This is a genomic window from Spirillospora sp. NPDC127506, from assembly GCF_040302145.1.
Lineage (GTDB): Bacteria > Actinomycetota > Actinomycetes > Streptosporangiales > Streptosporangiaceae > Spirillospora.
The window spans coordinates 55,695-111,452 of sequence record NZ_JBEORG010000019.1; the positions used below are offsets into that span (position 1 = coordinate 55,695).

General features: G+C 74.2%; 52 protein-coding genes (2 of these 52 running past the window's edge). 27 read left to right on the forward strand and 25 right to left on the reverse strand.

The features are described from left to right. Positions 1-914: the end of a cation-translocating P-type ATPase gene (locus ABTW95_RS19380; protein ID WP_500226984.1), read on the forward strand. The gene continues 1,771 nt to the left of window position 1, outside the view; 914 of the gene's 2,685 nt are visible here — the last part of the coding sequence; the start codon falls outside the window, past its left edge; it ends in the stop codon at positions 912-914. Between the two features lie 186 nt (positions 915-1,100). On the opposite strand, the gene ABTW95_RS19385 is transcribed toward ABTW95_RS19380, so the two are convergent. Continuing rightward, positions 1,101-2,726, reverse strand: a complete 1,626-nt coding sequence (locus ABTW95_RS19385) for an acyl-CoA dehydrogenase family protein (protein WP_500226985.1) — start codon at positions 2,724-2,726, stop codon at positions 1,101-1,103. 181 nt (positions 2,727-2,907) lie between these two features. Here ABTW95_RS19385 and ABTW95_RS19390 point away from each other — a divergent pair, with 181 nt between their 5' ends. Further along, positions 2,908-3,627, forward strand: coding sequence for a DUF1707 SHOCT-like domain-containing protein (locus ABTW95_RS19390; protein WP_396446114.1), 720 nt, complete (start codon positions 2,908-2,910; stop codon positions 3,625-3,627). 8 nt (positions 3,628-3,635) lie between these two features. Here ABTW95_RS19390 and ABTW95_RS19395 read toward each other — a convergent pair whose 3' ends face one another. The 6 genes from ABTW95_RS19395 to ABTW95_RS19420 all read right to left on the reverse strand — a co-directional run bounded on the left by ABTW95_RS19395 (position 3,636) and on the right by ABTW95_RS19420 (position 7,652). Next, complete coding sequence (locus ABTW95_RS19395; protein ID WP_500226986.1) at positions 3,636-3,854, reverse strand: hypothetical protein; 219 nt, start codon at positions 3,852-3,854, stop codon at positions 3,636-3,638. A gap of 29 nt (positions 3,855-3,883) precedes the next feature. Then, positions 3,884-4,633, reverse strand: coding sequence for a sirohydrochlorin chelatase (locus ABTW95_RS19400; RefSeq protein ID WP_500226987.1), 750 nt, complete (start codon positions 4,631-4,633; stop codon positions 3,884-3,886). After that, positions 4,630-5,340 (reverse strand): phosphoadenylyl-sulfate reductase, encoded by a 711-nt coding sequence (locus ABTW95_RS19405; RefSeq protein WP_396446110.1) that lies wholly within the window; start codon positions 5,338-5,340, stop codon positions 4,630-4,632. The genes ABTW95_RS19400 and ABTW95_RS19405 overlap by 4 nt, the downstream gene beginning before the upstream one ends. After that, a complete protein-coding gene (locus ABTW95_RS19410) occupies positions 5,337-5,504 on the reverse strand; it encodes a hypothetical protein (protein WP_021599342.1) in 168 nt (55 codons plus the stop codon). Before ABTW95_RS19410 ends, ABTW95_RS19405 begins: the two co-directional genes overlap by 4 nt. Positions 5,505-5,519: 15 nt before the next feature. Further along, on the reverse strand, positions 5,520-7,187 hold the full coding sequence (locus ABTW95_RS19415; protein ID WP_396453904.1) for a nitrite/sulfite reductase: 1,668 nt from the start codon (positions 7,185-7,187) through the stop codon (positions 5,520-5,522). A 273-nt stretch (positions 7,188-7,460) separates the two neighbouring features. Beyond that, positions 7,461-7,652 (reverse strand): hypothetical protein, encoded by a 192-nt coding sequence (locus ABTW95_RS19420; RefSeq protein WP_396446108.1) that lies wholly within the window; start codon positions 7,650-7,652, stop codon positions 7,461-7,463. A gap of 220 nt (positions 7,653-7,872) precedes the next feature. Between ABTW95_RS19420 and ABTW95_RS19425 the strand changes: the two genes are divergently transcribed. The 3 genes from ABTW95_RS19425 to ABTW95_RS19435 are packed head-to-tail and all read left to right on the forward strand — an operon-like array spanning position 7,873 to position 10,727. Further along, complete coding sequence (locus tag ABTW95_RS19425) at positions 7,873-8,937, forward strand: YihY/virulence factor BrkB family protein (protein ID WP_500226988.1); 1,065 nt, start codon at positions 7,873-7,875, stop codon at positions 8,935-8,937. A gap of 27 nt (positions 8,938-8,964) precedes the next feature. Beyond that, entirely contained in the window at positions 8,965-9,951 is a 987-nt protein-coding gene (locus ABTW95_RS19430) for a phosphotriesterase family protein (protein ID WP_396446106.1), read from the forward strand. 35 nt (positions 9,952-9,986) lie between these two features. Continuing rightward, positions 9,987-10,727: a phosphoribosyltransferase gene (locus ABTW95_RS19435; protein WP_396446105.1), complete on the forward strand. Its 741-nt coding sequence runs from the start codon at positions 9,987-9,989 to the stop codon at positions 10,725-10,727. Positions 10,728-10,987: 260 nt separating this feature from the next. Here ABTW95_RS19435 and ABTW95_RS19440 read toward each other — a convergent pair whose 3' ends face one another. The 4 genes from ABTW95_RS19440 to ABTW95_RS19455 all read right to left on the reverse strand — a co-directional run bounded on the left by ABTW95_RS19440 (position 10,988) and on the right by ABTW95_RS19455 (position 14,700). Beyond that, on the reverse strand, positions 10,988-11,284 hold the full coding sequence (locus tag ABTW95_RS19440) for a WhiB family transcriptional regulator (RefSeq protein ID WP_021600082.1): 297 nt from the start codon (positions 11,282-11,284) through the stop codon (positions 10,988-10,990). 185 nt (positions 11,285-11,469) lie between these two features. After that, the gene (locus tag ABTW95_RS19445) at positions 11,470-12,399 is read right to left on the reverse strand and encodes a sucrase ferredoxin (protein ID WP_500226989.1); all 930 of its coding nucleotides are present in this window, start codon (positions 12,397-12,399) and stop codon (positions 11,470-11,472) included. A gap of 89 nt (positions 12,400-12,488) precedes the next feature. Beyond that, complete coding sequence (locus tag ABTW95_RS19450) at positions 12,489-14,036, reverse strand: glycerol-3-phosphate dehydrogenase/oxidase (RefSeq protein WP_396446103.1); 1,548 nt, start codon at positions 14,034-14,036, stop codon at positions 12,489-12,491. Positions 14,037-14,091: 55 nt separating this feature from the next. Beyond that, positions 14,092-14,700, reverse strand: coding sequence for a TetR/AcrR family transcriptional regulator (locus ABTW95_RS19455; RefSeq protein ID WP_396446102.1), 609 nt, complete (start codon positions 14,698-14,700; stop codon positions 14,092-14,094). 67 nt (positions 14,701-14,767) lie between these two features. Between ABTW95_RS19455 and ABTW95_RS19460 the strand changes: the two genes are divergently transcribed. From ABTW95_RS19460 to ABTW95_RS19480, 5 genes are all read left to right on the forward strand, one after another. Then, complete coding sequence (locus ABTW95_RS19460; protein ID WP_500227024.1) at positions 14,768-16,357, forward strand: FAD-binding oxidoreductase; 1,590 nt, start codon at positions 14,768-14,770, stop codon at positions 16,355-16,357. Between the two features lie 5 nt (positions 16,358-16,362). Further along, a complete protein-coding gene (locus ABTW95_RS19465) occupies positions 16,363-17,253 on the forward strand; it encodes a diacylglycerol/lipid kinase family protein (RefSeq protein ID WP_396446101.1) in 891 nt (296 codons plus the stop codon). Positions 17,254-17,653: 400 nt separating this feature from the next. Beyond that, a complete protein-coding gene (locus ABTW95_RS19470; RefSeq protein WP_396446100.1) occupies positions 17,654-19,114 on the forward strand; it encodes a metallophosphoesterase family protein in 1,461 nt (486 codons plus the stop codon). A 156-nt stretch (positions 19,115-19,270) separates the two neighbouring features. Beyond that, complete coding sequence (locus ABTW95_RS19475) at positions 19,271-19,771, forward strand: DUF4234 domain-containing protein (RefSeq protein WP_396446099.1); 501 nt, start codon at positions 19,271-19,273, stop codon at positions 19,769-19,771. Between the two features lie 154 nt (positions 19,772-19,925). Beyond that, a complete protein-coding gene (locus tag ABTW95_RS19480; protein WP_500226990.1) occupies positions 19,926-21,677 on the forward strand; it encodes a bifunctional 3'-5' exonuclease/DNA polymerase in 1,752 nt (583 codons plus the stop codon). Here the strand turns inward: ABTW95_RS19480 and ABTW95_RS19485 are convergent. Both ABTW95_RS19485 and ABTW95_RS19490 read right to left on the reverse strand, forming a co-directional pair. Next, on the reverse strand, positions 21,659-22,345 hold the full coding sequence (locus tag ABTW95_RS19485; protein ID WP_500226991.1) for an SGNH/GDSL hydrolase family protein: 687 nt from the start codon (positions 22,343-22,345) through the stop codon (positions 21,659-21,661). The two genes, ABTW95_RS19480 and ABTW95_RS19485, sit on opposite strands and share 19 nt — an antisense overlap. 11 nt (positions 22,346-22,356) lie before the next feature. Continuing rightward, positions 22,357-23,742, reverse strand: coding sequence for an MFS transporter (locus ABTW95_RS19490; RefSeq protein WP_500226992.1), 1,386 nt, complete (start codon positions 23,740-23,742; stop codon positions 22,357-22,359). 117 nt (positions 23,743-23,859) lie between these two features. On the opposite strand from ABTW95_RS19490, the gene ABTW95_RS19495 reads away from it, so the two are divergent. Beyond that, on the forward strand, positions 23,860-24,492 hold the full coding sequence (locus ABTW95_RS19495) for a TetR/AcrR family transcriptional regulator (RefSeq protein WP_396446094.1): 633 nt from the start codon (positions 23,860-23,862) through the stop codon (positions 24,490-24,492). A gap of 143 nt (positions 24,493-24,635) precedes the next feature. Here the strand turns inward: ABTW95_RS19495 and ABTW95_RS19500 are convergent, their stop codons facing one another. From ABTW95_RS19500 to ABTW95_RS19520, 5 genes are all read right to left on the reverse strand, one after another. Further along, a complete protein-coding gene (locus ABTW95_RS19500; protein ID WP_500226993.1) occupies positions 24,636-25,898 on the reverse strand; it encodes a flavin-dependent oxidoreductase in 1,263 nt (420 codons plus the stop codon). Positions 25,899-26,006: 108 nt separating this feature from the next. Continuing rightward, positions 26,007-26,819, reverse strand: a complete 813-nt coding sequence (locus ABTW95_RS19505; protein WP_396446092.1) for an ABC transporter ATP-binding protein — start codon at positions 26,817-26,819, stop codon at positions 26,007-26,009. 56 nt (positions 26,820-26,875) lie between these two features. Then, entirely contained in the window at positions 26,876-27,679 is an 804-nt protein-coding gene (locus ABTW95_RS19510) for an ABC transporter permease (RefSeq protein ID WP_396446091.1), read from the reverse strand. Next, positions 27,676-28,452 carry an ABC transporter permease gene (locus ABTW95_RS19515; RefSeq protein WP_396446090.1) on the reverse strand — a complete coding sequence of 259 codons (777 nt, stop codon included), beginning with the start codon at positions 28,450-28,452 and terminating at the stop codon, positions 27,676-27,678. The genes ABTW95_RS19510 and ABTW95_RS19515 overlap by 4 nt, the downstream gene beginning before the upstream one ends. Further along, the gene (locus ABTW95_RS19520; protein WP_500226994.1) at positions 28,449-29,549 is read right to left on the reverse strand and encodes an ABC transporter substrate-binding protein; all 1,101 of its coding nucleotides are present in this window, start codon (positions 29,547-29,549) and stop codon (positions 28,449-28,451) included. The genes ABTW95_RS19515 and ABTW95_RS19520 overlap by 4 nt, the downstream gene beginning before the upstream one ends. 332 nt (positions 29,550-29,881) lie before the next feature. Here ABTW95_RS19520 and ABTW95_RS19525 point away from each other — a divergent pair, with 332 nt between their 5' ends. From ABTW95_RS19525 to ABTW95_RS19545, 5 genes are all read left to right on the forward strand, one after another. Then, on the forward strand, positions 29,882-33,055 hold the full coding sequence (locus tag ABTW95_RS19525) for a sensor histidine kinase (protein WP_500226995.1): 3,174 nt from the start codon (positions 29,882-29,884) through the stop codon (positions 33,053-33,055). Then, positions 33,052-33,501, forward strand: a complete 450-nt coding sequence (locus tag ABTW95_RS19530) for a roadblock/LC7 domain-containing protein (protein WP_358451981.1) — start codon at positions 33,052-33,054, stop codon at positions 33,499-33,501. Before ABTW95_RS19525 ends, ABTW95_RS19530 begins: the two co-directional genes overlap by 4 nt. A gap of 30 nt (positions 33,502-33,531) precedes the next feature. Then, positions 33,532-33,987: a DUF742 domain-containing protein gene (locus tag ABTW95_RS19535; protein ID WP_396446087.1), complete on the forward strand. Its 456-nt coding sequence runs from the start codon at positions 33,532-33,534 to the stop codon at positions 33,985-33,987. A 40-nt stretch (positions 33,988-34,027) separates the two neighbouring features. Beyond that, positions 34,028-34,627: a GTP-binding protein gene (locus ABTW95_RS19540; RefSeq protein WP_396446160.1), complete on the forward strand. Its 600-nt coding sequence runs from the start codon at positions 34,028-34,030 to the stop codon at positions 34,625-34,627. 87 nt (positions 34,628-34,714) lie between these two features. Beyond that, positions 34,715-35,488, forward strand: a complete 774-nt coding sequence (locus ABTW95_RS19545; RefSeq protein ID WP_500227025.1) for an SGNH/GDSL hydrolase family protein — start codon at positions 34,715-34,717, stop codon at positions 35,486-35,488. 81 nt (positions 35,489-35,569) lie between these two features. Here the strand turns inward: ABTW95_RS19545 and ABTW95_RS19550 are convergent, their stop codons facing one another. Beyond that, the gene (locus ABTW95_RS19550) at positions 35,570-35,908 is read right to left on the reverse strand and encodes an STAS domain-containing protein (protein WP_500226996.1); all 339 of its coding nucleotides are present in this window, start codon (positions 35,906-35,908) and stop codon (positions 35,570-35,572) included. 185 nt (positions 35,909-36,093) lie between these two features. Between ABTW95_RS19550 and ABTW95_RS19555 the strand changes: the two genes are divergently transcribed. Continuing rightward, complete coding sequence (locus ABTW95_RS19555; RefSeq protein WP_500226997.1) at positions 36,094-39,672, forward strand: AAA family ATPase; 3,579 nt, start codon at positions 36,094-36,096, stop codon at positions 39,670-39,672. A gap of 9 nt (positions 39,673-39,681) precedes the next feature. Here the strand turns inward: ABTW95_RS19555 and ABTW95_RS19560 are convergent, their stop codons facing one another. Continuing rightward, on the reverse strand, positions 39,682-41,736 hold the full coding sequence (locus tag ABTW95_RS19560) for an ABC transporter ATP-binding protein (RefSeq protein WP_500226998.1): 2,055 nt from the start codon (positions 41,734-41,736) through the stop codon (positions 39,682-39,684). A gap of 156 nt (positions 41,737-41,892) precedes the next feature. Here ABTW95_RS19560 and ABTW95_RS19565 point away from each other — a divergent pair, with 156 nt between their 5' ends. The 6 genes from ABTW95_RS19565 to ABTW95_RS19590 all read left to right on the forward strand — a co-directional run bounded on the left by ABTW95_RS19565 (position 41,893) and on the right by ABTW95_RS19590 (position 45,507). Next, complete coding sequence (locus ABTW95_RS19565; RefSeq protein ID WP_500226999.1) at positions 41,893-42,996, forward strand: LCP family protein; 1,104 nt, start codon at positions 41,893-41,895, stop codon at positions 42,994-42,996. A gap of 75 nt (positions 42,997-43,071) precedes the next feature. Next, positions 43,072-43,365, forward strand: coding sequence for a hypothetical protein (locus ABTW95_RS19570; protein WP_396446081.1), 294 nt, complete (start codon positions 43,072-43,074; stop codon positions 43,363-43,365). Positions 43,366-43,450: 85 nt separating this feature from the next. Continuing rightward, positions 43,451-43,609, forward strand: coding sequence for a hypothetical protein (locus ABTW95_RS19575; RefSeq protein WP_396446080.1), 159 nt, complete (start codon positions 43,451-43,453; stop codon positions 43,607-43,609). Between the two features lie 171 nt (positions 43,610-43,780). Then, positions 43,781-43,936, forward strand: coding sequence for a hypothetical protein (locus ABTW95_RS19580; RefSeq protein WP_168444831.1), 156 nt, complete (start codon positions 43,781-43,783; stop codon positions 43,934-43,936). Positions 43,937-43,980: 44 nt separating this feature from the next. Continuing rightward, entirely contained in the window at positions 43,981-44,469 is a 489-nt protein-coding gene (locus tag ABTW95_RS19585; RefSeq protein WP_500227000.1) for a glutathione peroxidase, read from the forward strand. A 126-nt stretch (positions 44,470-44,595) separates the two neighbouring features. Beyond that, on the forward strand, positions 44,596-45,507 hold the full coding sequence (locus ABTW95_RS19590; protein WP_500227001.1) for an oxidoreductase: 912 nt from the start codon (positions 44,596-44,598) through the stop codon (positions 45,505-45,507). 21 nt (positions 45,508-45,528) lie between these two features. Here ABTW95_RS19590 and ABTW95_RS19595 read toward each other — a convergent pair whose 3' ends face one another. From ABTW95_RS19595 to ABTW95_RS19610, 4 genes are all read right to left on the reverse strand, one after another. Next, positions 45,529-46,071, reverse strand: a complete 543-nt coding sequence (locus ABTW95_RS19595) for a methylated-DNA--[protein]-cysteine S-methyltransferase (RefSeq protein WP_396446077.1) — start codon at positions 46,069-46,071, stop codon at positions 45,529-45,531. 74 nt (positions 46,072-46,145) lie between these two features. Continuing rightward, a complete protein-coding gene (locus ABTW95_RS19600) occupies positions 46,146-48,785 on the reverse strand; it encodes a hypothetical protein (RefSeq protein WP_500227002.1) in 2,640 nt (879 codons plus the stop codon). Beyond that, the gene (locus ABTW95_RS19605; RefSeq protein ID WP_500227003.1) at positions 48,782-50,233 is read right to left on the reverse strand and encodes an SWIM zinc finger family protein; all 1,452 of its coding nucleotides are present in this window, start codon (positions 50,231-50,233) and stop codon (positions 48,782-48,784) included. The genes ABTW95_RS19600 and ABTW95_RS19605 overlap by 4 nt, the downstream gene beginning before the upstream one ends. Positions 50,234-50,272: 39 nt before the next feature. Continuing rightward, positions 50,273-51,514 carry a hydroxymethylglutaryl-CoA lyase-like TIM-barrel protein gene (locus ABTW95_RS19610; protein WP_396446074.1) on the reverse strand — a complete coding sequence of 414 codons (1,242 nt, stop codon included), beginning with the start codon at positions 51,512-51,514 and terminating at the stop codon, positions 50,273-50,275. A 69-nt stretch (positions 51,515-51,583) separates the two neighbouring features. On the opposite strand from ABTW95_RS19610, the gene ABTW95_RS19615 reads away from it, so the two are divergent. From ABTW95_RS19615 to ABTW95_RS19630, 4 genes are all read left to right on the forward strand, one after another. After that, the gene (locus tag ABTW95_RS19615; protein ID WP_500227026.1) at positions 51,584-52,798 is read left to right on the forward strand and encodes a citrate/2-methylcitrate synthase; all 1,215 of its coding nucleotides are present in this window, start codon (positions 51,584-51,586) and stop codon (positions 52,796-52,798) included. Positions 52,799-52,859: 61 nt separating this feature from the next. Further along, entirely contained in the window at positions 52,860-53,216 is a 357-nt protein-coding gene (locus ABTW95_RS19620; protein WP_396446073.1) for a hypothetical protein, read from the forward strand. A 55-nt stretch (positions 53,217-53,271) separates the two neighbouring features. Next, positions 53,272-53,619 carry a DUF3817 domain-containing protein gene (locus ABTW95_RS19625; protein WP_500227004.1) on the forward strand — a complete coding sequence of 116 codons (348 nt, stop codon included), beginning with the start codon at positions 53,272-53,274 and terminating at the stop codon, positions 53,617-53,619. A gap of 75 nt (positions 53,620-53,694) precedes the next feature. Beyond that, positions 53,695-54,621 carry a bifunctional helix-turn-helix transcriptional regulator/GNAT family N-acetyltransferase gene (locus tag ABTW95_RS19630; RefSeq protein ID WP_396446071.1) on the forward strand — a complete coding sequence of 309 codons (927 nt, stop codon included), beginning with the start codon at positions 53,695-53,697 and terminating at the stop codon, positions 54,619-54,621. A gap of 582 nt (positions 54,622-55,203) precedes the next feature. On the opposite strand, the gene ABTW95_RS19635 is transcribed toward ABTW95_RS19630, so the two are convergent. Continuing rightward, a protein-coding gene (locus tag ABTW95_RS19635; protein WP_396446070.1) for a helix-turn-helix transcriptional regulator crosses the window boundary here: on the reverse strand, positions 55,204-55,758 show its 3' portion. It continues 285 nt past the right edge of the window; the window shows 555 of its 840 coding nt (coding positions 286-840); its start codon lies off the right edge, out of view; it ends in the stop codon at positions 55,204-55,206.

Below are 55,758 nucleotides of genomic sequence, written 5' to 3' on the forward strand. Positions count from 1 at the left end.
AGACCAAGCTCAAGGTCGCCGACGCCTTGCGCGCTCATGGCCAGATCGTGGCCATGACCGGGGACGGCGCCAACGACGCCCCTGCACTGCACCAGGCCCACATCGGCGTCGCGATGGGACGCTCGGGCACCGACGTGGCCCGCGAGGCGTCCACGATGGTGCTGACCGACGACAACTTCGCCACGATCGTCACCGCGGTCGAATCCGGCCGACGCGTCTACGACAACGTCCGCAAGTTCATCCTCTACATCTTCGCCCACACCGTCCCGGAGATCGTCCCGTTCCTCGTGTTCGCGCTCAGCGGCGGCCTGGTACCGCTGCCCCTCACCGTGCTGCAGATCCTCGCGATCGACCTCGGCATCGAGACCCTCCCCGCGCTGGCCCTCGGCCGCGAACCCGCGGAACCCGGCATCATGAACCGCCCGCCCCGCCCCTCCTCCCGGGGAGTCATCACCCGCGACATGCTGATTCGCGCCTGGGGTTACCTCGGGCTGGTCTCCGCCGCGCTGGTCATGGGGGTGTTCTTCTACGTGCTGTGGCGAGCGGGCTGGCATCCGGGCGATCCCACCGGTGACGGCGCCGCCCTGCACCACGCCTACCTGACCGCCACCACCGCCACCTTCGCGGGCCTCGTCACCTGCCAGATCGGCACCGCCATGGCCGCCCGCACCGAGCACGCCTCCCTCCGCCAGGTGGGGCTCACCACGAACCCGCTCCTGCTCGCCGGCATCGCCTTCGAAGTGCTCTTCGCCGCCGCCCTGATCTACGTGCCGCCCCTCCAGCGCCTCTTCGGCACCGCCGCCCTGCCCTGGGACGTCCTGGCCGTCATCGCCGCCTTCCCGGTCATCGTCTGGGGCACCGACGAACTCCGCCGCCGGCGCGCTCGCCTTTCCAGGGACGTCACGGGGCCGTGATGATCGGCCGCCGGCGAGGGTTCCGATGGGACGGCTCACCGATCCCGAGGCCGCCAAGGAGCGGTCACGATGTCCCCGAAGCGTTCCGGGTCGGCTTCTCCCGGCGTCAGGTGGCGTTCCGTAGCAGCTCGTGGGGATCCCGGTCGGCGAGAGCGGGGACGCCGGGAAGGCCGTTGGGGACCGGGGTCAGCCGAGTTTCGGGGTTGCTCGGTCGATGATCGGGGCGAGGTCCAGCCCCGGAGGGAGGGTGCCGTAGGCGGTGCCCCAGTCGCCGGCCAGGCGGGTGGTGCAGAAGGCGGCGGCGACCGCCGGGTGGCCGTGCCGGAGCAGGAGGGACGCCTGCAGGGCGAGCGCCATGCGTTCGACGATGCGGCGGGCGCGGAGTTCGATGGTGTCCAGGTCGGCCAGGGAGGTCTTGATCTCCCGGACGGCGGCGTCGAGGCGGGGGTCGGCTCCGGCGGCCCGGCCGACCTCGGCGAAGTACGCCTCGATGGTCTGCGGCTCCTTCGCCATCGCGCGCAGCACGTCGAGCGCCGCGACGTTGCCCGAGCCTTCCCAGATGGAGTTCAGCGGGGACTCGCGGAACAGGCGGGGCATGCCGGACTCTTCGACGTAGCCGTTGCCGCCGAGGCATTCGAGGGACTCGGCGGCGTGCGCGGGCCAGCGCTTGCAGATCCAGTACTTGCTGACCGCGAGGGCGAGGCGCTTGAACGCCGTCTCCGACTCGTCGCCGCGCACCGAGCGGTCGGTGGCGCCGGCCAGGCGGAGCATCGTGATCGTGGCCGCCTCCGACTCGATCGCGAGGTCGGCGAGGACGTTGCGCATCAGCGGCTGGTCGATCAGGTACTTCCCGAACGCCTTGCGGTGGGCGGCGTGGTGCGCGGCGGACGTGACGCCGTGCCGCATCCCGGACGCCGCGCCGATCACGCAGTCGAGCCGGGTCATGTTGACCATTTCGATGATGGTGCGGACCCCGCGGCCCTCGTCCCCGACCCGCCAGGCGACCGCGTTCTCGTACTCCACCTCGGAGGACGCGTTCGACTTGTTGCCGAGCTTGTCCTTCAGGCGCATCAGGCGGACCGGGTTGAGGGTGCCGTCGGGCAGGACGCGGGGGACGAGGAAGCAGGTCAGGCCGCCGGGGGCCTGGGCGAGGGTGAGGAACACGTCGCACATCGGGGCGCTGGTGAACCACTTGTGGCCGACGAGCCGGTACGTCCCGTCGGGCTGCGCCGCGGCCTGGGTGGTGTTGGCGCGGACGTCCGAGCCGCCCTGCTTCTCCGTCATCGACATGCCCGCGAGCAGCGCGTTCTTGGTGAGCGGGGCGCGCAGGCCGAAGTCGTACTCGGGCTTGGTGAGGAGCGGCTCGTACTGGGCGGCGAGCCCGGGGGACTGGCGCAGCGCGGGGACGGCCGCGTACGTCATGGAGACGGGGCAGCCGTGGCCCGCGTCGACGCGCCAGGCGTAGAACTTCGCGGCGCGTGCGACGTGGGCGCCCTCGCGGGAGTCGGCCCACGGCGAGGCGTGCAGGCCGTGCGTCACCGCGACCGTCATCAGCTCGTGCCAGGCGGGATGGAACTCGACCTCGTCGATGCGGTGCCCGTAGCGGTCGTGGGTGCGCAGGACGGGCGGGTTCTCGTTGGCGAGGCGGCCCCACTCCTGGGCCTCCTCGGTGCCCGCCAGGCGGCCCAGCTCGCGCACCTCGGCCTCGGCCCAGCCGGCGCCCTCGCGCGCCAGCCCGTCCAGCAGGACGGCCTCGTCCGCCACGTCGTGCCCGGTGAGCGGGGGAACCTGATTGACCACCTCGTGCGTCACGGCGCCGCCCTCCACGTTCGCTCCCGATGTCCGCGCCCTCGCGGTGAAGGATACAGAACCTCGTTCGGGCAACGGACGATCTTGCCCGGACCGGGGCGGGACGTCCATCCTCCTGAAGTGGTGGGACGATCTCGTCCCCCCGGCGGATTGTCGTGCAGCGGCGGGGGCATACCTTCGGAATATGAGTCAGTCCAGTCCGCAGCCCGAGCGGTCCCGCCCCGGCCGCCCGGCGGCGCGGCGGCAGGACGCCCAGCCCGCCCGGCCGGTGCCCGAGCCCCTCGACGTCACGAGCGCGCCCGACACGGTCCGCGCGTCGGACGCCGAGCGGGAGGCCGTCGTGGAGCGGCTGCGGATCGCCTCCGTCGAGGGACGGCTCACCTTCGAGGAGCTGACCGAGCGCACGGAGGCCGCCTACGCGGCCGTGAGCCGCGGCGACCTCGAGCACATCACCGCCGACCTGCCCGGGATGGGCGCCCCCGGCGCCTGCCCCGCGCCCATCCAGGTGAAGCGCCGGTTCAGCGCGGTCATGGGCGACTGCAAGGAGCGCATCGCCGGGCGCATCGACGGGCCGCTGGAGGCCGTGTCGGTGATGGGCGACGTCGAGCTCGACCTGCGCGGCGCGCAGGTGACCACCGGCGAGGTGCTCATCACCGCGACCGCCGTGATGGGCGACGTCAAGATCATCGTCCCGGACGGGGTGAGCGTCGAGCTGTCCGGCCACAACTTCCTCGGCGACCGGAAGGTCAACGTCCGGGACCCGCTCCCCGGCGCCCGCGTCCCCGTCGTCCGGGTCAACGCGACCGCCGTGATGGGCGACATCAAGATCGTCGACGACGAGCACCACGCGCCCGTCCGCCGCGCCATCGCCGAATGGTGGAAGGGCCGCGACGGCCGGCGCTGAGCGCCGCGTCAGCGGGAGTCGTCGCCCCGCTCCGCCTCCTCGACGCCCGCCTCGTCGGGCGGCAGCGCGTCGGGATGCCCGGACCGCACGCCGGGCGTCCCCGTCCCGCCGGTCCCCGTGCCGCCGGGGCCGCGCGTGCGGCCCCGGGCGTCGGAGCCCTCGTTCACCGGGGCGAACTCGCGGTCGTGCGTCTCTTCGGGCTCGTGCCCGGGATCGTCGCGTTCCATGGCGGTCCGCATACCCGCGGACGCCCCGGCTAGACCGCTCTGGCCGTGCGGGGCGCCTCCAGGGCCTCCTCGTAGCGCTGGACGATCAGGTCGGCCAGCTCCGGGGCGGCGCCGAGGGCGGGGGAGACGGCGGATGCCCCGGCGGCCAGGGCCTCGCCGCGGACCTTGTCGGCGAAGTATCCGGGCGCCAGGAAGTAGGACGCCACCGCGACGCGCGGCGCGCCCGACTCCAGCAGCGCCGCCACCGCCTCGCCCGGCTTCGGGCCGGCGGCCGACGCGTACGCCGGGACGGCGTCCCGCCAGCCGCGGGCGCGCCACTCGCGGGCGAGCCGCGCGATCACGGCGTTGGCGGACGCGTCGCTGGACCCCGCCGAGACCAGCACGACCGCCGTGCCCGGGTCGCCGGGCTCGACGCCCGCGTCCGACAACCGGCGCTCCAGCGCGGCCATGAGGAGCGGGTGCGGGCCCAGCGTGTCCGCCGTGCGGAGGCGCAGCCGAGGATGCCGGGCGCGCACCCGGTTCAGGACGCCCGGGACGTCGGTCTTGCTGTGGTACGCCGCGGTGAGCAGCAGCGGCAGCACGACCGCCTCGTCCGCGCCGTCCCGCGCCAGGCCGTCCAGCACCCGGTCGGGCGCCGGCGGCGCGTGGTCGAGGAACGCGGCGTGCACGGGCACGTCCGGGCGGCGCGCCCGGACGGCGCCGAGCAGCCCGGCGACGGTCGCGGCGGCGCGCGGGTCCCGGCTCCCGTGCGCCACGGCCACGGCGGGGGGAGCGCTCACAGGTGGATGCCGCACTCGGTCTTGCCCATCCCGGCCCACCGGCCGCTGCGGGGGTCCTCGCCGGGCGCGACCGGGCGGGTGCACGGCGCGCAGCCGATCGAGGGGTATCCGTCGTAGTGCAGCGGGTTGACCAGCACCCCGTTGTCCTCGATGTAGTTGTCCATGTCCTCCTGGGACCAGTCCAGGATCGGGTTGACCTTGACCATGCCGCGCTTGCGGTCCCACTCGACGACCTTCCGGTCGCGGCGGCTGGCGGTCTCGTCCCGGCGGATGCCGCTGAACCAGGCCATGTAGCCCTCTAGGGCGCGGCCGAGCGGCTCCACCTTGCGCAGGTGGCAGCACAGGTCGGGGTTGCGGCCGAACAGCCGGGGGCCGAGTGCGGCCTCCTGCTCCTCGACCGTCCGGGACGGGGTGACGTTGATGACGTTCACCGGGTAGACGGCCTCGACGGCGTCCCGGGTGCCGATCGTCTCGGCGAAGTGGTAGCCGGTATCGACGAACAGGACGTCGATGCCGGGCTTCACCTTCGACACCAGGTGGATGAGCGCCGCGTCCGACATGGACGAGGTGAGGCAGATGCGGTCGCCGAACGTGGCCACGGCCCACCGGATGATCTCCAGCGTGGGCGCGCCCTCCAGCGCGGCGGCGGCCGACTCGACGACGTCTTCGAGATCGAGGGCAGGTCTGTCGGTCTCCAGCAGGGTCACCGAGGGATCTCCTTGCTCGCGGTGCGGGGAGCTCCGACACCGAGGAACTTCAACGTGAAGGAACGAAGGCAGTCGGGGCAGAACCAGGAGCCGTGCTCCTCGCGGGGCTCCAGGTTCTCCTCGCCGCAGTACGGGCAGTAGAACGGCGCCATGCGCTCGCTCATGAGCGGCCGCCCCCGCTACTTGAGGTCGGCGTCGTCGGCGCGCTGCACCCAGTCGGCGAAGGTCTCGCCCTCGGCGCGCTGCTCGTCGAACCTGCGGACGACCCGTTCGATGTAGTCGGTCAGCCCGGCCGACGTCGTCTTCAGCCCGCGGACCTTCTTGCCGAACGACTGGCCGAGCCGCCCGCCGAGGTGGACCTGGAAGCCCTCCACCTGGTCGCCGTTCTCGTCCACGACCAGCTGGCCCTTGAGGCCGATGTCGGCGACCTGGACGCGGGCGCAGGAGTTCGGGCAGCCGTTGACGTTGACGGTGAGCGGCTGGTCGAAGTCCGGGAGGCGCTTCTCCAGCTCGTCCATCAGGTCCATCGCGCGCTGCTTGGTGTCGACGATCGCGAGCTTGCAGTACTCGATGCCGGTGCAGGCCATCATGTGCCGCCGGAACGTGGACGGCCGGGCGTGCAGGTCGTGCTCGGCGAGCGCCTCGACGAGCGCCTCGGTGTTCTCCTCCGGCACGTCCAGGATGATCATCTTCTGTTCGAGCGTCGTGCGGACCCGGCCCGAGCCGTAGCGGTCGGCCAGCTCGCCGATGACGCCGAGCAGCTCCCCGTTCAGCCGGCCCACGCGGGGCGCGAACCCCACGTAGAAGCCGCCGCCCTTCTGCGGGTGGACGCCCAGGTGGTCGCGGTGGACGTCCGGGGCGGCCGGCTCCGGGCCGTCGGGCAGCGCGTACCCGAGGTACTCCTTCTCCAGCACCTCGCGGAACTTCTCCGCGCCCCAGTCCTTCATCAGGAACTTCAGCCGGGCGCGGCTGCGCAGCCGCCGGTACCCGTAGTCGCGGAAGATCGAGGTGACGCCGTGCCACACCTCGTGGGCCTGCTCGGGCTTCACGAACACGCCGAGGCTCCGCGAGAACATCGGGTTGGTGGACAGCCCGCCGCCGACGAACAGCTGGTAGCCGGTCTCGCCCTGCTCGTTCACCACGCCGACGAACGCGATGTCGTTGATCTCGTGGACGGTGCAGTGCGAGGCGCACCCCGACAGCGCGGTCTTGTACTTGCGCGGCAGGTTGGAGAACTCGGGGGAGCCGATGTAGCGGTCGTGGATCTCGCGCAGCTGCGGCGTCGCGTCGATCACCTCGTCGGCGGCGATCCCGGCCAGCGGACACCCGATGATCGTGCGGGGCACGTCGCCGCACGCCTCGGTGGTGTGCAGCCCGACGGCGGCGAGCGCGTCCCAGATCGCGGGGACGTCCTCGATGCCGACCCAGTGCAGCTGGATGTTGTGCCGGTTGGTGATGTCGGCGGTGCCGCGCGCGTAGTTGCGGGAGATGTCGGCGATGGTCCGCAGCTGCGGGCCGCTGAGCTGCCCGCCGTCGATGCGGATCCGCATCATGAAGTAGCGGTCCTCGATCTCCTCGTCCTCCAGCGCGCCGGTCCTGCCGCCGTCGATGCCGGGCCGCCGCTGGGTGTACAGGCCCATCCAGCGGAACCTGCCGCGCAGGTCGGACGGGTCGATCGAGTCGAACCCGCGCTTGGAGTAGATGTCGATGATGCGGCGGCGGACGTTCAGCCCGTCGTCGTTCTTCTTGTTCTCCTCGGTGGCGTTCAGGGGTTCCCGGTAGCCGAGGGCCCACTGGCCCTCGCCCTTCTTGCGCTTGATCGCGGGTGGCACGGCGCGCGTCCTCATCTGTTGGTCGTGAGGGACGCGTAGCGCACCGGCAGTCGAAGACGGCCGGCTCAACGCTGAGCAGGTTCAAATCAAAGGCGACACCGATGCACCACGCGCCCGCTGAGCAGGGGGCGTGGTCGGGGCGTCACCGACAGATCGCGCTGCGGACGCGCAGAAAGTCCACGTGGCGGCGCTTGGCCAGCAACGGGTCCGCAGCAGTCATGATTGAACTGTTACATGACGCCTCGGGGGCTGTCCAGTCACGTCCGGCATGCGGACGCGTGAGATGCGTCATCCCTGCCGCCTCCAGTTCACCCCGGGCTCGGCGTTCTCGCCGGCCGCCGGCCCGGCCCCCGGCTCGGACGGGCGCCCGGAACGGCGCCGCCCCTCCGGCGTGGCGAGCGGCGGGAGGTGCTGGCAGTCGCACCAGGAGCCGCCGCGGCACTCCTCGTGGCGGCGCTCTCGGCACGACGGGCAGATCATGCCTCCATTGTCGCCCATGGAGGCAAACGCAACTGATGATCATGGTCCGGGCGACGTTCCGGCCCGTCCAACCGGGTATGGGCAAGGAGATGGACGGGGATGCGGGCCGGTGGGGAGACGATCGAACGGGGGAGGCGATCGCCACGCGACGCGCGGAGTGGACCACTGAAATGGGCGATGCGGCATGTTCCGGGCGCGTAACGCTCTACGGTGGGGCGGTGTGACGACCGTCTCCGACGCCGAGGGCGTCCCCTCGGCCGGGGACTCCGACTCCGAGCGGGACCCGCGGGGCCCCCGCCCGACCCTGCGCCGCCGGGTGCTCGCGCGGGGCGGGGCGGCTGCGCGCACCGCCGGCCGCGTCTGCTGGCTGCTGACCAAGGGCACCGCGGTCGGCGCGTTCCGCTACCGGGTCACCGGCCTGGCTGCCGAGGCCGCGTTCTTCGCGCTGCTGTCGCTGCCGCCCCTCGTGATCGGGCTCATCGGCACGATGGGCCACCTGCGCGGCCTGTTCGGCGCGGACACCGTCGGCGAGATCCGCTCCTGGGTGATCGAGCAGGCGCGGACGGTGCTGACCGGCCCGGCGGTCGACTCGGTCGTCGTCCCGCTGATCGACGACGTGATCCGCGGCGGCAGCCCCGACATCGTGTCCGTCAGCTACCTGATCTCGCTGTGGGCGGGCTCCCGGGCGACGAACGTCTACGTCGACACGATCACCATCTCCTACGGGCTGTCCGGCGTCCGCGGGGTGATCCGCACCCGGACGCGCGCCTTCGTGCTCTACCTCATCGGCCTGCTGGTCATGATCGTCGTCATCCCGATGCTGGTGGCCGGGCCCGCGCTGGTGCGGCAGGCGCTGCCGGAGAGCGCCGAGGCCGTCCAGTTGCTGTACTGGCCGGTGGTGGTGACCCTGTCGATCGTCTTCCTGGCGCTGCTGTACCACGTGAGCGTCCCGGTGCGGACGTCCTGGTGGCGCGAGGTGCCCGGCGCCGTGCTGGCGCTGCTGATCTGGATCGGCGGCAGCGCCGGCCTGCGGTTCTACCTGGCCGGGTCGCTGAGCGGCGTGTCGGTGTACGGGTCGCTCTCCGCCTCGATCGCGGTGCTCGCCTGGCTGTACGTGGCGGCGCTCGCGGTGCTGATCGGGGCCGCGCTGAACGCCGAGATCGACCGGCTGTGGCCGAGCGGCGACACCGCCCGTGCGCGCGCCGTGCGGGAGAAGCAGGGCGAGCAGGTGCCGCGCGACCTCGGGGCCACGGGTAAAAACAAACCCGAATCCGGCTCTGAATAGGTCAAACATGTCGTAACCTCGCGTGGCATGACCCCCAGTGAGGAGCCGCGCAGGCTGCGCACCGTCACCGGCACGATCGCGACGTCGGACGTCACCGGGCCCGTGCTCTCCCACGAGCACCTGCAGATGGACCTCCGCTGGCCCGCGCGCCCGCGGCTGGTCGACTCCGACCCGGGCCGCTGGCTGGACGAGGAGAAGCCCGTCCAGCGCGAGCTGTCCGCGCTGCGCAAGGAGCACGGCCTCGGCCTGGTCGTCGACCTGACGTGCTCGGGCATGGGCCGCAACGCCGCCGCGCTCGCCCGGATCAGCGCCGGCTCCCGGGTGGCCGTGGTCGCCGGGACGGGCGTGTTCACCGAGCCGTTCCACCCGGCGTTCGTCCGCGAGACCCTCGCCGCCGGGGCCGGCCCGGACGGGCCGTCGGGCGTCGAGCGGCTCGCGGAGCGGCTGCTCGCCGAGGTCGGCTTCGGCATGGACGGCACCAACTGCCTCCCCGGCGTCATCGGCGAGATCGGCACCTGGGGCGAGGCGCCGACGGAGACCGAGGAGCTGTGCCTGCGCGCCGCCGCGCGGGCGGCCCGCTACTCGGGGCTGTCGGTGGCGACGTACGGCCGGGCGGGGCTCGCCCAGCTGGAGATCCTCACCGCCGCGGGGCTGCCCCCGGAACGGGTCGCGGTCGGCCAGCAGGACCGGGTGGACGACCCCGGCCAGCACCGCAAGATCGCCGAGACGGGCGGCTACGTGTCGTTCGGCACCCTCGGCCGCGCCGGCGAGGACCACGCCGCCATCGGGCGCCGCGTCCGCTGCGTGCTGGACCTGCTGGAGGCCGGGCACGCCGACCGGGTGCTGCTGAGCACCGGCGTCTCCCGGATGGCGCAGCTCGGCCGGTACGGCGGCGCCGGCTTCGGCTACCTCTTCGAGACGTTCCTGCCCGCGCTGCGCGCCGCCGGGGCCGACGACGCGACCCTGGACGCGATCCTGCGCGACAACCCGCTGAGGTGGCTCGCCGGGGCGTGATTGGGTAGGGGAGACCCCGGAAGGGGGTGTTCCCCATGTCCCGGAACAGATCCGCGCCGGAGGACTTCCAGCGGGCGGAGACCGTCCGGCTTCCCTACACCGACCGCAGCGAGGCGGGCCGCGTGCTCGCCGAGCGCCTCGTCCCCCTGGGGCTGGAGGGCGCGGTGGTCCTCGCGCTGCCGCGCGGCGGCGTCCCCGTCGGCTACGAGATCGCGCGGCGGCTCGGCTCGGTGCTCGACGTCCTGGTGACCCGCAAGATCGGGTATCCGCCGCAGCCCGAGCTCGGCGTCGGGGCCATCGCCGAGGGCGGCTCGCCGGTGTTCGACGAGGAGCTGCTGCTCCGGCTCGGCCTGCGCGAGGAGGACCTGGCCGCCACGGTGCGGGCCGAGCGCGCCGAGCTGGACCGGCGCGTGGCGGTGTACCGGCGCGGCCGCCCGCTGCCGGAGGTCGCGGGGCGCCGGGTGGTCGTGGTGGACGACGGGCTGGCGACCGGCGGCACCGCCCGCGCGGCGGTGCGGGCGGTGCGCGAGCGCGGCCCGGCCCGGCTGGTGCTCGCGGTGCCGGTGGGCGCCGCGGAGACCGTCCGCGCGCTGGAACCGGAGGTGGACGTCCTGGTCGTCCCGGCGGCGCCGTGGGAGTTCCGCGCGGTGGGCCAGTGGTACCGCGACTTCGACCAGCTCACCGACGAGGACGTGACGGCCTGGCTGGACCGCGCCCGGCGCGCCGGCGCCGGCGGCGGACCGGGCGCCGGGGGCCGGCCCGGCGGCCCGCTGTGAAGCGGCCCACATGAAAATGGCGGGAGCGAATTTCGGTGAATGGGGCACATCGCCGAGTCGTTTGCGCTAAAGAGCGTGCCCGGCGGAATGTCGTGGTGCGATGTAACCCGTCCGCGGCGCCGATGTGACTCCGCGCCCTGACCCGGCCGTGATGCGGCGGCCCCGGGCACGCAAACGGCCCCGCGGGGCGGGGCCGTGTCGTTTTTCAGGGTGGCGTGCCGGGGATCGCGATGGGAGCGTTTCGGCGCCTCCGTGCTCGCCTAGGCGGCGTTGGCGCGGCGCATCCGGCGACGGCGCTCGGAAGCGCGCTCGTCCTCGTTGAGGCCGCCCCACGTGCCGTACTTCTCGGGCCGGGACACCGCGTAGTCCAGGCACTCCGTGCGGACCGGGCAGCCCATGCAGATCTGCTTGGCCTTGCGCTCGCGGATCTCGCGCTCGGGCTGGCGCTCGCCGTCGGGACCGAAGAAGAGGACGAGGTCTTCCCCCCGGCACGCCGCGGCGTCCTGCCAGCCCCAGCTGGGACGAGGGAGGTTTGCCTGCCGACGTACCTGAGCCATGGAACACCCACCTTGATTGGTTTCGAACAAAAATCGGGACATGGACGCTCGACGTACTTCGGGTGACATGAGTCAGAAGCGCCGAATGTTCCAACGTCTGGAGTTGCCGCTCTGTTCCCCGCCCGGTTACTCCGGAAACCTGGGGACGTGCGACAGGGAGACCCTCGAATGGGGCCTCAGAGAGATTACACGAGGGCCGCCTCGTTGAGAAGGGTGAGTTCCCTAACAACATGGGTTCGCAGGTTCTCCCCGCAGTCCGGGCCGCAGGGATCCGACTGCTGGACGGCCTCGAAGGTGACCCGGTAACGGCTCTGCCGCGCGACAACGACTGCTTCGTACCGAGATGTCCCGGTGAGCGATTCCACCGTCACCTCGTCCACTCCGAGGGCGCCGGTGTGCGCCCGGACGAAGTGCTCGGCGGCCTGCGCCGGCTCGGGCGTCCCGGCCCGCCCGCGGAACCGGTCGAGGACCACCTCGCCGCGCAGGTAGGCGTCCGCGGCCCGCACGGCCTCGGTCTCGCCGAGGTCGCCGTAGTAGAGCCCGTGGGGAAGACACACCAAATTCGCCGCAAATCGGTCACCGCCGACATGGGTGGTTTCCCATACGAGGCGGTCGAAACGCCCAGCGAGGGCGCGGGCCAGCGGCGCTCCGGTGCGCGCGCAGCAGGCGTTGTGCCGCCCGTGCGTGCAGGCCAGCAGCAGCGGCCCGGCCACCCGGTCGCCGAGGCCCGGCGACCGGCCCGCGGCCAGCGCGGCGAGGTCGAGCGAGGCCAGCTCCGCCGGGTCGGCCAGCTCGCGCCCCTCCGCCCAGACCTCGGCGCCCCGCGAGAACGCCGCGTAGACCTGGATCGGCGGGGTGCCGCGGCGGCGCCCCGGCCGCCGGATCAGCTGCGGCCGGACGCCGGCCTTCTTCGCGGCGCGCACCGCGCCGCCCACCGCGTCCGCGGCGGGCAGGTCGGTGACGTTCTCCGGCCAGGGGCCGGGGTGCTCGACGAGCAGCCAGGCGCGCGCCTTCGCCGTCGCGCTCGCCAGGCACGGCCGCTCGCCCGTGTGGCTGCCCGGGCAGTGCCCGCAGCCCTTGCCGCGCGTCAAATGGTCCCCCCGGTCGATCTTCAATCGATTAGGTAAGGGTAACCTAACGGTTCGCGATCAAACCAGAAGGGGCGATGCGGAAGGGGTGACGGAGGTCTCAGTTGCCCCGGGTCTCAGTGCAGGGCCGCGCGGGGCAGCAGGGCCTCCGCGGCCGGCAGCGCGGCCTCCCGGTCGGCGGCCACCAGCCCGATCCGGGTGCGGCGGTCCAGCAGGTCGCCCGCGTCGAGGGCGCCCTCGTGCCGCACGGCCCAGGCCAGCTCCGCCCCCGTCACCGGCAGGCCCGGGACCACCCGCTCCAGCAGGGCCGGGTCCTCCCTGCCCAGCGCGGTCAGCAGCGGCGCCTCGGTGCCGTACCGGTGGACGAGGCGGGACGGCGCGTCCAGCGCGTCCAGCCGGGCCCGCGGCGCCGCCCCCACCAGCGGGAGCCGGGCGGTGCGGCTCGGCCCGGCGGCGAGGCCGCGGGCGCGCACGGCCGCGTCGACGGCGTCCTGCGCCATCCGCCGGTAGGTGGTGAGCTTGCCGCCGACGACCGTGACGACGCCGTCCGGCGAGGTGAGCACCGCGTGGCGGCGGGAGATGTCGGCCGTCTCGCGGCCGCGGCCCCGGTCGAGCAGGGGGCGCAGGCCGGCGTACGCGCCGATCACGTCCGCGCGGCGCACCGGCGTGTCCAGCGCCGAGCCGAGCACGTCGAGCAGGAACCCGATCTCGCCCTCCGTCGGCTCCGGCACGTCCGGGATCGGGCCGTCCGCCGGCTCGTCGGTGAGCCCGACGTAGACGCGGCCGTCGCCCTGCGGGAGCACCAGCATGAACCGGGCGCCGCCGCCCGGGATCGGCACGTGCAGCCCGGCCTGCAGCCCGCGCAGCGTCTCGGCCCGCAGCACCAGGTGGGTGCCGCGCGACGGGCGCAGCCGCACGCCGTCCACGAGCCCGCCCGCCCAGACGCCGGCCGCGTTCAGCACCGCCCGCGCCCGGACGGTGATCTCCCGTCCGGTCAGCTCGTCCCGGACGAGGGCGCCGTCGCCGGCCAGCTCGACGGCGCGGCACCGGGTGAGGATGCGGGCGCCGTGCCCGGCGGCGGTCCGGGCGATCGCGGTGACCAGGCGCGCGTCGTCGCACAACTGCCCGTCCCAGGACAGCAGCCCGCCGCGCAGGCCGTGCGGGCGCAGCGCGGGCGCGAGCCGCAGCGTCTCGACCGCCGACAGCCGGCGCGGGCCGGGCAGCACCGAGCGCGGGGTGCGCGCGGCGAGCCGCAGCAGGTCCCCGGCGCGCATCCCGCCGCGCGAGGCGAACTCCTGCGCGCGCGGCACCAGCGGGGTCAGCGGCAGTACGAACGGTAGCGCCCGCACCAGGTGCGGCGCGGTCCGGCGCATCAGCACGCCGCGCTCCACGGCGCTCTCGTGCGCCACGTCCACCTGCCCGGACGCGAGGTAGCGCAGCCCGCCGTGGATCAGCTTGGAGCTCCACCGGGACGTGCCGAACGCCAGGTCGTGCGCGTCGATCGCGGCGACCGACAGCCCGCGCGAGGCGGCCTCCAGCGCGGCGCCCGCGCCGGTCGCGCCGAGGCCGACGACCAGCACGTCCACCACCTCGTCCGGCAGGGCGGCGAGTTCGCGCTCGCGGCGCGCCGCGTTGAGCGACGTCCGCGGTTCCGGTCCGGTCATGAGAGTTCCTCCGTAGGCGCGCCCCCGTCGTCCGGCGAAGGCGGTGGCGGGGCGGTCAGGGCGCGAGCATCCGGTCCAGGACGTGCCGGAGCTCGGCGTCGAAGGCGTCAGAGCCGAGGTCGGGGTCGGCCTCGTCGAGCATCGTCGGCGCGGACAGGGCGTAGGACTGGACGACCAGCAGCAGCGCCCGCGCCTGCCGCGGCGGGTGGCCGGCGCGGACCGTGCCGTCCCGCTGCCCGGCCCTGATCGCCTCCTCGAACCACGCCAGGAACGCCCGCTGGCTGGCGCCGCAGCGGTCCAGGACGTAGGGCAGCAGCAGCTCCGGGTCCACCTCGATGATCTTGCGGAGCAGCGGGTGCTCGCGGAACGTGCGGACGCCGGTGACCAGGCCGTCCACCATCCGGGGCCGGACGGGGCGGCCGTCGTCCGGGGGCTGCAGCGCCTCGCCGATGTCCGTCCATTCGCGGGTCATCAGGTCGGCCACGATCGTGCGGACGTCCGGCCAGCGGCGGTAGAGCGTCATCCGGGAGACGCCCGCGCGGCGGGCGATGTCGGTCAGCGTCGTCCGGCGCACCCCGACGGCCAGCACGCAGTCGCGCGCGGCGTCCAGCACGGTGTCGTCGGCGGTCCGCGCCGCCGCCCTGTTGTGACGATTCGACGTCATGTGTCACAGTGTAAGCCCAAGCGACGGGACCGGGGCGGAGAGGGAGGCCGGCGTGGAGACGCGGGACATGCTGTGGAGCGGCTGGGGGGATCCGGCCGAGGCCGCGCCGCTGCCCGAGCCGACGGTCGCGCTGCTGCGCGACATGCTCGGCGTGCGGCCGGCCGCGGCGCCGCCGGTCGCGCTGGCGGCGATGAAGGTCGCCGAGCCCCGGCTGCCCGGGGAGGACCTGACCGCGCTCGCCGGGGTCGTCGGGGACGGGAACGTCCGCGCCGACGCCGAGTCGCGGATCCGGCACACGCGCGGCAAGTCGACGCCCGACCTGCTGCGCATCCGCGCCGGCGAGACCTCCGACGCGCCCGACGCCGTCGTCCTGCCCGGCTCGCACGACGAGGTCCTCGCGGTGCTGCGGATCTGCGCGGCGCGGCGGATCGCGGTGGTGCCGTTCGGCGGCGGCACGTCGGTCGTCGGCGGGCTGGCGCCGCGGGGCGCGGACGTGTTCGTCGCCCTCGACCTGCGGCGCATGGACCGCCTCGTCGCGGTCGACGAGGTCTCCCGCACCGCCGTCCTGGAGCCGGGCCTGCGCGCCCCGGCCGCCGAGGCGCTGCTCGCCGAGCGCGGCTTCACGCTCGGGCACTTCCCGCAGTCGTTCGAGTGGGCGACGATCGGCGGGTTCGCGGCGGCGCGGTCCAGCGGGCAGGCGTCCGCCGGGTACGGCCGGTTCGACGACATGGTGGTCGGGCTGACCGCGGCGACCCCCGAGGGCGCGCTCGACCTCGGCCGCGCGCCGAAGTCGGCGGCCGGCCCCGACCTGCGGCAGCTCGTCCTCGGCTCGGAGGGCGCGTTCGGCGTGATCACGTCGGTGACCGTGCGGATCCGGCCCGTCCCGGAGGCGCGGGAGTACGAGGGCTGGCGGTTCGCCTCGTTCGGCGAGGGCGCCGCCGCGCTCCGCCGGCTCGCCCAGGACGGCCCGCTGCCCACCGTGCTCCGGCTGTCGGACGAGGCCGAGACCATGGTCGGCCTGGCCGACCCGTCGGCCGTCGGGGCGTCGGGCTCCTCGGCGGGGTGCCTCGCCGTGGCCGGCTTCGAGGGCGCGCCGGACGACGTGGCCGCACGGCGCGCGAAGGCGGCGGAGGCGCTGTCCGCGGCCGGCGGCGAGCCGCTCGGCGCCGCGCCGGGCGAGAAATGGGAGCGCGGCCGCTTCAGCGCGCCCTACCTGCGCGACTCCCTGCTGGACGTGGGCGCGTTCGCCGAGACGCTGGAGACCGCGACGTTCTGGTCCAACGTCCCGCGGCTCTACGAGGCCGTGCGGCTCGCGCTGATCGGGGCGCTCTCCGGTGCGGGGACGCCGCCGCTGGTCATGTGCCACATCTCGCACGTCTACCCGTCCGGCGCGTCCCTGTACTTCACGGTGGTGTCCGCGCAGGGCGAGGACCCGGTCGCGCACTGGGCGAAGGCGAAGCGCGCGGCCTGCGACGCGATCGTCGAGGCGGGCGGGACGATCAGCCACCACCACGGGGTGGGCACCGACCACCGCGACTGGTACGCCGCGGAGATCGGGCCGCTGGGCGCCGCCGTGCTGCGCGCCGTGAAGGACCGGGTCGATCCCGCGGGGATCCTCAACCCGGGCGTCCTCGTCCCGCCGGCCCCGGAGGAGTAGCCGCCATGAGCACCCCGCGCGCGTTCACCGCGATCGTCAACCCGGCGGCGGGCGGCCCGGCGCCGGCGTCCTGCCTGATGCCGCTCGGCCGGCTGCTGCGCGAGGCGGGCGCCGAGCTCGACGTCGAGTACAGCCGGAGCATGGAGCACGCCGCCGGCGTGGCCCGCGACGCGGCCCGGGCCGGGCGGGTCGTGCTCGGCGTCGGCGGCGACGGCCTGGTCGGCTGCGTGGGCGGCGCGCTGGCGGGCACCGGCGCGCTCTTCGGCATCGTCCCGGCCGGGCGCGGCAACGACTTCGCCCGGCAGCTCGGCGTCCCGTCCGGCGCGGCGGAGCTCGCCCCGCTGCTGCTGGAGGGGGAGCCCCGCGCGGTGGACGCCGTCGAGGCCAACGGGACGGCCGTCCTCGGCAGCGTCTACGCGGGCATCGACGCGATCGCCAACGCCAACGCCAACAGGACGCGGCTGCTGCGCGGCTCGGCCGCCTACTACGTCGGCGCGCTGCGGGCGGTCGTCTCGTGGCGGCACGCCGACTACCGGATCACCGTGGACGGCGAGGAGCACCGGCGGGAGGGCTACACGGTCGTCGCGGCGAACTCCGGCTACTACGGGTTCGGCAAGCACATCGCCCCCGACGCGCGCGTGGACGACGGCCTGCTCGACGTCGTCGTCATCCGCAGGGCGCCGCGGACGCTGTTCTTCGCCGTGATGCGCGAGCTGGCGGACGGGACGCACGTCCGGCGCCCGGAGGTGGAGGTCATGCGCGGCCGGGAGGTGCGGATCGAGCTGGCCGGGCCGCCCGGCCGGACGCTGCCGTACGGGGCGGACGGCGAGCTGCCCGGGGTGCTTCCGGTCACCGCGCGGATCCTGCCGGGCGCCCTGCGGGTCCTGGCCCCCTGAGGTTTTGGCCCCTCGTTTGGGCCGATTTACGCGAGCATTACGGCCCTCCGTATAGCGTCGGTTACGTCCCGCTTTCGGGACCTTGGGGCCGTCCAAGGAGGCATCATGAGAGGCGACTGCACGCTCGCCGTTCTGGGGGGACTCATGATGACCGCGGCGGCCCCCGACGTGGTGGCGCCGGCGTCCTTGGGGGTGGCGCCGGCGTCCACCACGCGCACGCGCGCATCCGCCTGACGGCGGGGTCGCGCCGCATCGCGCGCCGCACCCGATGCCGCGCTTGACGCCGGGATCGCCTCCGGACAGTCTGTGAGGATTCCCTCACCGCTGCCGGAGGCGTTCTGTGTCCGAGGTTTCCCCCGCGCCCGATAACTCACGCACCTCGGAGGAGGGCGCGGGGTGGGTGTGCGGAAGACCCGGCACGTTCAACGACCTGCTCCCGGCCCGCGTCCCCGACTTCTCCTGGCGCCGCCCGGCGGTGCTGTGGCGGTCCCGCAACGACGTGATCGCGCGGCTGTTCGGCGACCCGACCGACGCGATCCGCCGGCGCTGCGTCGCCGCGCTGCGCGAGCGCGGCACCCCGGCCGCGTTCACCGTGCACCGCTCGTCCCCGGAGTTCTCGTTCGCGCTGCTCGGCGACACCGGGGAGGGCGACCGGTCGCAGTACGCGGTGGTGCCGCCGCTGCTGCACGCCGCCGCGGACACCGACTTCATGATCATCGCCAGCGACGTGATCTACCCGACGGGGGACGGGAGCCAGTACCCGGAGAAGTTCTTCCGCCCCTACAAGGACTATCCGGCGCCCATCTACGCGGTCCCCGGCAACCACGACTGGTACGACGGGCTGCGCGGCTTCCTGCGCGTCTTCTGCGACCTCGACGCGGACTGCTCGCCGCCGCCGTGGCGCGGCCCGCTCGCGTTCATCCCCAGGCTGCTGTGGCGGCGCCCCGGCACGATCGACCCGGAGGTCCTCGCGGAGGCGCGCCGCACCCTGCGGGGCGCGCCCGGCCAGCAGGCCGTCCAGCCGGGGCCGTACTGGGCGATCGACACGCCGCCGCTGCGCATCATCGGCATCGACACCGGCATCACCGGCGGCCTCGACCGCGAGCAGGGCCGGTGGCTGCGCGAGGTGTCCGCCGGGCCCAAGCCCAAGCTCCTGGTGACCGGCAAGCCCCTGTACGTGGACGACGACCACCGGCCGGGGCGCATCGAGGGCGGCGGGACGGTCGACGAGATCGTCCGGGACCCGGCGCACAACTACGTGGCCGCGATCGGCGGCGACATCCACAACTACCAGCGCTACCCGGTGCGGACCGGCGACGGCCGGACGATCCAGTACATCGTGTCGGGCGGCGGCGGCGCGTTCATGCACGCGACCCACACCATCCCCCGGACGAGCACGGTGGACGAGAACGAGTTCCGCTGCTACCCGCTGCGCGGCGACTCGCTGTCCCGGTACAGCAAGCTGTACGGGCGGTGGCTGCGGCTGCCGAAGCTGTTCGAGCTGACCCCCGAGGAGGCCACCGCCGCCGTCCGCTACCGGCTCGGCATCAGGCCGGGGCGCGGCTACAAGGCGCCCGAGGGGGACCGGCCGCCCCTGCGCGCGCGGTTCGTCGCGTCCGTCCTCGGCGTCCCGCGCGACGACCGCGCCCGCCCCGGGTTCATGCGGCTGGCGGTGCACCGGCTCCCGCAGCGCTTCCGCTCGGAGCTGGCCGACTGGGACCGGCCGCCGTTCTTCAAGAGCTTCCTGCGGCTGGACGTGACCGGGTCGCGGCTCCGGATCCGCTGCTACGCCGCCACGGGCTGCGGCGACCAGGAGACCGCGCCGCCGTGCGAGGACGAGGTCACGATCCCGCTGCGCTAACCGGTCACCGCGGCCAATGTCGCGCAGAACTGGCCACAACCGGCGTTTCGCGGTCCCGACGTGCTCGGATGCCGTTACAGTCTTGGGTCAATCACACGGGTGAACGGTCATGCGGTCGGCCGTCAATCGACCGCGTCCCACAGGAAGAGCATTCGGATGAGTTACCCCCAGCAGGGTCAGGGCCAGGGCCAGCAGCAGGCCCACCAGGGCGGCTACGCGCCCGCCCCAGCGCAGCAGCACGCCCCCGTCGCCGTCGGCGCGGGCTACAACATGAAGCGCCGCAACCCGCTCGGCGCATGGCTCGGTCTCCCCATCATCACCTTCGGCATTTACGGCCTGGTGTGGTTCTACAAGGTCCACGCCGAACTGCACGAGTACGACCGCCGCATCGACAACGCCGCGACCAACGCGCTGCTGTCCATGCTGTTCGGCTGGATCACGCTCGGCATCTGGCCCCTGGTCATGTTCGTCAAGCTCGGCGGGCGCATCGCCCAGGCCCAGCGCGCCGCCGGCCTCCAGCCGACCTCCAGCGGCGGCCTGGGCTTCCTGCTCGGCATCCTCGGCTTCGGGGTGCTGTACTACCAGATCCAGCTGAACAAGGTCGTCGACCGCTACGGCGACACCCCGGCCGGCCAGCAGGTCTCGCTGGTCGCCTGACCGTCCGACCGAACGTCTGAGTCTTTACTGGGGCTGCGGCCCTGGCCCCCGCTGAAGACCACGCCGGACCCCTCCGCGGATCACCCGCCGCGGAGGGGTTTCGCGTGCCGGGGCTCCGCCGGGTTCTGTCGGACGGCGCGGCCACAATGGACGGGTGAGGATCGCGGTGGCCGCCGGCCCCGGCGGCGGGGGAACGCTGCGGACGCTCGCCGACGACGGCACGCCCGCCGCCCCCGCGCGCGCCGTCCCCGACCTGGTCGCCGCGATCGCCGAGCAGGAGCGCGCCGCCGCGCCGCGCTGGGTGTGGCCGTCCACCGCGCGGCTCTACCCGCGGCTGCTCGCCGCCGGCGTGCGGGTCGGCCGCTGCCACGACCTCGAACTCGTGGAGAGCCTGCTGCTCGGCCACGCCGGGCGGCACGGGGAGCCGCGCTCGGTGCGGGCGGCGTGGGCGCGGCTGCGCGGCGAACCGGTGCCGCCCGACCGCCCGCCGCACGAGGAGCGGCCGGCGCAGGCGTCGCTGTTCGACGACGACGCGGGCCGGGACGCCGCCGCCGACGACGACATCGAGCAGGTCGTCGCGGTGCACGCCGCGCAGCGGCGCGCCATGGCCGGGCTGGACGGCTTCGCGCTGCTCGCCGCGGCCGAGTCGGCGGGCGCGCTGGTCGCCGCCGAGCTCGGCCACGACGGGCTGCCCTGGTCGGCCGAGGAGCACGACGCGCTGCTCACCGAGCTGCTCGGCCCCCGCCCCACCGGCGGCCTGCGCCCGCGCAGGCTCCAGGACCTCGCCGACCGCATCAGCGCCGCGTTCAACCCCTCTCCCGCCCCCGCCGGCGGCCCGGCGGAGCACGGGCCGCGACCGGCGCCCCGCGTGCACGTCAACCCCGACTCGCCCGCGCAGGTCGTCAAGGCGTTCGCGGCGGCGGGGCTGCCGGTCCCGTCCACCCGCGCGCACGTCCTCAAGGGGCTCGACCATCCGGCCGTCCCGCTCCTGCTGGAGTACAAGGAGCTGTCGCGCCTGCACACCGCGCACGGCTGGTCGTGGCTCGACACGTGGGTGAGCGGCGGCCGGTTCCGCCCCGAGTACGTGGTCGGGGGAGTGGTGTCCGGGCGCTGGGCCACCAGCGGCGGCGGCGCCCTGCAGATCCCGCGCGTGCTGCGCCGGGCGGTCGTCGCCGACCCCGGCTGGTCGCTGGTCGTCGCGGACGCGGCCCAGCTCGAACCCCGCGTGCTCGCCGCCCTCGCCGGCGACCGCGCGTTCGCCGAGGCCGCCGCGCACGGCGACCTCTACGCGGCCCTGTCCGACGCCTTCCGCGACGGCGGCGACGGCGGCCGCAGCGCCCGCGACAAGGCCAAGATCGCCCTGCTCTCCGCCATGTACGGGGGCGGGACGGCCGAGGCCGTGCAGCTGCTCGCCGTGCTGAGGAACCGGTTCCCCGCCGCGTTCGAGTACGTGGAGGCCGCCGCGCGGGAGGGGGAGCGGGGCGGGCTCGTCCGGTCCCGGCTCGGCCGCACCTGCCCGCCGCCGTCCGCCGGGTGGCGCGAGCTGACCGCGGCCGGCGAGGGCGACGCGCCCGACCCGGCGGCCGCGCGGGCGCTGCGCAGCCGGGGCCGGTTCACCCGCAACTTCGTCGTCCAGGCGACCGCCGCCGACTGGGCGCTCGCCCTGCTCGGCTCCCTGCGCCGCCGCCTCGCCGCCCTCTCCCCGGCGGACGGCGGCGGGCGGCCCCACCTGGTGTTCTTCCAGCACGACGAGGTCATCGTGCACACGCCCGCCGGCCTGGCCGACGACGTCGCCGCCGCCGTCCGCGCCTCGGCCGATGAGGCGCGCCGGCTGCTGTTCGGCGACACCCCCGTCGTGTTCCCGATGGAGATCGCCGTGGTCGGCCGCTACTCCGACGCCAAGTGAGCCGCGAGCGCGCGGATCGTGTTGGCGGCGGCGAACGCGTGGCCCCGCGCGTTCAGGTGCAGCTGATCGGCGCTGTAGATGCCGGGGTCGGCGGCCAGCGGGTGGTCCGGCGGGTTGTGGACGTGGCAGGCCCCGAACTCGGCGGCGACGTCGGCGGTGAGGGCGGCCAGCCGCCGCGTCCGCGCCGACAGCACGTCCCGGTGGCGTGCCGGGCCCAGGCCGGCGACGGTGATGTCGAACAGCCCGATCGTGACGACGTCGGCGCCGGCGGCGCGGAACGCGGAGATCATCGAGGCCAGCTCGCGCCGCACCCCCTCGGCGTCGAACTCGCGGCGCAGCATGTCGTTGCCGCCCGCCACGACGAACGCCAGGTCGGGCCCGAACTCCAGCGCGGGCCGCAGCTGCCCCGCCGCCACCTCGGCGGCGACGAGGTTGCGGCGGCCGAGGTTCAGCGCGGTGAACCCCGGCACCGCGCGGCGCAGCGCCTCCTCGACGCGGTCGGTCCACGACAGGTCCCGGTACCCGGGCACCGGGTCGCGGACGCCCGCCGCGACGCTGTCCCCGATCGTCACCATCCGGCGCCAGGGCGCGCCCGCCAGGAGCGCGGCGGCCTCGGCGGCGGGCAGGACGGCCGGGTCGGTCCGTTCGGACAGGGTCGTTTCGGTCATGGTCGGCTCCTTCACGCGGTGATGCGCCGGACGGCCGGCAGCAGGCCCGCGATGCCCGTGCCGGCGGCGGCCAGCGTGCAGAACAGGTAGACGGCGGTGTAGTCGTCGTGCGCGGCCCCGGCGGGCAGCAGCGCGGCGAGGACGGCGATGCCGAACGCGCCGCCGATCTGGCGCGCCGTGGTGTTCAGGCCGGTGGCGCCGGCGAACCGCAGCGGCCCGGCGGAGAGGGCGGCGGCGGAGGCGGTGCCGGTGGTGACCATGCCCATGCCCGTCCCGACGAGGAGGCCGACCGGGAGCCAGAACGTGCTGAAGTGCGGGTCGGCCGGCAGCGCCGCGATCGTCCAGACTCCCGCGGCGACCATGATCAGCGCTCCGCCGGCCAGCGCGGGCCGGACGCCGATACGGCCGGTCAGCCGGCCCATCGCGATCGCCGCCGCGGTGGCGGTGAACGCGCCGGGCGTCGAGGCGAAGCCGGCCTTGAGGATCGAGTAGTCCCATTCGCCGGTCAGGTAGAGGACGCCGAGCAGCAGCCACGAGTACAGGGCCGTCCCGTACAGGAACGACGCGGCGTTCGCGGCGGCGAACCCGCGGTTGCGCCACAGCGAGATCTCCAGCGCGGGCACCGGGTGCCGCGCCGACCGGCGGAGGGCGGCGGCGACCAGGAGGACGCCGCCGAGCAGCAGGGCGAGCGTGCGGGCGTCGGTCCAGGCCCAGTCCTGCGTCTGGGTCACGCCGAGGACGACGCCGCCCACGCCGGCGCCGAGCAGGACCGTCCCCGCGAGGTCGGGCAGCCGTCCCGCCCCGCCCGCCGCGCGCGGCAGCCGCAGCCCCCCGAGCAGCATCGCCAGGCCGACCGGGAGGTTGATGACGAACAGGGACCGCCAGCCGAACTGGTCCACCAGCACCCCGCCGACGCCGGGGCCGATGGCGGCGGCGAACGCGCCCGCGGCGCTCCACAGCCCGATGGCGCTCGCCCGCCGCTCGGCGGGCGTGTCGTGCAGCAGCAGGGCCAGCGACGCGGGGATCAGCACGGCGGCCGCGGCGCCCTGCACGCCGCGCGTCGCGAGCAGGACGGGCACGTTCGGCGCCAGCGCGCAGGCCAGCGACGCCAGCGTGAACAGCCCGGCGCCGCACAGGTACAGCGCCCGCCGCTCGACCAGGTCGGCGAGCCGCCCGGCGGGCGCGAGCAGCGCCGCGAACGGCACCGCGTACAGGGTGATCACCCAGGTCAGCCGGGACAGCGGGCTGCCCGGGAAGTCGGCGTGCAGGTCGGGGACGGCCAGGTTCGCCACGGTGGCGTCCAGCATGGCCAGGAACGTCGCCCCGGCCGCCAGCCAGGGCACGTCCCGCCGCGCGGCCGCCCGGAGCGGCGGCGCGGCGGTGGTCTCGGTGGTCATCGGCGAAGCCTCTCGGAGAAAAATAAACGAACGATCGTACTTTCTTCTCCGAACCGGCCCGCCGTCAAGAGGGCGGGCGCTTTGACTTTGCACGAACGGTCGTGCACATTAGTGGGCGTGAGCACCGACGGACGGCTCCTCAAGGGCGAGCAGACCCGCAACGTCATCCTGTGCCGGGCCGCCGACATCGCCTCGGCGGAGGGCCTGGAGGGCCTGTCGATCGGCCGGCTGGCCACCGAGCTGCGGATCAGCAAGAGCGGCGTGTTCACGCACTTCGGCTCGAAGGAGGAGCTGCAGCTCGCGACCGTCCGCAAGGCGGCCGCCGTGTTCCGCGAGCACGTCGTCGAGCCCGCCCTCGCCGTCCCCGCGGGGCTGGGCCGCGTCCGCGCGCTGCTGGACGCCTGGCAGCGCTACCAGCGCGCCCCCGTCTTCCCCGGCGGCTGCTTCTTCCACTCCACGATGGCCGAGTTCGACGCCCGCCCCGGCCGCGTCCGCGACGCCATCGCCGGGTCGCAGGGCGACTGGCGGGCCTTCATGGAGCGCTGCCTCCGCGAGGCGCAGGAGAGCGGCGAGATCGACCCGTCCGCCGACCTCCCGCAGCTCGTCTTCGAGCTGGACGCCGTGTGCCGCACCGGCGCGGCCAACGCCCTCCTGCACGACGACCCGGCCTTCTACGACCGCGCCGCCCGCGCGATGGACGCCCGGCTCGCCGCCGTCACGGCGCGCGGCGGGCCGCGCGGTGCCGGCTGAGGGCCCGCCGCGCCACCGCGAGCAGCAGCGCGTTCAGCCTTGGACGCGTCGACGCCGCCGGTCTCACGTGACGAAAAGATCACGGGCGCGGTGGGGCGGAACCCCCACCGCGCCCGTGGAAGGCCCGGCCCGGAGGCCGCGCGTCAGCTCGCGGTCGTGTACGAGGGACGAGAGTTGAGCGCCTCGACGTCGGAGAACGACGTCTTGCGGTAGGCGCCCGTGATGGCGGTCAGCTCGTCCGGGGACAGGACGTCCTCGATGCGCTCGAACCCCCGCGGCGCCCGCTCGCTCACCATGTGCAGAATGCGGTCCGCCGGCATGTCGCGGCACGCCAGGACGATCGCGTTGGCCTTCTCCCGGCGCTCCGCCTCGTACGCGAGCAGCCCCTCGGCGGGGTCGGCGGCCCGGGCCAGCTCGTGCGCCAGGACCCGCGCGTCCAGGACGGCCTGGGAGCCGCCGTTCGACCCGATCGGGTACATCGGGTGCGCGGCGTCGCCGAGCAGGGTGACGCGGCCGAACGTCCACCGGTCGAGCGGGTCCCGGTCGACCATCGGGTACTCCAGGATCTCCGCGGAGCCGGACAGCAGCGCCGGGACGTCCAGCCAGTCGAACGTCCAGTCCGCGAAGTGGGGGAGCACGTCGTCGAGCCGGCCGGTGCGGTTCCAGTCCGCGGAGGCGGTCTGCAGGCCGGCCGGGAGCTTGACCTCGGCGACCCAGTTGAGCAGGGCCTTCCCGCGGCGCTCGGCGCGCATCGAGATCGGGTAGACGACGATCTTGGCCGCGGTGTTGCTGCCCGCCACGGCGAGCGTCCGCCCGGTCAGGAACGGCTCGCCCTCGGTGAGGCCGCGCCACATGCGGATGCCGTTCCACAGCGGCGCCGGCTCGCCGGGGTACAGCTGCGCGCGGACCGCCGAGTGCAGGCCGTCCGCGCCGACCAGCACGTCCGCCTCGACGGTCTCCGCGGTCCCGGACGCGCGGTCGAGCAGCCGCGCCCGCACCCGCGTCCCGTCCTGCTCGAAGCCCTCGAAGACGGTGCCGGTGCGGACGGACTCCTTGCCGAGCCGCGACAGCACCGCGTCCAGCAGCGCCATCTGCAGCTCGCCGCGGTGGATCGAGTACTGCGGCCAGCGGTAGCCGAGCGCCCGGCCGCGCGGCTCGCCCCAGATCCGGCCGCCGTACCGGTCGAAGTGCACCATCTCGGCGGTGGGGATGCCGAGGTCCGCCAGCTCGCCGCCGAGCCCCAGCTCGGTCAGCTCGCGGACGGCGTGCGGGAGCAGGTTGATGCCGACGCCGAGCGGCCGCAGCCGCTCCGCCGAGTCGACGACGAGCGACTCGACGCCGGCCTCGTGCAGGCTCAGCGCCGTGGTGAGCCCGCCGATGCCCGCTCCCACGATGAGTACGCGCATGCCGCGCACGCTCATGTAAACGCCCCTTCGTTCGTAGGGGCGGACCCGGCACCCAGCGTGCCCGGTCCGCCCCGGTGACGGTCGTGCGCCGCCTCTAGGCGGCCGTCCTCACTGCGAAGGCTTCGACCCCAGCGCGGGCCCCGCGGCGGCCGGCGCCGCGCCCGCGACCTTGGCGCCGCCGCGGACCAGCCGGCCCACCTCCGCGCGCAGCCGGACGAACTCCGGCAGCCCCCGCGTCTCGATCTGGTCGCGGGCGGACGGCAGGCCGACCGGCAGGTCGGCGTGCACCCGGGCGGGGGAGCGGTTCAGCACCACGACCCGGTCGCCGACGTAGACGCTCTCGTCGATGTCGTGCGTGACGAGCAGGATCGTCATCTTCTCGTGCCGGTGCACCTGCAGGACCAGGTCCTCCAGGTCCTCCCGGGTCTGCGCGTCCACGGACCCGAACGGCTCGTCCATCAGCATCAGCGACGGGCGGTACGCCAGCGCCCGCGCGATCGAGACGCGCTGCTGCATGCCGCCGGACAGCTGCCACGGGTACTTGCGTCCCGCGTCCGGGAGGCCCACCGACTCCAGCGCCTCCTGCGCGGCGGCGCGCCGCTCCGACTTGGACTTGCCGCGCCGGCGCAGCGGCAGCGCGACGTTGTCGCGGACGGTCAGCCAGGGGAACAGCGAGCGGCTGTAGTCCTGGAAGACGACGGCGAGGTCGTCGGGCACCCCGTCGATCGGCTTGCCGTCCAGCGTGAGCGTCCCGCCCGTGGGGCGGATCAGCCCCGCGATGCAGCGCAGCAGCGTGGACTTGCCGCAGCCGGACGGGCCGACGATGCTGACCAGCTGCCCGTCCGGGACCTGCAGGTCGAGCCCGTCGAGCGCCAGGTGCCCGTCGGCGTAGGAGTGGGTGAGGCCGGTTATCTGAAGCATCACGGCCGCCTTTTCTCGTGTGTACGTCTTGAGGTTCGTCTGCGCGGCGGTCATCGTCAACTCGCGAGCCGCTGGGCGCCCGTGTGCCACGCCAGCAGCCGCCGCTCCAGCAGCATGAACACGGCGTTGAACAGGAACCCGAGGATGCCCAGCATCACGATCCCGGCCCACATCCGCGGCAGCTCGAAGGTGCGCTGCGCGATGAGGAGCTCGGAGCCGATGCCCGACGTGCTGCCGAACAGCTCGGAGATGACCATCAGGATCAGCGCGAACGACAGCGCCACCCGCAGCCCGGCGAAGATCTTCGGGGCCGCGGCGGGCAGGATGATCGTCAGCAGCCGGCGCAGCGGGCCGACGCCGAACACCCGGGCCGTCTCCAGCTGGAGCGGGTCCACGGTGCGGACGCCGTCGGCGGTGTTGAGCAGCACCGGCCACACCACGCCGAACGCGATCGTGACGATCTGCATGGTCGCGCCGAGCTGGAACACCATGATGAAGAACGGCACCAGGGTCGGCGGCGGCACGGCGCGCAGGAACTGCAGCACCGGGTCGAACAGGTCGTTCATCGTCCGCGACCGGCCGATGGACGCCCCGATCACGACACCGGCCACGCCGGCGGCGGCCCAGCCGACGAACAGGTGCGCCAGGCTGGTGGAGAAGTCGTCCACCGCGTCGTCGGTGAGGAACAGCTGCGACGCCGGACCGGAGAACCACAGCCCGTGCAGCGTCTTGATGATCGTGGTCGGCGGCGGGAAGTAGGTCTCCTTCACCGCGCGGGTGACGAGCTCCCACAGGACGAACCCGAGCGCGACGAGCCACGCGCGCTCGGCGAACCCGCGGAGCCCCTTCAGGACCTTCATGTGATCCCCTCCACCCGTGCGCTCTGCCACCGGAAGGCCACGCGCTCCAGCCCGAGCAGGGCGAGGTTGGCCAGCAGCCCGAGGACCCCGGCCCACACCGCGCCGGCGAGCATGAGGTCGGTCTGGCCGCCGCCGGACTGGGTGTCGGCGAGGTAGATGCCGACGCCGTTGAACCCGCCGGCGATCAGCTCGGTGCTGATCACGACGATGAGGGCGACGGAGGCGGCGATCCGGATGCCGGTGGCGATGAACGGCGCGGCGCTCGGCAGGGAGACCCGCCACAGCACCGCCGGCCCCCCGAACCCGAAGGCGCGCAGGCTCTCCTTGGCCACCGGGTCGACGTCGCGGAGCGCGTACAGGGTGTTGATGAGGATCGGCCACGTGCAGGCATAGAAGATCAAGGACATCTTCATCTGCGTGGGGCTGGCGAACAGGATGATGGCGAGCGGGATCAGCGCGACCGAGGGGATGGGGCGCAGCAGCTCGACCAGGGCCCGCGCGGCGGTGCCGAGGAAGGGCACCGAGCCGAGCAGGACGCCCAGCGGCACCGCCACGAGCACCGCCAGCGCGAGCCCGCCGAACCACGCCTTCAGGGTCGCCCCGACGTCGGTGAGGAACTCCTGGTCGACGGCCAGCTTGCCGGCCTCCCGGAGAACGACCGACGCCGGGGGCAGGGCGGTCGCGTCGACGAGGCCGGCACGGCTCACGGCCTCGAAGACGGCGACCACCCCGGCAGCCCCGGCGGCGCCGAAAGCGATACGGCGAAGGTTCATGAAGACGACGGTGCGGCGATGAACTGCTTGACGTCGATCCGCTTGTCAACGTAGCCGAACTGCTGCATGACGTCCGCGACCCGCTGCAGGCGGGTGGCGTTCAGCGAGGTCGGGTACGTGCCGTAGCTCATCGTGGACGCGACCTTGGCGTCGATGCCCTTGGCGTAGGTCGGCAGGATGTCCTGGACGACCTTGCGGTCGGCGCACTCGCCCTGCGCCTTGGTCAGCGCGCGCTGGAAGGCGGCGACCGTCTTCGGGTTCTCCTTGACGAACTTCTCCGTGGCGGCGTAGCCCGCGATCGGGAAGTCGGCGGTGGGGCCGCTGGACAGGTCGGCGACCATGCGGGCGCCCATGCTCTCCTGCATCTGGGTGCCGAACGGCTCGATCGCCTGGACGGCCTCGACGCTCTTGGACTTCAGCGCCTGCTCCATGGCGGGCGGCGGCACTTCGACGAAGTTCTTGTCCTCGTCGAACTCGACGCCCTCCGGCTTGCCGGCGGCGCGGACCAGCAGCGTGCTGATGTTGCGCTTGGTGTTGACGCCGATCTTCTTGCCGGCCAGGTCCTTGATCGTGTGGTACGGGGAATCCTTGCGCACCATCAGCGTGTGCGTCTTCGGACCGCTCTGGAAGCCCTCGGCGACGATCTTCGGCTTGAAGCCGGGGTCCTTGATCCCGGCGGTCAGCAGCGAGACGTAGTTGCCGAAGCTGAAGTCCAGCCGGCCGCTCTTCAGCAGCGGGATGCCGGCGGCGCCACCCGGGATGACCTGCGTCTTCACGCTGAGGCCCTCGGCCTTGAAGTAGCCCTTGCTGATCGCGAGCTGGACCGGCGCGGTGTCGGCCACGGTCATGGTCCCCAAGGTGATCTGGGACTTCTCCAGCCCATTCGAGGACTTGCTGTCATCGGAGTCGCCACAGGCGACCGCCGTGAGCGCTACCGCGATGGCGAGGGCGCCACAGACGGTCGCGCGGCGGTGGGAAGCAGACATGAACAACGCTCCATTTTGCGGGGGAAGCTGGTCGAAAGCTGATCTTTCGACGAGCGGGGAGCGTAGCGCACTGGGACGCCACCATGGGGGAGATGCGAGCTTTACATGCATAAACGTGAACACAGGTCAACAGGCAGTGACATTCGTATCCTCTGCATCACAAGTCCAGACCTGTGTGATCATTCGGGTTGGCCATGATGGTGGCTCTGTGTTGCAATGTTCGGCGCTTGCCCGCAGTCGTGCGGGGAGGTGACGCGACCCGAATCTCGTTCAGGTCACTGTGCGCCGCGAGCGGTCGATCCATGGAGAGGTAGCGGAGGGCAGTGCGGAAAGCCGAAGGGGCCGAGCCGGCCCCGCAGTCCCCCCAGCCAGCCCCGCCTGCCAGGGAAGACGCCCCGAAGAGAGGCTCTCTGGGAGGCCGGTTCAAGCTGCGCAACTGGCGCGTGCGCACGCGTCTGTTCGCCCTCATCGCGGTGCCCACGATCGTGGCCGCGCTGCTCGCGGGCTACCGCGTATCGGTGTCGATGGACAACGCCGACGCCTATGCGCGGACAGGCCAGTTGGCTACTCTGGGTAATCAACTGACTGCGCTCGCGCACGAAGTCGAGAATGAACGCGACGCGATGGCGGAAAGGGCGGCCGGCGGTTCGCGGGCCGTCAGCGCCGAAGCGCTCCAATCTCGCCAGGAATCGGTCGACGCCGCCGCGCGGAAGGTGCGCGACGCCGCCGCGGCCGTCCATACCGACTCGCCCGCGGTCGAGCTTCAGCTCAAGAACGTCGTGAACCGCGTCACCGAGCTCCGGTCGCTGCGCCAGCTGGCCGCGCGCCTGGCGCCCGGCCCGATCATCGACAAGTACAGCGAGTTCATCGACGACTTCACCGACTTCCACCTGCTGGTGTCCCAGGACGCGCCGACGCCCGAGCTCGCGCAGACCGCGCTGTCCCTCGCCGACCTCGCGAGGGCCAAGGACGCCGCGTCCCGCGAGCGGGCGCTCATCTCCGCCGCGTTGTGGGACGGGCGGTTCGAGCCGATCGACCGCGCCTCCGTCGAGGACGCCCGCTCGGACCAGAACACCAGCATCAACTCGTTCCGCAACTCCGCCACCCCGGCCCAGCTGCAGCTCTTCGAGGACACCGTCACCGGCCCCGAGCTGGACCGCGCGGAGTTCACCCGGCTGCGCACCCTCGCCGTCGCCGACGCGTCCCCGCTGCTGCGGGTCAGGCTCGGCGCGAAGGTCGCGCGCAGCTGGACCGCCGACGCCGGTGCGCGGGTCGACAAGCTCCGCGCGGTGGAGCAGAGCATCGCCACCGACCTCGCGGTGTCCGCGCACGACGCCGAGTCCGACGCGCGGACCGACGCGATCCGGGACGGGATCCTGCTGTTCCTCGTCCTCGCGATCGTGCTGGCGACCGTCATCGTCGTGGCCCGCTCGCTGGTGCGGCCGCTGCGCCGGCTGCAGGCCGGCGCGCTCGACGTCGCCAGCACCCGGCTGCCCGGCCTGGTCGACCGGCTGCGCGACCCGGAGGCCGCGGCCGGCGGCATCGAGGTCGAGCCGATCGACATCGACTCCACGGACGAGATCGGCCAGGTCGCGCGGGCCTTCGACGAGGTCCACCGCGAGGCGGTCCGGCTGGCGGCCGACGAGGCGGTCCTGCGCGGCAACATCAATGCGATGTTCGTCAACCTCTCCCGGCGCAGCCAGTCGCTCATCGAGCGCCAGCTGCGGCTGATCGAGGAGCTGGAGCAGAGCGAGCGCGACGAGGAGCAGCTCGCCAACCTGTTTCGGCTGGACCACCTGGCCACCCGTATGCGGCGCAATTCGGAGAACCTCCTCGTCCTCGGCGGTCAGGAGCAGGTGCGGCGCTGGAACAAGCCGGTCCCGCTCATCGACGTCGTCCGCGCGTCGCTGTCCGAGGTTGAGCAATACGAACGGGTGGCGCTGCGGGTTCAAGGCGACATGGCGGTCGCCGGCCCCGTCGTCAACGACCTCGTCCACCTGCTGGCCGAGCTGGTCGAGAACGCCACCGCGTTCTCCTCCGAGCACACCAAGGTCACCGTCTCCGGGCAGATGCTCAGCGGCGGCGGCTGCATGCTGCAGATCACCGACAACGGCGTGGGCATGTCGCCGGAGGAGCTGGAGCAGGCCAACTGGCGGCTCGCGAACCCGCCCGTCATCGACTTCTCCGCCGCCCGCCGCATGGGCCTGTTCGTGGTCGGCCGCCTCGCCGTCCGGCACGGCATCCGGGTCGAGCTGCGGGCCGCCCAGGGCGGCGGCCTCACCGCGTTCGTGGTGCTCCCGGACGCGGTCGTCACGCCCGGCGACTCCGGCGGCCTCGCCGCCCGCGGCCTCGGCCCGCGCGAGTCCGGCTCGCACGGCCAGCTCGCCGCGCTCACGACGACCGGGGAGCAGGGGTTCCGCCAGGACGACTACGGCCCCGCCGGGCAGCCGATGGGCGCCTCCGCGGGCGGCACCGGCGCGCACCCCATGGTCGGCGGCACCGGGCCGCTGCGGCAGGTCCGCGGCGGCACCGATGCCCAGCCGGTCGTCAACGAGACGGGGCCGATCCCGGTCGGCGGCTACTCCGGCACCGGACCGCAGCCGGCGGTGTCGCCCATGGACCGCCGCCCGCTGCGGGACCGCCGCCGCGCCTCCGACGACCCGTACCAGTCCGGCGACCGGCAGCCGCCGCGCCGGCCGGGCGAGCTGCCCGTCCGCGAGCCGGGCGCGCACCTGCCGGGCCGCCCGTCCGACGACGGCGCGCCGAACGGGCTGTTCCAGCCGCGCGAGGAGCGCCCGCAGGAGCCCGCCGAGCACGGCTCCGCCGGGGGCAACGGCGTCTACCGGCGGGGCGGCCGCACCGGGCCGCAGTCCGTCGTCCCGGAGGCGCAGCCGGTGGTGCCCGAGCCCGGCGCCGCGCGGCAGATCCCGTGGGAGACCGGGCCGATCCCGGTCGGCGACTCCGGCCAGGCGCCGGCGGACCCCTACGCCGACGGCGCGGCGCCCGCCGAGGAGTACGCCCCGGAACCGCCCGCCCCCGAGCCCGCCATGCGGGCCGCGGCGCCGCAGCCCGAGCCGAAGGCGCCGCGGGTGCCCGAGCGGTCGCCCATCTTCGACGCGATGCAGTCCGAATGGTTCCAGCGCAGGTCCGGAAGCACATCCGGGGAGGATCCGGTGAAGGGTTGGGAGTCGCCCGCCGACGCGGGGTTCCGCGCCGCCGAGGCCGCCCGGCAGCCGGTGGCGACGTCCCGCACGAGCGTGGGGCTGCCCAAGCGGGTGCCCGGCAAGAACCGCGTTCCCGGCGCGGTCGGCCGGGCCGCGGCGGGCGCCTCCGCGGGCGCCGGGACGCAGCCTCCGGCGGGGCCGCCTCCGGGCAGACCATTGCCGAGCGGTGCCGGTCAAGGGCAGTCTGTGCAGGGACGACAGCCCCAGGGGCAGCAGCCGCCCGGCCAGCAGCCGCAGGTTCAGCAGGGACACGGCCAGTCGGCCGACTTTGTACGCAACCGTTTCGCGAGCCTGCAGCGCGGCGTCCACCGCGGGCGCAACGAGGCTCGCGGCGGAGGCACGTCAGGTGAGGCGCCGTCACAGGGTGACGGCGAGACAGGAGGCACCCGGTGAGCGGGCAGGATCTCAACTGGTTGGTGACGAACTTCGCGGACCGTGTCGCGAAGGTCGCGCACGCCGTCGTGGTCTCCTCGGACGGACTTCCGATGGCGTACTCGTCCGGCTTTCCGCCCGAGCGGGCGGACCAGCTCTCGGCGATCGCCTCGGGGCTGATGAGCCTGACCCAGGGCGCGGCGAAGATCTTCGACGCGGGCGGCGTGAACCAGACCGTCGTGGAGATGGACCGCGGGCTGCTGTTCGTGATGTCCATCACGAACGGGTCGGTGTTCGCGGTGCTCGCGGCGCCCGACTGCGATCTCGGGCTGGTGGCGTACGAGATGACGCTGCTGGTGGAGCGGGTGGGCCGGGTGCTGACCCCCGCGCTGCGCGCCCAGGAGCAGCAGCCTCCGTACTCCGGGCCGCCGGTGACCGAGATGGGTGCCGGCCCGGCCCGCTATTGACCGTGACTGACTCTGACGGAGGTCGGCGACATGGATCGAGGCAGTCACTACGGAGGCGGTCCGGGCGGGCCCGGACGCTGGTCCGGTGACCAGGGCCGGGTCCCGGCGCAGGGGCGGCCGCCCGAACGCGAGGAGAGCGAGTCCAGCTCGCTGGTGCGGCCCTACGCGGTGACCGGGGGGCGCACGAAGCCCCGCTACGACCTTGCCATCGAGGCGCTGGTCACCGCGGCGCCCTACCCGCCGCGGGACGTGGCCGTGCTGACCCCGGAGTACCGGGCGATCATGGACCTGTGCCGGTCCGCCCGCTCGGTCGCCGAGGTGTCGGCGCTGCTGCGCCTCCCGCTCGGCGTGGCGCGCGTGCTCGTCGCCGACATGGCCGTCGAGGGGCTGCTGCGCCTGCACCAGTCGCAGTCCCCCACCACCGCCGGCGGACAGCCGGACCTCCGCTTGCTAGAAAGGGTGCTCAGTGGCCTTCGGAAGCTCTGACCAGGTCCCGGCCCCAGGGCCGCACGGCGGAGAGGCCGAGCTGACCTCGGTCAAGATCGTCGTCGGTGGCGGCTTCGGCGTCGGGAAGACCACGTTCGTCGGCTCGGTCTCGGAGATCATGCCGCTCACCACCGAGGCGGTGATGACCGCGGCCAGCGCCGACGTGGACGACCTGTCGGCCGTGCCGGACAAGACGACCACCACGGTCGCGATGGACTTCGGGCGCGTGTCGCTCGACAGCGAGCTGATCCTGTACCTGTTCGGCACGCCCGGGCAGCACCGGTTCTGGTTCATGTGGGACGACCTGGTGCGCGGCGCGATCGGCGCCGTCGTGCTGGTCGACACGCGCCGGCTGGAGGACTGCTTCGCCGCGGTGGACTACTTCGAGGAGCTCGGCCTGCCGTTCGTGGTGGGCGTCAACGGGTTCCACGGCGAGTTCCAGTACGCCGTCGAGGACATCCGCGAGGCCCTGTCGATCAGCGCGCACGTGCCGATCGTCCAGTGCGACGCGCGCAGCCGGGAATCCACGAAGCAGGTGCTGATCACGCTGGTCAAGCACGCGATGTCGGTGCACTCCGCCGGTGCGCACGCCGCCGCGCCCGCGCAGCAGCCGGGCAGCACCTCGCCGAGCTGGACCTAGCCGCCGCGGGGTTACGGTCGCGTAGGTCGTGTGCACGATGCATGATTAATCTTCGTGATCGACCATGAATCCGTGCTGGGGGTCGCGATGAGCGAAATGGAGCAGATCCAGACGTACGTGGCAATCGGCGACAGCTTCACCGAGGGCCTCAACGACCCCTACCCGGGCGAGGACGACATGTTCCGCGGCTGGGCCGACCGGCTCGCCGAGCACATCGCCGCGCGGAACCCCGGGCTGCGCTACGCCAACCTCGCCGTGCGCGGCAAGCTCGTCCGGCAGATCGTGGAGGAGCAGGTGCCGCGCGCGGTCGAGCTCGCGCCCGACCTGGTCACGCTGTGCGCGGGCGGCAACGACATGATCCGCCCGGGCGCCGACCCGGACGCGCTCGCCGTGGTCTTCGACGACGCGGTCCGCCGGCTGCGCGGCACCGGCGCCCGCGTGGTGATCTTCACGGGCTTCGACACCCGCGGCCTGCGCTCCGGCGCGCGGATCCGCGGCAAGGCGGCGACCTACAACATGCACCTGCGCGCGATCGCCGACCGCCGCGGCTGCGACGTCGTCGACCTGTGGCCGCAGCGCGCCTTCGACGACCCGCGCGCCTGGCACGAGGACCGCCTCCACCTGTCGCCCGAGGGCCACCGCCGCATGGCGCTCCTCGTCGCGAACGTCATCGGGGTCCCCGTCGAGGGCGACTGGCGCGAGCCCTGGCCGCCCCTCGACCGCGCCGACTGGCTCACCATGCGCCGCGAGGACGTCCGCTGGGCCCGCACCTACCTGGTGCCGTGGATCGGCCGCCGGGCGACCGGCCGGTCCTCCGGCGACGGGCGCAGCCCCAAGCGCCCCACCCCCCTGCCCCTGTGAGGGGCGGGTGATGGGCCGGGCCGTGTGACGCGCCCCGGGACGTGCGGACCCGGGACGCGGGGGCCTCAGGGCGTGGCGGCCTCAGGGCGCGAGGGCCTCCTGCAGGGTCGCCTTCACGGGGATCCTGCGGTGGAGGCCGGTGATCTCCAGTGCCCGGCGGACGATGGGCCGGGGGCCGGCGAGGGTGAGGCTGCCGCCGGCGGCGGTCGCGGCCTTGTAGCAGGCGACGATGACGGACAGGCCGCCGGAGTCCATGAACTCCAGGTCGGCGAGGTCGAGCACGAGGTCCTCGCCGTGCTCGCGGCGCGCCGCGTCGAGGCCCCTGCGCAGGTCCTCGGTGCAGGCGATATCGAGTTCTCCGCACAGCCGGACGACGGTCCGCCCGCCGTCCGACCGCGCGGTCACTTGCAAAGGTGGCACGGGGGGATCCCCTCCTGTGAGCCCAGCGCCGCCCGGAGGGCCGTCCGGGAAACGCTTTCCGTCCGACAACTATCGCCGACGGGGGGCCGCATGCCAACCCGCCGCGACGGGGTGTGCCCGATCCCGCCGGGTCATAGGGTGCTGTCGGACGTGTACGCCCCGCCGCTGCGTAGGAGACGGACTCAGTGAGTGCCCCCCGGCTGCCCGACCATCTCGAACTGCTCCTCACCGAGGAGCCCGTGCTGGACGTCTACGCGCACGGGCCGTGGCGGGTGCCGGACGGCCTGTACGAGGAGATCCGCGAGCGGGCGGTCGCCTACAACACCGACGAGCGCGCGGTCGTGCTGACCCGGCGGCTGAGCGACTTCTACGGGGACCGCACCAGCGCGGCGGGCGCCGAGCAGTGGTCGCTGCTGACGTTCCTGCTGGGCGCGTCGGCGGTCCGCGGCGGGTCGCGCGGCGATGTCGACTACGAGCTCCTGTCGGACTTCCTGGCGACGCCCGAGTCGGCCGTGCGGGACCCGTCGGCGTGGTTCACGCAGGGCGGCCGGTGGCGCCCGCCCGGACTGTGGCTGCCCGAGCCGGCCGGGGACGACCCCGAGCGGCGCGCGGTGATGTTCGAGCTGGCGCGGGCCGGGCTGGACGTCTTCGAGGGGCTGGAGCCGGTGGAGCGGCGCCGCCGGGCGCTCATCGGGCTGTTCGACCGGCGGGCCGCCGACCCGGCGCTGCGCGAGCTGGACATGGCCGTCCCCAACAGGCGGCTGGAGGCCGCGTGGGCCTCCGGGCTGACCGAGGAGGAGCTGGCCGTCCTGCCGGAGCTGGCGGGGCCGGTCGGGTACTTGGGATGGGCGTGCGAGGGCCTGGACGCGGCGCACGAGCGGCTGTCCGGCGCCGTGGCCGACGGGGACCACCCCGACGTCGCGCTCGCCCGGCTGCTGCTGGCGGCCGACGCGCGGGTCGTCCCGGCCGAGCTGGCGGTCGTGCTCGGCACCGCGCGGTACGAGAACGTGGAGGAGCGGTTCCGCGCGGCGCGCGAGGGCTTCTCCGCCGAGGCGTGGCAGCACGCCGTGCGCGCGTGGCTCGCGCGGGGACTGGTCGCGGGGGAGGCCGACGCGGCCCGCGCCTGGGTGGACATGGCCGTCCGCATCACCGGCGCGGTGCAGGGGCTGCCCGAGGCGCCGGTCAGCCCGAAGTGCCGCGTGCCGGTGCGCCCGTTCCAGACCGACCTGCGGCGGCTGTTCACCGCCAAGCGGGTCTTCAACACGCTGAAGTTCGAGCCCGGGCGGCCGGGCGGGGAGGCCGGTGAAGAGGGCGGCGCGGAGGCCGGGAAGGAGCGCCCCGGGCGGGCCGCGATCCCGGAGCCGGGGCTCGTCGGGCAGCCCGAGCTGGCCCGCGCGCTGCGGGACGCGGTGGCCGCGCGGCTCGCGGGGGAGCGGGCCGTCCGGCTGCTCATCGCCGGCCCGGAGGGCACCGGGAAGGGCACCGCCGCCGAGATCGCCGAGGCGATGCTCGCCGAGGGCGGCGCCGTCCGCGAGGCGCAGTGGATCTCCGACCAGGTGTTCGCGTCGCTGGGCGTCAGCGACGCCGTCCTGTGGCTGCAGGCCCGCGTCCGCGACTGCCTGGAGGGGCGGATGCTCCTCGTCGTGGACGACCTGGAGAAGCTCGCCGCCAACGAGCGCTGCGGGGCGGCCGCCGCGGAGGAGCTGCGCCGGCTCATGGCCCGCGCGCCGTCCCTCAACGTCATCGCGCTGTGCCGGCCCGGCGGCGACCGGCGGCTGTTCGACGCCAACCCGGCGCTGGTCCGGGCGTTCGACGTCGCCCGCACCCGCGACTTCACCGAGGACGACTTCGCCGAGCTGTTCACCCTCGCCGTCGCGCGGCGCGGCGCGCGCGTCGCCCCGGCGGTCGCGGCGGCGGCCGGCGGGATGCTGCGCCGCACCCCGCCGCTGCTGAACCTGCGCGGCGCCCGGCTCGCCGAGCACATGGCGGGCGAGGCCGTCGCCGCCGCCCGCGCCCGCGCGGACGGCGCCCCCGAGGTCGTCGACGCGGACCTGCCGCAGCGCCTCATCGCCGGCCGCCCCGCCGACAGCGACCCGCTCGCCGAGCTGGCCGCCTGCATCGGCATCGAGCCCGTCAAGCGGGAGGTCGACGCGCTCATCGCCGAGGCCAGGGCGGCGCGGCTGCGCCGGGAGGCCGGCATGACCGCGCGGACGCGCCCCCGGCACCTGGTGTTCACCGGCAGCACCGGCACCGGCAAGGGCAAGATCGCGCGGATCCTCGGCCGCATCTACGCCGACCTCGGCGTGCTGTCGTCCGGCCACCTGGTCGAGGTGGAGCGCGCCGACCTGCTCGGCGAGTACGCCACGGAGAGCGTGCTGCGGGTGCGGCGCGCGGTGGAGGAGGCGCACGGCGGCGTCCTGCTGGTGCGGGACGCGCACGCCCTGGTCTCGGCGGCGCCGGACGCCGCGCGCGGCCGGGAGGTGCTGGACGTCCTGCTGACCAGCGTCCAGGCGCACACCGAGGACCTCGTCGTCGTGCTGACCGGCCCGCACGCGGAGATGAACGGGCTGCTGAAGGCCCACCCCGACCTGGCCGAGTTCTTCCCCCGCACGATCCGGTTCCCCGACCTGACCGACGACGAGCTGGTGCAGGTCTTCGCGGCCAAGGCCGCCGACTCGGGGTTCGCGCTGGCGCCCGGCGTGCTCGACAAGGTCCGCGCGCTGGTCGAGGCCGCGCCGCGCGAACGCGGGCTCGGCAACGTCCGCATCATGACGAACCTGCTCGACCGCGCCGTCGCGATGCAGGGCCGCCGCGTCCTCGCCGACGGGATCGTGGACGAGGGCGAGTCCCTCGACGAGATCCTGCTGGAGGACGTCCCCGACACCCTCACCCGGGGCCGCGAGGACGTCCCCGGCGACCCGCTCGCCGAGGTGGAGCGGCTCATCGGGCTGGCCGACATCAAGCGGGAGGTGGCCGCGCTGGTCGCCGAGGTCCGCGCCGAGCAGCTGCGGCGCGACGCCAAGGTGTCCCCGTCGCCCCCCGCCCGGCACATGGTGTTCATGGGCAACCCCGGCACCGCCAAGACGACGATCGCGCGGCTGATCGCCGCCGTGTTCGCCCGGCTGGGCCTGCTGTCGTCCGGGCACCTGGTGGAGGTCACCCGCGCCGACCTCGTCGCCGAGTTCGTCGGGCAGACCGCGCCGCGGGTGCGCGGCGCGGTCGAGCGCGCCCTCGGCGGCGTGCTGTTCGTGGACGAGGCGTACGCGCTGTCGTCCTCCGGCGGCGACCGGCGCGACTTCGGCCACGAGGCGATCGCCGAGCTGCTGCGGCTGATGGAGGAGCACCGCGGCGACCTGGTGGTGATCGTCGCCGGCTACGACGCCGAGATGGAGCGGTTCCTGGAGGCCAACCCGGGGCTGAAGTCCCGTTTCCCGAAGCGGCTGCGGTTCCCCGACTACACCGACGACGAGCTCGTCACGATCTTCGAGTTCATGGCGGCGGAGGCCGGGTTCGCGCTCGCCCCCGGCCTGCTGGACGCGCTGCGCGACCGCATCGCCGCGCACCCGCGCGGCGCCTCGTTCGGCAACGCCCGGCTGGTCCGCAACCTGCTGGAGGCGGCGATCTCCCGGCAGGCCCAGCGCATCACCGCCCGGGACGACGCGGGCCGCGACGTCGGCGCGGGCGAGGTGGTCCTGCTGCGCCCCGAGGACCTCCCCGACGCCCCGCCCCGCGACGAGGACGCGGGCTACGGCCTCTACATCTAGCCCGCCCGGCTAGCCGGCCTGCGCCCGCGGGCCGTCCGCGCCGTACGCGGCCGCCTGCAGGGAGTACAGGTCGGCGTAGAGGCCGCCGCGCGCCATCAGGGCCTCGTGGTCGCCCTCCTCGATCACCCGGCCGCGCTCCAGGACGTAGATCCGGTCGGCGTATCGCACACTGGCGAGCCGATGCGTGATCAGCAAAACAGTACGCCGAGCGGAGCTCGTCGATTGGTTGGCGGTGGGTGGGGGCTGGAGGACGGTGCGCCGGGCGGAGCTGCCGTCGGCGTGGGTGCGGATGCGCTCGAACAGCTGGTGCTCGGTCCGCGCGTCCAGGGCGGCGGTCGGCTCGTCGCAGATCAGCAGCGGGGCGTCGCGGAAGAACCCGCGCGCCACCGCGAACCGCTGCCACTGGCCGCCGGACAGGTCTGCGCCGCCCTTGAACCGGCGGTCCAGCAGCGTCCCGTAGCCGAGGGAGAGCTCCGCGACGACCTCGTCGGCGCCGGACGCGCGGGCGGCGGCCAGCATCTCCGGGTCCTCGGCGCCGCCGGCGTGGTCGCGGCCGCGCCCCATCGTGATGTTCTGCCGCGCGGTCATCGGCCAGTGCGTGTACTCCTGCGCGATGACGGCGATGCGCTCCCACACGTCCTGCGGCGGGACGGTGCTCAGCGGCACGTCGTCCCACCGCACGTCGCCGGAGTCCGGGTCGTACAGTCCGGCGATGATCTTCGCAAGGGTCGTCTTGCCGGAGCCGTTCTCGCCGACGAGCGCGACCACCTCGCCCTTGCGCAGGTCCAGCGACACGCCGTTGAGGGACGGCGCGTCCGCGCCGGGGTAGGTGAACACGACGTCGCGCACCCGGATGCGGGAGAAGTCGTCCGGCAGGCTCCCGCCCGCCCGCGCCGGCGCGAGGGCGCGGCTCGGGATCCGCTGCTGCGCGGCCTCGCAGAAGTTCAGGTAGTCGCCGAAGTACAGGCCCTCCTCGTAGCACTGGTTGACCGCGTAGACCAGGTTCGCCAGGGACGACTGGCCGGAGCGGATCGCCAGCACCGCGGTGCCCGCCACCGCGAGCGGCACCGCGCCCTTCCACAGCATGACCCCGAGGGCGATGTAGACGGCCGCGGTGGCGACGCCCTTCAGCATGTCGCCGGCGACCCGCGCGACCGTCTGCCGGCGCGCCAGGTCCAGCTCGACGCTCCGCTGGCGGGCGGCCGACACGTCGTACTGGTCGAGCAGGAACTTCCGCATGGTGAACGAGCGCACCTCGGCGGCGTGCTTCCGCTCGACCATCAGGTCCGACAGGATCCACTTCCGGCGCATGACCTCGACCAGGGACAGCATCGTCAGGTACTGCATCCGGGCGCTGCGGACGGACGCCCACCCCTCCGGGACGGCGGTGAGCAGGAGCAGCGGCAGCAGCAGCGGATGCAGCACGCCGAGCGTGCCCGCCGCCGCGACCATGCCCACGAGCCCGGTGAGGACGTCCACCGCCTGCTGGACGACCCGCGGGGCCGACGTCATGCCGCGGGTCTGCGCGCGCTGGAGGTCGTCGAGGAAGTCGGAGTCGTCCAGCGCGGTCAGGTGCACGGCGGTCGTCGTCTCGTACAGCCGCAGCTCGGCGAGCCGCCGCACCTGCGGGTTGAGCCGCGACTGGGACCAGCCGGCGGCCGCCTGCAGCGCGGCCCGCAGCGCCACGGCGCCCGCGACCAGCGCCAACGACGGCAGCGCGTCCCGGACCCGGCCGGGCGTCGGGCCGGCGCTGAACAGCGCGGTGAGCACCCCGGTCGTCGCCAGCAGCCAGAACGCCGTGAAGACGCCCGCGACGAGGTTGAGGGACACCGTCGCGACCGTGTCGACCCGGCTCGCCCGCCAGGCCAGCCCGGCAGCCTGCGCGATCACCGCCGGCAGCCGCCGCGCGACCGTGCCGAGGCCGGTTTCGGCGAGCTCCTTGTCCTTCTCGTGCCACCGGGGCGCGGTGAGCTCCGGGAGGCCGGACGAGGCGGAGCCTTCGCCGCGCCGCCCGCCGCCCTTCCGGCGGCGGGTCCACCTGGAAGAACGCGGTCGTCCGCCCATGCGCCACCCTCCCTGCGTGCACCTGCCCAGGGGCAGTGTGCGCCGTAAGGGGGACGGTGTCCGCTTCATAAGTCACATAGCGCGGTGATTTGTCCGAGCCGACAATCATGCGAGGGATGGACGCGCGGCACCCTCCGCGTTGTCTAAGGTCTACCCATGAACGAGGGCCGGGCGCATAAGCACGCCGCCTACGGGCGGGACCCGTACGGAGACGGGTACGACCCGTACGACGACCCGTACGCGGGGGACCAGCTCGCCGGGGCGCGGTACGACCGGGGCGGGCCGCGCGGCGGGGCGCCGGTCCGGCGCCGCCGGCGGCGGTGGCCGCGGGTGCTCGGCGCCGTCGCGGTCGTGCTGCTGCTGATCGTCGTGGGCGGCTACTTCTACCTGGACTCGCGGCTCAAGCGGGAGTCGGTCCTCGTCGACTATCCGGGGCGCGTCGCCGACACCCCGGGGACGAACTGGCTGATCGTCGGGTCCGACAGCCGGGAGGGCCTGTCGAAGGCCGACCGGAAGCGGCTCGCGACCGGGTTCGCGAGGGGCCGCCGCACCGACTCGATGATGCTGCTGCACTACGGCTCCGGCGGGACGTCCCTCATCAGCCTGCCGCGCGACTCGTACCTGCCGATCCCGGGCCGCGGGTCGAACAAGCTGAACGCGGCGTTCGCGTTCGGCGGCCCCAAGCTGCTCGTGCAGACCGTGGAGAAGGCCACCGGGGTCCACATCGACCACTACGCCGAGATCGGCTTCGGCGGCTTCGTGGGCGTGGTGGACGCCGTCGGAGGCGTCGACATCTGCGTCAAGGACGACATCAAGGACCCCAAGGCGGGCCTCAACCTCAAGGCCGGCTGCCAGACGCTGGACGGCGGGCAGGCGCTCGGCTACGTCCGCACCCGCGCGTTCGCCCGCGCCGACCTCGAGCGCGTGGAGCACCAGCGCCAGTTCTTCGCCGCGCTGATGAAGAAGGCGACCAGCCCGGGGACGATGTTCAACCCGTTCCGCAGCGTGCCGCTGGCGATGAACGCCACGAGCAACTTCCTGGTGGACGAGAACGACCACCTGTACGACCTCGTCCGCATGATGTGGGCGATGAAGGGCGTCAGCGGCGGCGGGGGCGTCACGACGACCGTCCCGATCGGCGGCGGCGGGAGCTCGGCGACGGCCGGGTCGTACATCACGTGGGACAAGGCCAAGGCGGCCAAGCTGTTCGACGCGCTCAAGCAGGACCGGCCGATTCCGCAGGACGTCGTCACCAAGTGACCGCCGCCGGGTGACCGCCGCGGGGTGACCGCCGCCGGGTGACGCGGGCGGCGTCCGCGCGGTTACAGTCGGATCATGCCGGAAGAGACGCCGAACGCCGCGAAGCTGGACGAGCTGTCGTCCAAGGAGCTGCACCGCCGCGCGATGGACCTCGCCAGGGAGCGGCGGGACATCGGCTTCCTGTGGGAGCTGCTGCGCGCGATCCCGGCCGCGGCGGCGGTCACCGGCGAGGTCGGCCGCGCCGAGTTCGACCTCCTCCACGGCCTGTCGCTGCTGGAGGAGTTCACCCACGCGGGGGAGGGCGAGGTCGGGGAGGCGCTCAGGCCCCTGTACATCGGGTACATCGCCGAGCACTCCAACGGGACCTGACCCTCTCTTTGCCTGTCGTTGATCTCTGTCCGGCCGCCCCTGGGAAACACTCTGCGTAGGCAGTCGACCGCAGAGGGTGGTTGAAGTGAACAAGAAGCATATGAAGATCGCCGCCATCGCCTTCGTGGCGTGGTACGTCATCAGCAGGCCCGAGGGGGCGGCGCATCTGGTCAACAACGCCCTGAGCGGGCTCGGCAGCGCGGCGGAGTCGTTGTCGCAGTTCATGAGCGCGATCCCGAGCTGACGGACGGCTCGCGGGCCCCGTACCCCCTGCGGTGCGGGGCTTCTTGGCGTCCGGGGCATCAAGCGGTGGCGCGCGCGTCACAGTAAAATCGCGCTTTGCGGGCAGACGCGCCTGGGCACAATTGGATCGGGTCAGTTGTGTCGCGCGCTACGAACCAGGGACGGCGTACGGATGAAGAAGAACCTCCGCTATGTGGCGATCGCCTTCGTCATCTTCTATTTGCTGAGCTCACCGACGGACGCGGCCGGAGTGGTGAACAACGCCTTCGACCAGCTGGGCCAGGCGGGCAACCAGCTCGCCGCCTTCGTGAACGCCTTGGGCAAGTGACCGGCGGGGGCCGATCGGTGGAGTGACGTTCTAGTATCGGCCTCATGTCTGTCTTCGACGTAGAGATCAACGGTCTGCGGGGCGGCTCCGCGGACCTCGCGCAGTACCGGGGCAAGGCCGTGCTCGTCGTCAACGTCGCCTCCAAGTGCGGCCTGACCCCGCAGTACTCCGGCCTGGAGCGGCTGCAGGAGCGGTACGCGGGACGCGGCTTCACCGTCCTCGGCGTCCCCTGCAACCAGTTCATGGGCCAGGAGCCCGGCAGCGCCGAGGAGATCGCCGAGTTCTGCTCGGCGACGTACGGCGTCACGTTCCCGATGACCGAGAAGATCGAGGTCAACGGCGACGGCCGGCACCCCCTCTACCAGGGCCTCGTCGGCGTCCCGGACGCCGGGGGCTACACCGGCGACATCCGGTGGAACTTCGAGAAGTTCCTCATCGCCCCGGACGGCGCGGTCGCGGCCCGGTTCGCGCCGCAGGCCGAACCGGAGTCCGCCGAGGTCGTCGCCGCCATCGAGAAGAACCTCCCCGCCTGAGCGCGGCCGCGCCCTCCGCTGCGGCGCGGTGCGGGCCAGGTGTGAATCGCGCCACAGCGGAGCGCGTTTGCGCTCTATTCGATGCCCCGTCTAGCTTGTGATGTCCGACAGGACGCGGAGGTGCCCATGGGCGGCTGGACGGCGAACGACATCCCCGACCTCTCCGGCCGGCGGGCGGTCGTCACCGGGGCCAACAGCGGGATCGGCTACCACACCGCGCTGCAGCTCGCGCGGCACGGCGCGTCCGTCGTGCTGGCCTGCCGCAGCGCCGAGCGCGGCCAGGCCGCCCACGACCGGATCAGGGCCGCCGCGCCCGGCTGCGACCTCACGCTCGGCTCGCTCGACCTCGCCGACCTGTCGTCCGTCCGCGGGTTCGCGGCCCGGTACGGCGCCGACCCGCTGCACATCCTCGTCAACAACGCGGGCGTCATGGCCATCCCGCGCCGCTCCACCGCCGACGGCTTCGAGATGCAGTTCGGCACCAACCACCTCGGCCACTTCGCGCTGACCGGCCTGCTCCTGCCCGCGCTGCGCGCCGCGTCCGCCCGCGTCGTCACGGTGACGTCCGGCTTCGCCTGGACGGGCCGGCTGAACTTCGACGACCTGCAGGGCGAGCGCCGGTACCGCAAGTGGACCGCCTACAGCCAGGCCAAGCTCGCGAACCTCGTCTTCGCCAAGGAGCTGGACCGCCGGGTCCCCGAGCTGACCAGCGTCGCCGCCCACCCGGGCTACGCCGCGACGAACCTCCAGCAGACCGGCCCGAAGATGCAGGGCAGCGCGCTGCTGGAGAAGGCCATGGGCATCGGCAACGCGCTGATGGCCCAGTCCGCGGCCGCGGGCGCGCTGCCGTCCCTGTACGCCGCGACGGCGGACGTCGAGGGCGGCGCCTGCTACGGCCCCAGGCTGCTCCAGTACCGCGGCGCCCCCGCGAAGGTGCCCGCGCCCCCGCAGGCGAACCGCCACGGCGAGCGCCTCTGGGAGGTCTCCGAGGCGCTCACGGGCGTCACCTGCGCCCCCGATCCGAGCGCCCGCGCCTGACCCGACCGCCGGCGGGCGGGTTCACGGGGCGCGGGTGATGTCCCAGTCGAGGGTGGCGGGCAGGGAGCCCTCCAGCATGAGGAGCCAGCGTTTGATCTCGACGCCGGAGCCGCCGCTGTAGCCGCCCAGGCCGTTCGAGGCGACGACGCGGTGGCACGGGACGATCAGGGGGATCGGGTTGCTGCCCATGATCTGCCCGACGACCTGCGCGTGGACGCCGGTGCCGCTGCGGTCGCCCAGCTCTCCGTAGGTGACGACCTTCCCGTACGGGACGGACTCGTACAGCGTCGTGAGGACCTGCCGCTGGGCGTCGGAGGTCAGCCGCCAGTCGATCGGGACGTCGAAGGACTTCAGGTCCCCGGCGAAGTAGTCGCGCAGGGCGGAGAGCGCGGGGGCCAGGCGGCCGGGCGCGTCCACCACCGGCAGGCCGGTGGCCTTCGCCGCGCGGGCGCGCGCCGCCGGGGTGTCGCGGAAGTCGAGCGAGACGACTCCGGTCTCGGTCTCCGCGACGAGCAGGCGGCCGAGCACGGTGTCGACGGTGCCGAACGCGAGGGTCTCGGTCATGGTGCGGCGCTCCTTCCCGGTGTGTCCAGCGTCCCATGCGGGACCGACATCTTCGTGGACACCGGCACACGTCCTCAGGTTGCGGTGAGGACGCGGTGGAGGCGGGCGGCCTCCTCGACCAGGCGGCTGGATCCGCCGCGCGCCGCCACGTCCGCGACCTCCGGGATGGGGCCCCCGGCGCCGGTGACCTCCGCCAGGCGGGCCGCCAGGGTGATCATGGCCGGGAGGCCCGCCGGGGCGCGCTCGCCCGGTGCGGGCAGGGCGTGCGGGAGGGCGGCGGCGAGGATCGCCCAGACGCCTGCGCAGGCGCCCGCGTCGGCGGCGGCCGTGAGGGCCTTGAGGGTGCGGGGGAGCGGGATGCGGCCCAGCGCGGCGAGCCTGCCGAGGGCGGCGCCCGTCTCGGCCGCCGGGAGCGCGTCCCGGGCGGCGAGGACGAGGAGCGCCTCGACGGCCTTCGCCCGCTGGTCCTGGCCGCGGTGGGCCAGCGTGTACGCGAGGAGGGTCCCGGTGGCGGAGCCCGCGGGGCCGTCGGCCTCGGCCAGGCCCAGCATGACGCCGCCCTGGTTCCAGTCCTCGTCCTGCGCGCCGGCCAGGCACGCGACGAGGTGCGCGGCGACGACGTCGCGGTGGGACGGCAGGACGGCCGGCCAGTGGTCCATGTGGGGCCGGGGGCCCCGCCGGCCGGGTTCGGGGAAAGCGCACAGGCGGCCGATCGCGGAGTCGCCGGGCATCTCCACGATGGACCGGACCTGGGGAGGGAACCGGAGTGCGCGCTCGGCGGCCGTCGCGGCCGGGGCGTCGCGGACGGTGCAGCTGACGACGGGGTCGGCGAGCCCGCCCGCGGCGAGCCAGGACGCGACCGCCCGGCCGGCGTCGGAGGCCAGTCCCTTGGCGCGCACCGCGGCCGCCGGGTCGATCTCGCGCGGAACGCGGAGCATCGCCTGCAGCAGGTCGGCCGGTCCCGGCGCACGGCCCGCCGCCTCAAGGCGTTCGAGGCGGCCGACCAGGACGTCCGGGTCGATGTGGCCGCTCGCCTCGGTCGGGGTCGCGAGGAGGAGCGGCGCCGTCCCCACGGCCGACGCGATCTCGTGCAGCCTCCAGCTGAGGAACCCCTTCAGCTGCGGGTCGTTCAGCGACCCGGCCGGGCGGGAGCGGCGCATGGCCAGGGCCGCGAAGACGCCGGCGAGGTTGTGCGTCCCGCCAGGGAGCAGCAGGGTCTGCACTGGGAACTGGATCCAGCTCTCCGCGACGTAGCCGCGCATGTAGACGTGCTCGTCGGGTCTCGTGATCCACGGCGCCAGGGCGTCGGCGTGCTTGCGGAGCGCCTCGCGGGTGCCGGCGAGGTCGCGGTGGGCGAACCCGACCAGAGCGGCCACGAAGCGTTCGGTCGCGGGCCAGTCCTCCTCCGTGTGCAGCAGGACGGCGAACTCCTCCGCCAGTTCGCCGAGCGAGCCGATGGGCGCGGGCGCCGCGCGCGGGACGAACGGCGGCGGACCCGCCGGCGGCTCCGCTTCGGCGGCGGCCGTGACCTCGCCGAACGCCGCCGCGATCGCCGCGCGCCGGTCGGCGGGCAGGCCGCCGGCGGCGTCCCGGACCTCCTCGCGGACGGGTTCGCTCGTGCGCGCCGCGTGCCGGATCGCGATCTTCACGGCGCGGTCCCGCAGGTCGACCGCGTCGGAGGTGAAGGCGGCGGTGAGGGCGCGGACCGTGGCGTCGGCCCGGTCGCGCTTGCGGGCCGTCCGGTCGAGCCAGGTCAGCGCGGCTCGGACGAGCTTCCTCTCGGGGCGGAACAGCAGCGCGCCGGCGGCTTCCTCGAACAGGGCCGCGTCCAGGCGCCCCAGGTCGTCGGCCTGCCGGACGTGCCGCAGCGCCAGGTCGGCCACGGTCGGCGGCGCGGCCGGCAGCAGGCGCACGTAGTCGCGGACCCGGGCGGCCGCCTCCTCGCCGGTGGGCGCGAGGGCGTCGTGGAGCCGGACGAACCAGCGCAGGCCGTGGGGGGTGCCGCCGCGCAGGAACCGGCTGACGCAGCCGTCCAGGAGGACCGCGCGTTCGATCCGCCCCGCGCGGGCCAGGCCGGACAGCGAGTCGGCCCAGGTGCATTCGCGGGTCGCGTCCCACCGCGCCCGTGTCGCGTCGGCGGCGAGGGCGGCTCCCACGCCGTCCGCCTCGAACAGCTTCGGCAGGAGCGCGCCGAGGAACGGGTCTTCGCCGAGCGCCTCGGGGCGGGCGCCGATGCTCGCCCAGCCGACCACGAAGCCGTCGGTGGCCGGGGGAGCCGCACCCGCCGCCCTGCAGAGGGCCGCCGCCGCGTGCCAGAGCATCCCGTCGACGTCCGGCACGCGGATCCGCGCGGCGATGCGGTGCGCGACGTCGGCCCGCCACGCGTCCGTCCGGCCGGCCGTGACCGCGGTGAGCGCCCTGCAGAGGGCCGCGTAGCCGTCCGCGCTCCACCACGGGCGCAGCTCCCTGCGGCATATCCACGAGGCCGCGGCGGCGGGCCCGCCGATGGCGCCCGCGCCGGCCACGACGAGGGGCTCGCTCATCCTCTGGTCCAGGATTCCGTAGGGCGACGCCGCGCGCATCTCCTTCAGCCGGGCGGGGAGCTCCTCGGCGAGGGCGCGCCGGCCGTCGTCGTCGAGGGCGGCGACCAGGCGTGCGACCCGCTCCGGGTCGGCGGCGGCGACCGCCTCGCGGACGCCCTCCCACGCGCTCATCGCCCGGCCCCGGCGGCCCGCGCGGTGTCCATGCCCTGCCCGACCGGCCCGCCCTGCCCGACCGGCCCGCCCTGCCCGACCGGCCCGCCCCGCCCGGCCTCGCGGCGGACGATGCGGGCGGCGAGGACGTGCTTGCACGGCCCGCGCTCACCGCGATGGTCGAACCACCACGGGCACGTGCAGGTGGCGCGGTCGCCGTCGAAGCGGACCTCCCGTTCGCCGCCGTCGGTGAGCACCGTCGCCCTGTCGCCGGAGGTGAACCGCACGGCACCGTCCTCGACGAGCGCCCGCGCAGAGCGCAGCCGCGGGTTGAGCGCGGCGACGCGCGCCGGGTCGTACGGCAGCTCCCGGTGGAAGAACGCGGCCTCGGCGGTGTCGAAGCCGACGCGGCCGGACGTGCCGAGCTGGGTCAGCGCCGCCCTCGTCCGGGCGAGGCCGAGTCCGGAGCGTTCGGACAGGAGGCCGGGTTCCACGCGCGGCTCGAACGACAGCAGCGCGCCGAGCAGGTCGGCGTCTCCGGCGGCCTGGTCGGTGGAGATGTCCTCCAGGACGGCGCCTTCACCGGAGAAGCCGCGCGAATGCCGGGGAGACAGGGTGAGGACGTAGCGCATCCCAGGAAGTTCGAGCTCCCACACGCTCGACACGGGGCCGCTGCCGTTGGAGACGGCCGGCCCGTACGCGCGCATGGCCTTGGCGAAGCGCAGCAGCGGCAGCATCGTCCGCAGACGGTCGGGCCCCGCCAGGCACACCGCGCCCGGCACCGGACGGGACGACATCCGCATCGTCCGCCCGGCGGGCACCACCCACAGCGCCTCCCGCGCGCGCTTGGGCAGCGACCGCAGGAACCGCACCGCGTCCGGACCCTTGAGTTCGCCCCTGAGGTCGAACCCCGCCGTGATGACCTGGACCTCGGCGAACCCGCGGAGCCACCGGTCGGGCAGCGGCACCTTCTTCTCCACGACCGCGCCGTCCATCGTGGTCACGGCGAGTTCCTCGGCGCCGACCGCCAGGTGCAGCGGATCGGACCCGCCGACGCGGGCGAGGGCCTCGCGCAAGGGGCCGTTGACGTCGACGTTGGTCGTGCCGCGCTCGTGGACCTCGCCGTCCAGCGCCGGTTCCAGCACGTCCAGCCTGGCGTAGACGCCGCCGCACGCGGAGAACGACTCCATCCGGATCCGGTCGCCGTTGCAGGTGACGACCGGGTCGCGGAAGGACGTCGGCCGCGGCTGGAAGTACCGGGTCTGGGCGACGTCGGCCAGCGCGAGCAGCGCCGCTGCGGCCGGGGCCGCCTGGGTGAGCACGCCGCTGAAGAAGTGCGGGTGCGCCTGCGGCCCGCTGCTCGTCGTCCCGCCGGACGTGGACAGGCCGAGAAGGCCCGAGTCCAGCCCGGACGGCCGCGTGTAGGTGTACGACTGCGCGGCTCCGGCCGCCACTGTGCTGCTCGCCATGCCGCAGAACGTAGAGCGCCCCTCGGACAAATCCCGCGATCAGCCGAGCTGCCCCGGGAAGAGCAGCGACAACTCCCGCGGGTAGGCGCCGATCAGGCGGAGTTCGTCGTCGGTGAGCGGCCGGCCCGTCTGGGCGTTGCACAGCTGGACGAGCTTGAACGAGAGGTCCTCGTCCACCGGCTCGACGCCGAGGCCGTCCATGACGTGCCTGAAACCGGCCTTGCCGCCGTACTCGCCGGTGAGGACGACGCGTCCGCGGCGGGTGTGCCAGTCGTCCGGGAACGGGCCGAGGGTCTCCTCGTCGTACAGCTCGTAGTTGCCGTGGTCCTTCAGCGCGCCGTCCGCGTGGATGCCGGACTCGTGCGCGAACGCGTTCCGCCCCACGCCGACCTGGTTGTAGGGGAGCGGCTGGCCGAACGCGTAGCTCGCCCACAGCGCGAACCGCCGCGCCCACGACAGGTCGATCGGGTCGCCGATCTCGATGCCGCGGTCCTGCAGCCCGAACCCGTGCCGGAACGCGAGGATGGTGGACAGCAGGTCGGCGTTGCCCGACCGCTCGCCGATCCCGTTCACGCACGTGTTGATCCACGCGTCCTGGCCCGCGTCCAGGTCGCCCAGCGCCCCGCTCACCGAGTTGGCGACCGCCAGGCCGAGGTCGTTGTGGCAGTGGGTCTCGACCGGCATCCCCACGGCCGAAGCCAGCTCGGCGAAGCGCTCCCTGATCCGGTCCGGCGTGTCGCCCCCGATGGTGTCGCAGTACCGGACGCGGTCGGCGCCGGCCTCCTTCGCGGCCAGCGCGAACTCCTTGAGGAAGCCGTCGTCGGTGCGGGAGCCGTCCTCGGCGTTGACCCCGACGGTCCGCGCCCCGCCCGCCTTGGCCGCGCGGACCGCCGCGACCATCTCCCGGATGATCGCGTCCCGGTCCAGCCTGCCCCGGAACTTGTTCGCGATCATGTAGTCGGACGTCGAGATCGACAGGTTGTAGTGGGCCAGGCCGGCGCCGCCGGCGCGCACGGCGGCGGCCTTCTCCACGTCCTGCGCGACGCCCCGGCACCAGCCGGACAGCCGCAGCCCGCCGAACGCGCCCGCCTCCGCCAGCGCGATCTGCGCCCGCACGTAGGGCGCCTCGTGGAACAGGAACGGGAACCCGATCTCCGACTGCGCCGCGCCGAGCCGTCCCAGGTAGAAGTTGACCATCGTCTTGCCGAACTTGGACAGCCCGGTCCGGGCCGTCTGGACGCCGTCGCGGTTGGTGACGTCCAGGAAGTGAATCTGAGGCATGCCTTCAGATTGACACCGTCATCTACATGTATCAATATTGACGATAATCAATATGAAGAGCCGGTGAACATGGAGAACGACCAGGTCAGCGGGTGGATCGACGCGAAGACCGCCGCCGAGCGGCTCGGTGTGAAGCCCGCCACGCTGTACGCGTACGTGAGCCGGGGCGTGCTGCGCCGCAGGCGCGCCCCGGACGGGCGGCGCAGCCTCTTCGACGCCGCCCAGGTGGAGGAGCTGGCCCGGCGCGGGAAGCCGCGCCGCCCGCCCGGCCCGGGGGAGCAGGCGATCGAGTCGGCGGTCACCGCGCTCGGCGCGGACCGCCACTTCTACCGGGGACGCGACGCCCTGGGCATGGCGGAGACCGGCACCTTCGAGGACGCCGCCGCCTGGCTCTGGACCGGTGAGGACGCGGACGCCGGGCCCTGGCGGCCCCGCGCGGACGGCGTCGCGGCGGCCGTCGCCGCCCAGTCGGGCCTGCCCGCCGGCCTCCTCCCGCTCGACCGCCTCCAGCTGATCGTCACGGCGCTCGCCGTCGCCGACCCGCTGCGCCACCACCTCGACCCCGAGGGCGTCACCGCGACCGGGCGAACGCTGATCTCCGGCCTCGTCGAGGCGCTGCCGCCGGCCGCCGGGCGCCCCGCCGCGGGCGGCGGGATCGCCGAGCGGCTCTGGACCCGCCTGTGCCCGCACCCGCCGGAACCCGGCCTGCTGCGCGCCTTCGAGGCCGCCATGATCCTGCTCGCCGACCACGAGCTCGCCGCGTCCACGGTCGCCGCGCGCGTCGCCGCCTCGGTGCGCGCCGACCCGTACGCGGTCGTCGCCTCCGGGCTCGGCGTCCTGAGCGGCCCGCTGCACGGCGGCGCGTCCTACGGCGCGGAGCGGCTGATCGCCGAGGCCGCCGACCCGGCGGCGGCGCCCCGGGTGGTCGGGGAGCGGCTGCGCGCGGGCGAGCGCGTCCCCGGCTTCGGGCACGGCGTCTACAAGTCGGGCGACGCCCGCTTCACCCTGCTGATGGGCCTGGTCCGCGCCGCGGCGCCCGGGCACGAGCGGCTGGCCGCGGCCGACGCGGTCCTCGCCGAGGCCGCGCGCCGCCGCCTGCCCGAGCCCAACGTCGACTTCGCGCTGGCGGCGCTCGGCGCGGTCGCCGGCCTCGTGCCCGGCGCCGGGGAGGCGGTCTTCGCCGTCGCGCGCACCGCCGGATGGCTCGCGCACGCGCTGGAGGAGTACGGCCGGCGGGGCCCGCTGCGCCCCCGCGCCGTCTACGTGGGCCCGCCGCCCGGCTGACCTCCCGCCCCGGCACGGGGTCGGGGCGGCATCGCGCGGAGGCGGGGGTAGGCTCGGTGCCGTGCGACGCTTCCTCACCCCGGGCTGGCTAGGGCTGCACGCCCTGGCCATCGTGCTGTGCGGCGCGTTCCTCGGGTTCGGCTGGTGGCAGTTCGACCGCGCCCAGGCGGGCAACGACCGCAGCTGGGCCTACACCTTCGAATGGCCGATCTTCGCGATCTTCGTGATCGTGATGTGGGTCAAGATGATCCGGGACGAGCGGGCCGGCTCCGAGCCCGCCCCCAAGGTGGTCGAGGAGCCCGCCGAGGCCGAGGTCAAGCGGGAGATCATCAAGCGCCACGAGGAAGAGGACCCCGCCCTCGCGGCCTACAACCGCTACCTCGCCCGGCTCAACTCCGAGGGCCGCGGGCGCCGCTGACCCCTCGCGCGGGCCCGCTCGGCGCGCCGGCCCGCTGAACGAAAGGTGTGCTCCTGTGGAAGGCGCGGTCACCAGGTACCGGATCCTGGCGCTGATCGTCGGCACGCTGCTGGTGCTGCTGACGATCGGGATGGTCCTCAAGTACGGGCCGACCGACATGCCGGAGATGGTGGCGATCGTGTCGCCGATCCACGGCCTCTTCTACATGGTCTACGTGGCGCTGGCCTTCGACCTGTGGCGGCGCACCGGCTGGCGGGCCGGCCGGATGGTGCTGATCGTGCTGGGCGGCGTCGTGCCGCTGATGACCTTCTTCGTCGAGCGCAAGATCGTCCGCGAGGCGCGCGCGCTGCCGGCCGCCAAGGGCGGGGCCGAGGCCGGCAAGGGAGCCGAGGCGGGCGTCTGATCCGCCCCGGGGGCTGGTGCCCGGCGCCCTCCCTCGCATACGTTTGACTCAGTCAAACGTTAGGAGGGTCGCAGCATGGAGGTGACCGCCGAGGACATCGGAACGGTCCGCGCGTTCAACCGCTTCTACACAGGCGTCATGGGGGTCCTCGGCGAGGGGCTCGTCCGGTCCCCCTACTCGCTGACCGAGGCCCGGGTGATCTTCGAACTGGCCCAGCGGGAGGACGCCGAGGTCCTCGCGCTGCGCCGCGCGCTCGATCTCGACGCCGGCTACCTCAGCCGGATGCTGGCCCGGTTCGAGGCCGACGGCCTGGTCGTGCGCGAGCGCGCCGCGGGCGACGCCCGCCGCCAGATCGCCCGGCTCACGCCCCGCGGCCGCGAGGTGTTCGCCATGCTGGACGAGCGGACCGCCGCCGAGATCCGCGGGCTGCTGGACGGGCTGCCCGCCGCCGACCGCGGCCGCCTGCTCGCCGCGATGCGCACCGTCCACGGCATCCTCGGCGACCGCGCGCGTCCGGAGGACGGCCCGGTCCTGCGCCCGCTGCGCCCCGGCGACCTCGGCTGGGTCGTCGAGCGCAACGGCGCGCTCTACGACGAGGAATGCGGCTGGGACCGCACCTACGAGGCCCTGGTCGCCTCGGTCGTCGCCGACTACGTGCGCGACCACGACCCGGAGCGGGAGAACGCCTGGATCGCCGAGTCGGGCGGCGTCCGCGTGGGCGCGGTGTTCTGCGTCAAGCGGGAGGAGGACGTCGCGCAGCTCCGGCTGCTGCACGTCGAGCCGGACGCCCGCGGCACGGGGGTCGGGGCCGCGCTCGTCGACGCGTGCGTCCGCTTCGCCGCCGAGGCCGGCTACGCGGAGATCATGCTGTGGACGACGGCGCTGCAGCGCGCGGCGCACCGGCTCTACGAGCGGGCCGGGTTCGTCCTGGAGGACGAGGAGCCGCCCGTGGAGCGCTTCGGGGACGTCGTCCACGGGCAGGTCTGGCGCAAGAAGCTGTGAGCCGGGCCCGTGGAGGCGGTGCGCCCCCACGGGCCGGTTCCGCAGCGATCCCTTACTGCGTCGGCGGCCGGGACGGGGGTCGGACGGAGTTCCGGCCGCCTGTGCACTACCGGCGTGCCGCCGGTTCCTCTGGGGGCTGATTCCCACCTCCCTTCCGGTGCGGCCGGGCGGGCGTGACTCCGCCCGGCGGCGGGGGGAGGGCGCCGTGCGGCGCCCGTGAGCCGGTCGCCGGGCCGGTCCGGTACGGCCGAGGACCCGAGGTGTGTCGCCGCGCGCCGCCGTCCCCGCGCCCGCTGGGGGACGGGTGGCGGGGCGGTGCGCCGGGAACGCCCTCGGCCGCACGGACCGGGCCGCGAGGGGAGGGGGAGGCGGGGACGGCCGGCCGGACCTCGCGCTCTGTGCGCCGCATCGGCAGCCTCCTCGCTCTCGACCTGGGGCTTTGCCGCCCCGAGTACCTCTCGTTCACCGTGTGTCACGATCTCGTTGCGTTAGGTACCCGCGCGTCATGCGCGCGTAAACGCGCGCCGCGCAAAGAATCAAGATCACGAAGCGGACTTTGCCCGCGCATTGCCCGCGCGGCGGTCACCCGCGGGGGCTGAGGTCCTCGGCGGCCATCGCCAGCAGCACCAGGGCGTCGTGCTCGGCGGTGCCGGGCTCGGCCTGGTAGACCAGCATCCGCTGCCCGCCGCCGGCGATGCCCAGCACCTCGTTGGCCAGGGTCAGCGACCCGATCACCGGGTGCCGGAACGCGGTCTCCCCGCCGCGTTTGACGAGCACCTCGTGCCGGCGCCACAGCTCGGCGAACTCCGCGCTCGCCGCGGACAGCTCGGCGACCAGCGCCGCGGCCGGCCCGGCGGCGGTCAGCTCGGCGGTGCGCAGGTGCGCGACGCTGTTGCGGGCCACCCGGTCCCAGTCGGCGAACAGCGTCCGCGCGGCCGGATGCAGGAAGGTGTAGCGGATCGTGTTGCGCTGCCCGGGCGGCCAGTCGCCGAGCCCGCTCATCAGCGCGAGGCCCTCGGGGTTCGCCGCGAGCACGTCGTTGACCTCGTCGAGCACGTAGGCGGGGCTGGGCCGCAGCGAGTCCAGCATCAGCAGCGTGCCGGGGCGGACGGGCCGGGGCGCCGCGGGCCGGCGGCG

Coding starts and splice junctions, on each gene's coding strand:
- ABTW95_RS19390 (WP_396446114.1), top strand. CDS start 2,908: ATGAGTCAGTCCAGTCCGCAGCCCGAGCGGTCCCGCCCCGGCCGCCCG.
- ABTW95_RS19395 (WP_500226986.1), bottom strand. CDS start 3,854: ATGGAACGCGACGATCCCGGGCACGAGCCCGAAGAGACGCACGACCGC.
- ABTW95_RS19410 (WP_021599342.1), bottom strand. CDS start 5,504: ATGAGCGAGCGCATGGCGCCGTTCTACTGCCCGTACTGCGGCGAGGAG.
- ABTW95_RS19415 (WP_396453904.1), bottom strand. CDS start 7,187: ATGAGGACGCGCGCCGTGCCACCCGCGATCAAGCGCAAGAAGGGCGAG.
- ABTW95_RS19420 (WP_396446108.1), bottom strand. CDS start 7,652: ATGATCTGCCCGTCGTGCCGAGAGCGCCGCCACGAGGAGTGCCGCGGC.
- ABTW95_RS19430 (WP_396446106.1), top strand. CDS start 8,965: ATGACCCCCAGTGAGGAGCCGCGCAGGCTGCGCACCGTCACCGGCACG.
- ABTW95_RS19435 (WP_396446105.1), top strand. CDS start 9,987: ATGTCCCGGAACAGATCCGCGCCGGAGGACTTCCAGCGGGCGGAGACC.
- ABTW95_RS19440 (WP_021600082.1), bottom strand. CDS start 11,284: ATGGCTCAGGTACGTCGGCAGGCAAACCTCCCTCGTCCCAGCTGGGGC.
- ABTW95_RS19450 (WP_396446103.1), bottom strand. CDS start 14,036: ATGACCGGACCGGAACCGCGGACGTCGCTCAACGCGGCGCGCCGCGAG.
- ABTW95_RS19455 (WP_396446102.1), bottom strand. CDS start 14,700: ATGACGTCGAATCGTCACAACAGGGCGGCGGCGCGGACCGCCGACGAC.
- ABTW95_RS19460 (WP_500227024.1), top strand. CDS start 14,768: ATGCTGTGGAGCGGCTGGGGGGATCCGGCCGAGGCCGCGCCGCTGCCC.
- ABTW95_RS19465 (WP_396446101.1), top strand. CDS start 16,363: ATGAGCACCCCGCGCGCGTTCACCGCGATCGTCAACCCGGCGGCGGGC.
- ABTW95_RS19475 (WP_396446099.1), top strand. CDS start 19,271: ATGAGTTACCCCCAGCAGGGTCAGGGCCAGGGCCAGCAGCAGGCCCAC.
- ABTW95_RS19485 (WP_500226991.1), bottom strand. CDS start 22,345: ATGACCGAAACGACCCTGTCCGAACGGACCGACCCGGCCGTCCTGCCC.
- ABTW95_RS19490 (WP_500226992.1), bottom strand. CDS start 23,742: ATGACCACCGAGACCACCGCCGCGCCGCCGCTCCGGGCGGCCGCGCGG.
- ABTW95_RS19500 (WP_500226993.1), bottom strand. CDS start 25,898: ATGCGCGTACTCATCGTGGGAGCGGGCATCGGCGGGCTCACCACGGCG.
- ABTW95_RS19505 (WP_396446092.1), bottom strand. CDS start 26,819: ATGCTTCAGATAACCGGCCTCACCCACTCCTACGCCGACGGGCACCTG.
- ABTW95_RS19510 (WP_396446091.1), bottom strand. CDS start 27,679: ATGAAGGTCCTGAAGGGGCTCCGCGGGTTCGCCGAGCGCGCGTGGCTC.
- ABTW95_RS19515 (WP_396446090.1), bottom strand. CDS start 28,452: ATGAACCTTCGCCGTATCGCTTTCGGCGCCGCCGGGGCTGCCGGGGTG.
- ABTW95_RS19520 (WP_500226994.1), bottom strand. CDS start 29,549: ATGCATGTAAAGCTCGCATCTCCCCCATGGTGGCGTCCCAGTGCGCTA.
- ABTW95_RS19535 (WP_396446087.1), top strand. CDS start 33,532: ATGGATCGAGGCAGTCACTACGGAGGCGGTCCGGGCGGGCCCGGACGC.
- ABTW95_RS19545 (WP_500227025.1), top strand. CDS start 34,715: ATGAGCGAAATGGAGCAGATCCAGACGTACGTGGCAATCGGCGACAGC.
- ABTW95_RS19560 (WP_500226998.1), bottom strand. CDS start 41,736: ATGGGCGGACGACCGCGTTCTTCCAGGTGGACCCGCCGCCGGAAGGGC.
- ABTW95_RS19565 (WP_500226999.1), top strand. CDS start 41,893: ATGAACGAGGGCCGGGCGCATAAGCACGCCGCCTACGGGCGGGACCCG.
- ABTW95_RS19570 (WP_396446081.1), top strand. CDS start 43,072: ATGCCGGAAGAGACGCCGAACGCCGCGAAGCTGGACGAGCTGTCGTCC.
- ABTW95_RS19580 (WP_168444831.1), top strand. CDS start 43,781: ATGAAGAAGAACCTCCGCTATGTGGCGATCGCCTTCGTCATCTTCTAT.
- ABTW95_RS19585 (WP_500227000.1), top strand. CDS start 43,981: ATGTCTGTCTTCGACGTAGAGATCAACGGTCTGCGGGGCGGCTCCGCG.
- ABTW95_RS19590 (WP_500227001.1), top strand. CDS start 44,596: ATGGGCGGCTGGACGGCGAACGACATCCCCGACCTCTCCGGCCGGCGG.
- ABTW95_RS19595 (WP_396446077.1), bottom strand. CDS start 46,071: ATGACCGAGACCCTCGCGTTCGGCACCGTCGACACCGTGCTCGGCCGC.
- ABTW95_RS19600 (WP_500227002.1), bottom strand. CDS start 48,785: ATGAGCGCGTGGGAGGGCGTCCGCGAGGCGGTCGCCGCCGCCGACCCG.
- ABTW95_RS19605 (WP_500227003.1), bottom strand. CDS start 50,233: ATGGCGAGCAGCACAGTGGCGGCCGGAGCCGCGCAGTCGTACACCTAC.
- ABTW95_RS19610 (WP_396446074.1), bottom strand. CDS start 51,514: ATGCCTCAGATTCACTTCCTGGACGTCACCAACCGCGACGGCGTCCAG.
- ABTW95_RS19615 (WP_500227026.1), top strand. CDS start 51,584: ATGGAGAACGACCAGGTCAGCGGGTGGATCGACGCGAAGACCGCCGCC.
- ABTW95_RS19630 (WP_396446071.1), top strand. CDS start 53,695: ATGGAGGTGACCGCCGAGGACATCGGAACGGTCCGCGCGTTCAACCGC.